This window comes from Haladaptatus sp. CMAA 1909, from assembly GCF_043952005.1.
Lineage (GTDB): Archaea > Halobacteriota > Halobacteria > Halobacteriales > Haladaptataceae > Haladaptatus.
Genome location: NZ_JBIOAV010000001.1, coordinates 1,308,368 through 1,361,620, shown reverse-complemented (window position 1 = coordinate 1,361,620; position 53,253 = coordinate 1,308,368). Strand labels below are relative to the sequence as shown.

The window sequence follows — 53,253 nt, the reverse complement described above, 5'->3', positions numbered from 1 at the left end:
GAAGCGAAAAGGGTACCGCTCGCGGAACTTCGAGAGGAAATTAATCGTTACTCGCGCGCCTCACGCATGCACGCATGCGGACTACTCTATAATTTTTCCGAGGTCGGATCGATGGAACCACCACGCACACGACCAGAGACAGACCGGCCCGAGCGGGACGACGTAACCGGTCCGATGAACGAACCGGAGCGAAAAACTCACGTGCGTGATTCCCGCTAACACGAGCAACCAACCGGTCACCCGCTTGTCTTCGAACCGTCCGGCGAACGAACTCAAGACGGCGAGGAGATACAGACACACGCTCAACGGCCACGCGAGGAGTTGCCGGGGGAGGCCGGACGTGAGGACGAACAGGTAGTCGGGAAGCGGCGTGACGTGGTAGGTCGTCGGATTCAACAGCCCCCACGGAAAGACGAGCGTCGTGCCGCCGGGCGCGACGAGAACCGTCCACGGAACGAAAAACAGCGCGAGAAGGACGAGTCGCCGACGCCGTTCCGGGGAGAGCGGTGCGTGCGGAACGGTGGGGCTCACTTTCGAAGGATGAGTCGGAGGACGTCTTCGTCCGCGAGTTCGTGTTCCACGCCGACCTGCTGTTCGTCGTGTTTCGCGCTCGGTCCGCTGACGCGGGCGAACCGGAACCGCTGTTGCATCTCGCCACCGAGGTAGTTACAGGCGTCCTCGATGGTGCTTCCCTTCGGAAGGACGAGCGGTTCCTCGTAATCGACGCCGCGTCCCGGCTTGTCCATGTATATCCGCATCAGGCCGAGTTCGTCCCAGATTTTCTCCCGCAGTACGTCGAGTCCTTTCTCCTTTTCCGCGCTGATGAACACGGCCTCGTCGGGGTCGATGTCGTGATCACGCAGTCGTTCGCGGACGGTTTCCGCGTAGTCGTGTTCGATGAGGTCGACCTTGTTCACCGTGACCATCGAGGGGATGTAGACGCGGTTGTCCATGATGCCGTCGATGAGGCGGTCGATGTCCACCTTCTCGCGGAGGGTAACGTTGGCGTTCACGTACCCGCGCTCGCGGAGGACTTCCTTGATGACGTTCTCGGAGATGTCCTGGTCAGCGCTAGACGTCACCCTGATTCCGCCCCGGCCTTTCTTCGCGATGGAGATGCTGGGCGGCGTGGAGTCGAGTCGAATCTTGTTCTCGTACAGTTCCTCTCGAAGCCGCTCGTACTGGTCGATTTCGAAGACCGAAAGCACGAACACCACGAGGTCCGCGGCCCGGACGACCGACAGGACTTCCTGTCCACCCCCGCGGCCGTGGGCCGCACCCTCGATGAGGCCGGGGACGTCGAGGAGTTGGATGTTCCCGCCGTTGTACTGTAACATCCCCGGGTTCACATTGAGCGTGGTGAAATCGTAGGAACCGACTTCGCTATCCGCGGCAGTGAGCGAGTTCAACAGCGTCGATTTGCCGACGCTCGGGAAGCCGACGAACGCGACAGTTGCGTCGCCCGTCTTCTCGACGGCGTAGCCCTCTCCACCACCGGCGGAGGACTGGTTCTGTAGCTTCTCCTTTTTCTCCGCGAGTTTCGCCTTCAGCCGACCGATGTGGCTCTCGGTGGACTTGTTGTACGGCGTGTCCGAGATTTCCTCGCGGAGTGCTTCGATTTCCTCCTCCAGTCCCATTAGCAACACGTCGGCCGTGACCGCCGAAAAACTTGTTCCTTCTGGTCAGTGAGATTCCGTCGCGTATTTCGACACGTTAATAGGTTGCGCCCTGCGAACCCACACATACGTAAATGCCGAATCCGGTTCATCTCCGCGATAGCACGCAGATCGTCCTCCACCGAAGCGCTCTTAGCGGGATTCGTAGCGAACTCGAATGCAAGTTCATGCTGACCATCGTCCAGATGGACGACGAATGGTTCCGGCTCATCGGGAGTCCGGTCGAGATAAAGAACGCGAGCCAGTTCTTGGGACGACACGGCGTGAGTCTGCCGTAGTCGAATCCGATTTTCCGCTCGATTTTTCCGCCGTTTTCGCGGAGACCGCCGAGTGAACGGTTGACACTCTCGGCGGCGAAATCCACCGTTCGGCGACGCGGCAAAAGAAAATCCTTAAAACTCCGGCGAGGTTTCGGTTACGTATGGTAGATACGATCGAAGTACTCGTCCCCGGCGGACAGGCCAATCCCGGCCCACCACTCGGCCCGGAACTCGGCCCGACCGCGGTCAACGTACAGGAAGTCGTCAACGAGATCAACGAGCAGACGGCGGCGTTCGACGGGACGGAAGTCCCCGTCACCGTCTTCGTCGAGGACGACGGCGGTTTCAGCCTCGAAATCGGTGTCCCGCCGACGGCGGCGCTCATCAAGGACGAGGCCGGATTCGAGACGGGCAGCGGCGAACCCCAGAAGGACTTCGTCGCCGACCTCTCCATCGACCAGGTGAAGAAAATCGCGGAGCAGAAGAAACCCGACCTCCTCGCCTACGACACGAAGAACGCGGCGAAGGAAGTCGTCGGGACGTGTGCCTCGCTCGGCGTCACCGTCGAAGGCGACGACGCACGTGAGTTCAAAGCCAAGGTAGACGGCGGCGAGTACGACGACGCTCTCTCCGCGTAACTCGGTTCTTCTTCCACTATACCAACAGCAGTATCGCCGAGTAGCCGCCGGCACCGGCGGCGAACGACCAGAAGCGACTCTGGCGTTCCTCCGGTAACTCCTCTTTGATGACGTTCAGAATCACGCCGCCAGCGAGGAACGCAAAGAGCGTGTTCACGACGGCTTCGTCGACATGCGTGGTGATGCCGATACCCCATCCGGCCACGACGGCGACGGCCAGCACCCAGCGTCCGATGCGGTCGTATATCTCCCGGTGATGCGCTCGGAAGCCGTAATCGTTGACGACGAAGTGCAATCCCATGGCGACGGCGTACAGCACCAACCCCGCGATACCCGGCTGTTCCCGATGGACGAGGAGATAGCCGATGAGCGCGTTGTACGCCGTGAACGCGCCGATGTGAATCCAGAAGACGGTCGTGTTCACCTCCGGACGGACGTCCGAATCGCGGCCCGATTCCTGTGCGAGGCGTTCCAATCCGTAGAACAGGGCGAACCCGGTGAGCGCGACGAGGAAGACGTGGCGTTCGAGGAATCCCGCGAAGAGGGGGACCGATTCGAGTATCGTCCCACCCCGAAGTTCGGGGAGGACGTGGACGAAGACGTAGGCCACCGACGCGCCGCCGGCGGCCGAGAGCCACATACTCCGCGGAATCACTCGAAACGCCCGGACTCGCCCTGCTCCCACGTGAACGAGCGCGAGCGCGACTGCCACGATGCCCGTGAACGGCGTCATCGTCGTCATCGTTCGTGCCTGCGATGCGACCCCAAACCGCAAACCAGTGACGGCTCTGCCGGCCGTTCGGGCCGAAATGGTTCGACGGGTTTAAGTTCCGCATCCGTTAAATTCGGGTGAGACAGGCATGGCCTGTTTCACTGACCCGTAGGAGCATTCCTGCGTACTACGGAGGTGAACGATGGCAAATAATGAGATAGAGCAAGCAGTCTCTCGCGCACTCGAGGACTCCCCCCAGCGGAATTTCCGCGAAACGGTGGACCTCGCAATCAACCTGCGCGACCTCGATTTAAACGATCCGTCGAATCGTGTAGACGAGAGTATCGTACTCCCGTCCGGAACCGGCCAAGACACCAAAATCGTCGTTTTCGCGGAGGGTGAAACCGCCCTTCGTGCCGAGGACGTCGCGGACGACGTTCTCTCGGGCGACGACTTGGAGGACCTTGGCGACGACGACGACGCGGCAAAAGACCTCGCGGGCGACACGGACTTCTTCATCGCCGAGGCGTCGATGATGCAAGACATCGGTCGCTACCTCGGTACCGTCCTCGGCCCGCGCGGTAAGATGCCGACGCCGTTGCAACCCGACGACGATGTCGTCGAAACCGTCAACCGGATGAAAAACACCGTCCAGCTTCGGAGCGGCGACCGACGAACGTTCCACACGCTCGTCGGCGCAGAGGACATGTCCGCGGAGGATATCTCCGAGAACATCGACGTTATCGTTCGACGTCTGCACTCCAACTTGGAGAAAGGACCGCTCAACGTGGATACTATCTACGTGAAAACGACGATGGGACCGTCGGTGGAGGTAGCCTAGAATGTCCGCAGAAGCCGAGCGCAAGACGGAAACGATTCCGGAGTGGAAGCGTGAGGAAGTCGATGAGCTGACGGACTTCGTCGAGAACTACAACAGTGTCGGCGTCGTCAACATCACCGGCATTCCGAGCCGACAGCTCCAGAACATGCGTCGCGGCCTTCACGGAAGCGCGGAACTCCGCGTCAGCCGTAACACGCTGGTGAGGCGCGCGCTCGATTCGGTCGGCGATGGCTTCGAGGACCTCGAAGAGTACGTTTCCGGCCAAATCGGCCTCATCGGCACGAACGACAACCCGTTCGGGCTGTACAAGGAACTGGAAGCCTCGAAGAGCCCGGCACCCATCTCGGCCGGCGAGACTTCCCCGAACGACATCCTCATCCCCGAGGGTGACACGGGTGTCGACCCCGGACCGTTCGTCGGCGAACTCCAACAGGCCGGCGCATCCGCACGGATCATGGACGGCTCCATCCACGTGACCGAGGACAGCCTCGTCGCGGAGGAAGGTGACGAGGTTTCGGAGGAACTCGCGAACGTTCTCTCCGAACTCGGCATGGAGCCGAAAGAGGTCGGTCTCGACCTGCGCGCCGTCTACTCCGACGGCGTCATGTTCGAGTCGGACGAACTCGCCATCGACGTGGACGAGTACCGCGCGGACATCGAGACGGCTGCGGCCTTTGCCCGCAACCTCTCCGTCAACGCGGAGTACCCGACCGAGCGGACCGCGCCGCTGCTCATCTCGAAGGCGACCAGCGAGGCCAAGAGCCTCGGTCTGCAGGCCGCCATCGAGAGCCCGGACGTCGTGCCGGACCTCGTGAGCAAGGCGGACGCGCAACTGCGCGCACTTGCCGCACAAATCGACGACGAGGACGCGCTGCCCGAGGAGCTTCGCGGTGTCGAAGCACCGGCGACTGGTGGCGCGGCCGAGGAAGAAGAAGAATCGACTGACGAAGAAGCAACTGAAGCCGAGCCTGAAGACGATGACGACGATGACGACGACGAAGACGCAGGAGCAGGCCTCGGCGCTATGTTCGGATAACTAACAATGGAATACGTTTACGCTGCACTCATCCTGAACGAATCGGGCGAAGAGATCAACGAAGAAAACCTCACGGACGTCCTCGACGCTGCCGGCGTCGATGTCGAAGAATCCCGCGTCAAGGCGCTCGTCGCCGCACTCGAAGACGTGGACATCGAGGAGGCCGTCGAACAGGCCGCCGCCGTCCCCGCCGGTGGAGCGTCCGCCGCTCCTGCCGGAGGCGACGACGAAGGCGCTGAAGAGGCCGAAGAAGAGGAAGCCGCAGAGGAAGAAGAAGAGGACGACGAGGACGAGGACGCCGGTGGCGAGGGCCTCGGCGAACTCTTCGGCTAAACACGGCACTCTCAACTCGGAATTTTCTTTCGCATACTTCCCGACCAGCGGCTGCCAACGTTTAAATACGAAACCGGGACCACTCCGTCCCGATGGAGGTGTTCGGAACGCGGTTGCTGTTGGACCCGGCGGCGACGGGGACGACGCTGGCGTTCGTCCTCGGTGGCGTCGGAATCGGGACGATAAGCGGGTTGACGCCGGGGGTTCACGTCAACAACCTCGCGCTGTTGCTGGCGTCCGTGGCGACGTCGATAACCGGCCCGCCGAAACTCGTCGGCGCGGCCATCATCGCCGCGGGCGTCGTCCACTCGTTTCTCGACGTGGTTCCGGCGCTCGCGCTCGGGGTTCCGGACCCCGTGATGGCGGCGAGCGCACTTCCCGGCCATCGGCTCGTCATCGAGGGACGGGGGCGCGAAGCGATTCGACTCTCAGCGTTAGGAAGCGGGCTCGCGGTCGCCATCGCGGTGCCGCTCGCGCTCCCCGTGACGACGGTCATGACGGGCGCGTATCCGCTGCTTCGGGACCATCTTCCGCTCCTCCTCCTCGGCACCGCGGGATTTCTGGTGCTTACGGAACCGACGACACGGGGGAAAGTCGGGGGCGTCGTGGCGTTTTCCGCGAGTGCAGTCCTCGGCATCCTCGCGCTGCCGCTGTCGCCGAGCGCACCGCTCGGCGTCGGAAGCGTCCTCACGCCGCTGTTCGCGGGGCTGTTCGGCGCACCCGTTCTCGTGGACGCGATGGGCGGAACCGGTGTCCCGGAACAGGAGGGGTCGACTCTCACGATGCCGCGAACCATGATACTAATCACCGCGCTCGCGGGTGCGTTCGCCGGAGCAATCGTCGGGTATCTCCCCGGTGTTTCGAGCGCGATTGCAGCGGTTCTCGCGCTCGCGCTCGTCCCGAACCGAACCGAAGCACGGGGCTTCATCGTCGCGAGCAGCGGTGTCAACACAGCCAACACGATTTTTGCGCTCTTCGCCCTCGTCTCGCTCGGCACCCCGCGGACCGGCGTGATGGTCGCGCTCCGGGAGACGAACGCGCCGCTCGACCTTCCGATGCTCCTCGTCAGCGCGGCCATCGCCGGAATCGTCGGATTCGTTCTCGTGCTTCTGCTCGGCGACACGTATCTCGAAACGGTGGGTCGAATGGATTACCGACGGCTTTCCGTGGGAGTCCTCTGTCTGCTGGTCGCGGCGTCGTTTCTGTTCGCGAACCTCCTCGGCGTCGGGTTGTTCGTTTGTAGCGCCGTTCTCGGGGTGCTCCCGCCGCGATTGGGCTGTCGGCGCGTACATTTGATGGGGGTGTTGATGGGACCGCTCGTGGTGGGGGCGTGACCACGAGACTTTTGCCGTTTCGTTATCAACCGAGCGGTATGATTCCCCTGTTCGGTCCCGTTCCGGGTGGCGCGGAACTGGTAGTCATCTTCATCACAGCGCTCATGCTGTTCGGCATACCGTTGACCATCTTCGGGGGCATGTTCCTGCTCTATCGTCGGATGAACGGGAGTACAGCCACGAAGGAGGATGTGGACGAACTCAAAAACGAGGTGGAGGAACTACGAACAGAACTGGAAGGGAGAGAGGGAACCGAACAGCAACGGGAGCGAGAGTAGGAAATCAGGGCCGAAGTTCATCGACGAGGCGGTCCTGAAGCCCTTCCCGAATCCGGTGGCTCGTTTCGGCGGTCGTTCGGACTTCGATGACTTGCGTCCCCGAACTGTCGAGGGAGTTCGAAAACGCATCCCGAAACGCCGAAAGCGTTTCCACGCGCTCGAAGTCCAAGCCATAGAGGTCCCCCGTCGCCTCGTAATCGAGGCCGTGCGGCGTTCTGAACTGCCCGGTGAACGGAGGGTCGAACGATTCGATGGGGAGCATGTGGAAGATGCCGCCGCCGTCGTTGTTGATTTCGACGATTGTCGCGTCCACGCTACAGCGGTCGAGCGCGAGCAAGCCGTTCATGTCGTGATAGTACGCGAGGTCCCCGGTGACGAGGACGAGGGGGTCGTCCGTCGCGCTCCCGGCACCCAACGACGAACTGATGATGCCGTCGATACCGCTCGCCCCGCGGTTGCCGAGCACCGTCACGTCGGCGGACCGGGGAGCGGCGAAGCGGTCCAAATCCCGGACCGGCATGCTGTTGGAGACGAACACGGTCGCCGGGTCCGGAAGCCTTCGTGCGACGACCGCGAGGAGGTTGCCCTCGAAGTGTTCCTCGGCGTCCGCGACCAGCGACCAGTGTTCGGACTCGGCGCGTTCGAACCGCGCCGCCCACGTTTCGTTTTCGGCCTTCTCGGACCCGATTTCGTCGGCGAGTCGCCGGGCCAACCGCGTCGGGTCGGCCACGAGAAGGTCCGTCGCGGTGAAACTCGCTTCGCGCCAACCGCCGGCCGAGTCAACGACGAACTGGCGGCTTTCGACGCGTTCGAGGTACTGACGCAGGGTTTTCGAGGTCGGCGACGCGCCGAATCGAATCACGACGTCGGGGTCGGGCCACTCCTCGGTGACGTCGGGAACGAGGTACGAGTCGTAGCCACCGACGATGGTTCGGTCGTGACCGAACCGATGGCCCGAAAGCGGGTCCGCGAGGACGGGAAATCCGGTCGCGTCGGCCAGCGCCGCCAACGCGGAACGTCCGGGCGTCGGCGCGTCGGCGGGACCGGCCACGAGCATTCCGCGTTCGGCGTCGGTCACGGCATCGACGACCCGTGAGAACGCGGTGGAGTCCAGTTCCGGGACGCCGTTCGAGACGGAGACGAACGGACCGTCGCGCCCCCGTGCCGCGAGCGGGTTCTCTGCCGCGAACGACTCGGGGACGTCGCCCTCGACTTCGACGGGTCCGAGCGGCTTTCGGAACGGAAAGTTCAGGTGAACCGGCCCCGGCGGGGTTCCCGTCGCCGACCCAAGCGCTCGGGCGGCGGTCGTCCGAAGATAGCGGAGTTTTCTCCCGGTCGCCTCCGGTTCGGCCACGTCGGCATACCAGCGAACCGCGCTTCCGTACAGTTTCTCCTGATCGACGGTCTGATTCGCGCCGCTGTCGCGGAGTTCCGGCGGTCGGTCGGCCGTGCAAACGAGCATCGGAACCCGTGCCCTGTCCGCCTCGATGACGGCGGGATGGAAGTTCGCAGCCGCCGTCCCGGAGGTGCAGACGAGGGGAGTGGGTTTTCCCGTTCGTTTCGCTCGGCCGAGCGCGAAGAAGGCCGCCGAGCGTTCGTCCAGATGGGAGAACACCTCGATATCGTCGTGCAGGGCGAACGCGACGGTTAGCGGCGTCGAGCGACTGCCGGGGGCGAGACAGACGGCGTCGACGCCCCCCGCGACCAACTCGTCTACGAACGTTTCGGCCCACTGCGTGTTTCGGTTGGGATACGTCATTCGAGTTCGTTCAGAATCGGCAGGAACTTTAACTGTACCTCGTCCCATTCCGCCACCGGGTCGCTGTCGGCGACGATGCCGTTCCCGGCGAAGAGGGTCACGCGGTCGTCGGACGCCACGCCCGATCGGATGCCGACCGCGAACTCCCCGTCGCCGTCGGCGTCGAACCATCCGACCGGCGAGGCGTACCAGCCGCGGTCGAACCGTTCCGTCTCTCGGATGGTTCGCATGGCGTCCTCCGGCGGAAGGCCGCCGACCGCGGGAGTCGGATGCAACGCTTCGACCACCGTGAGGACGTGTTCGGTTTCGTCGAGTTCGGCCGAAATCGGCGTCTGTAGGTGTTGAATGGTGGACAGTCGCTTGAGTCGCCGCTCGCCGACCGTGACCGAGGAGGCGAGCGGTTCGAGTCCGTCGCGAATCGTTTGGGCGACGAGTTCGTGTTCCTCCCGAACCTTCTCGCTGTCGGCGAGTTCCGCGGCGAGTTCGTCGTCCTCTTCGGGGGTTTCTCCCCGACCGACCGACCCGGCGAGCGCCTCCGTCTCGACCGTCTGGCCGCGGAGCGAGACGAGTCGTTCCGGGGGTGCACCGAAAAACCCGCCCGACGAGGTGGGTTGAACGAGAAAACGATAGCATTCGGGATAGGACGTCCGTAGGCGTTCGAGGATGTCGGGGACGACGACGGACTCGTCGAGTTCGACCTCCAACGCGGTTGCGATGACGACTTTCTTCAACTCACCGTCCCGAATCCGGTCGGTCACGTTGCGAATCTGTGAACACCACTCGTCCCGCACCGTGACGGGATGGGTCGATTCGATACCCGGCGAGTCGCTGCGGGGTCGCATCGTGGGCAGGGTTTCTATCTCCGTGCGCGTCTCGCCGAGGAAATCCTCGACGCTCTCCTCGGTCGTCTCACGGGCCGAGACGGAGAGCCACGTTCCGGTTTCCGTCCGCGTCAGTTGGACGCGTGGCAGAACGAACTCCGCTCCGGGAAACCCGTCCCACGGCGGCGTCGGTTCGTGTTCCGCATCGAACGAAAATCCCCCGAACAGACGGGGACGAGCCTGACGCGGTCCGTCGTCCCACGTCACGGACTCGAAGAGTTCCGCGGCGTCCTCCCGAATCTCGTCGAATCGCCGTCCGCCGCCCGCGGAAAGGTGTGCGGCCGCGCCGCTTGCGGCGATTTCGAGGCCATCGGGCGACGTCCAGTAGAGACGCGGTGCCGCCCGCTCGGCGAGAAACGAGCGAAACGAAACGTCGGGTACCCTGCACGTCCTCGTTACGAGCGGAGAACCCGCCGACAGTTGACCGTCACGATGCGGTGGCATTGGATGATAACTCGGGAACGCTGACCCTTCAGCCTAACTATATCGCTCCTCGTTCCACGGATTTGCGGTGTTGGAGTACCCGCGCTTTTCCCAGTATCCCCGTTCGGGCTCGGTGAGGAACTCGACACCGTTCACCCACTTCGATCCTTTATAAGCATACTTGTGGGGTGTGACGACGCGAAGCGGTCCGCCGTGTTCGCGGGGAAGCGAATCGCCGTCGTACTCCCGGACGAATAGCACGTCGTCGCGCATGCAGTCTTCGAGCGGGAGGTTCGTCGTGTAGCCGTCGAGCGCGGAGAACATCACGTGAACCACGTCGTCGCGCAGGCCCGCGCGCTCCGCGAGCGTCGGGAAGGTGACGCCCGTGAACTCGCAGTCGAACTTGCTCCACCCGGTGACGCAGTGGAAGTCCTGTTTCTGCGTCTCGCTCGGCAGGTCACGGAATGCCTCCCACGAGAAGGTCAGTTCGTTCTCGACCGCACCAGTGACCGAAAACTCCCACGATTCGGGGTCCCATTCGGGCGTACTCCCCTTCGAGAGGACGGGGAACTTGCTCGTCTCCCGTTGTCCGGGCGGGAGTCGCTCTCCGTCGAACTCGCGATGGATGTTCGTCCTGTCCATAACGCTCATACTCGAACGCAGGGAGGCCGGAAACGTAGATGTACCGAACGCGGTCAGCGCGGGGAAAGGTCGTGTTAGCGTCGGGGTAACGATCGTATCGACGTCTAACACGACCCTATCGTTGGGTACCTCCTGAATAACAAAGAACGGCGTGCCACAATCGACTGACGCATGTCCGAATCAGAGCAACAAACCAGCACCCGAGAGCGTCCGGCGATGGACGCAGCACAGGAGTCGACGACTGATATCGCGATACTCGCATCCGCGGCGTCGGTGCTCCTGTCGTGGCACCAGTTCTTCATCAGGGGGAACCGCGAGCGCGGCCTCTTCATCGGTCTGTGGCCGCCGACCATCCTCGCGTTCGCCAGCTATTTCAACCAGAAGAAGATGGAGCAGAGATTGGAGTCGATGAAGCCGAGCAGCATCATCAACTCGCTCGACCAGATGTTCGGCAACCGGTGAGCGGACGGATACGTCTTCATTTCTTCGGTTCCATAGCCGGTCACTATTCGCAGCTATCAAGATTTTATTGAGAATACGAGAACCAAAGCTCTCGGTTAAAAAACTTGAGTTCGCAATACCGGTAGCATCTCCCCGTCAGACTTAAGAACACCCCTCCCGAAGCCCACAACTGTTCCAATGCCAAAGGTAGAGATTACCGTCCCCGAGCACCTCGAAATGCAAATCGCCCAGATGGTTGACCAGGGAGAATTCGTCAACCGTGAGGAGGCCATCGAGGACTTGCTCGCAACTGGTCTCAAGGCATACAAGACCAGCGGACCGATGGACAACGATCGAGAACCGGGACTCGAAGACGAGGGGATGATGGGTCACGAAGACGAGTACGTCTTCTAACGACGCTCTCCCTAACGTGTGAATAGTTCTCAGAAACTCTTAAACCGACAAACTTCCAATGGCTGTGCATGCATAAGGACGAGCTTTTGGAGCTACACGAGCAGATGGTGACGATTATGGAATACTTCCGTGAACAGGACGGCGTCCCGACCGGCGCGTTCGACGCGTACGACCAGCTCGACGTCGACCCGTCCCACGTTCACAAGTCCAAGAGCGAACACAAACACGCCGTCTTCGTGCTCGGAAACTCGCTCGCCGACGTCATGAGCGAAGACGAGTTCAGCGAGGCCGGACGTATCGGAAAGCGAATGGAAGAACTCGCCGACGACGCCGAGCAGAAAATCTGATTTTTGAGCGACACTGTCGTCCGTTCGAAAGCTCGAACGGGCACGAAGCGCCTCCTGAAGAGCCGCTCGTGCAATCGTCGTCCCTCGAAAGCTCTCCCACGTACTTGATACGTGGACCCAGCTAACCCGAAAGTATTTGAGGAGGATTCCGTTTTGACGTAATATGGATGCGCGCATAGTCGAGCAGATAACCGAGTGGAGCTCCCGCCCCTTCTCCGGTGGGTTGGAGACGCTCCACGCGCTCGCCGACGAGGAGTTTTCCGGGGCGGTCAAAGCGGGTGGCGCGTGGCTGTTCATGTTGAACGGCCGCGTCATCGGCGTTTTCGACGGCTCCCTCGATACGTTCGAGGAGTCCGATGGGACGCAGTTCGAGGTCCCACACCCCTCGCTTCCGCTGTTGTTCAGCATGCAGGAACGAGGTGGGACGACCCAGGCGAAATATTACACGAACGACACGCCGCTGAAGGAGGCCAGCGAAACGCTCGCTTCGAACGGTTTCACGGGATACATTGAGCTCAGCGAGAACGTCCTCAGCGGCGATTACTATGTGGTCTACCACGGTGGGCGGTCGATGAGCACCGCCTACGTCGGGCAGAGCGAACAACTGATCTCCGGAGACGAGGCGTTTTCGCGTGCGAACGACGAGGTGGGTATCTACGAAGTCGTCGCGGCGGATGTGGACATCATCGACCTCCCGGAACCGGAAACGCAGGAGCCGGAACCGACCCCCGAACCGGCCGCACCCGAGTCGGATTCGATATCGGCAGCGGAAGCGTCCGATTCGGACGAGCAGGACCGGGATGAAGACCAATCGTCCACGCCGATCGCTCCATCGTCGGCCGAAACGGCGGCTGCGGGCCAGTCGGAGGCGGCGGACGCCCGGCAACCGACGTCAGCGCCGACAACGGAACCGACCCCCGAACGGCGAGCGGCCGAACGGAACGCGCAAGCATCGGAAGCCGCGACCCCGAGCGAGGGTGAGTCCAACGGTGACGACGGAACGGGAGCGTCGGACCCTCTTTCGGACGAACAGCAGTGGCGGGAAACCACGAGAATTCCGTCGCTCGACCCCGAAAATAGCAGTTCTGCGAAGTCGCGGGATGCGGGCGTCAAACAGCGACGAACGCAAGGACAGACGCCACAACGGCAGTCAGCGGGGCGACAGTCGACACAACAAGATACCCCCCGGCGCGGACAGTCGAACCGAGCGAAGGAGATAGAGGCCGAACTCACCGCACGAGCGGAGAAGATAGAGGCGCTTCAGTCGAAACTCACACAGACGGAGGCCGAGCGTGACGAACTGAAGGCGGAACGTGACCGGCTATCGGCGCGGGTCGAGGAGCTACAGGACGAACTCGAAACGGTTCGGGAGCGGAGTCCGGGCGTCTCCGCGAAGCGCCAACTGCCCGCCGAACAGGCGCTTACGCAGACGAACCTCTTCGTCCGCTACGGGTCGAAAGGGAAGGGAACGCTGGCCGACGCGACGGCGGGCGAAGCCAGCCGTGACACCGTCGAGTCGAACCTGCAACTCGAACACCACACGCAGTTCGACACGGCGGGTGTCGCGGTGGACGGTCGGGAGTTCGAGGCGTTCCTTCACGATTCGATGGAGTACAAGTTCGTCTCGTGGCTCGTCGTCGACCTCCTGTACGAAATTCTGGAGACGGGCCATCAACGCGGCTTGAAGGACCTGTTCGAAGCGATACAGCGAATCGACCGTGTCGAACTTCACGGGTCGCTGGTCACGGAAACCGAGGAGGACGGGACGACGGAACTACCGTTTGACGTCATCCTTCGGGACCGGATGGGCAACCCGCTCGTCGTGGCGAATATCAACGACTCGCGGGACCCCGCGACGGGGGAGATGATGGGGTCACTCGTGGACGCGGCGACGGCCGTGTCGAGCGCGAACGACGAACTCAGCGCGGCCTTTCAGGTCACGAAGAGCTTCTTCGAACCGGCCGCTCTGGAGACGACGGAGGACGCTACCAGCGGTGGACTGTTGACGCGAGAAAAAAGGGAGAGTTTCGTCAAGCTATCCCGCAAACGAGGATACCATCTGTGTCTGGTCGAATCACGCAACGGTGAATTCCACTTGACGGTCCCAGAACTCTAGTTTTCCGCTTCGGCTTTCTCGCCGATCTTCATCGTGTCGAGTTTGTTCGTGATCTCGGAGAGTTTCTCATCGAGTTCGGAAACGAACTCCTCGGTGCGGTCGGTCGTGATCGCACCCTGATTGGAGGGCGAGATGAGGTTTTCTTCTTCGAGTACTCGCAGGGAGTAGCGAACCTTGTGATGGGGGTACCCCGTCTCGTTCGACATCTTGACGATGCCGATAGGTTCGTTCTCAATGACCATTTTCAGGACCTGCAAGTGGCGTTCCAGCATATCGACTTCCTTCTCCAGTCGATCTATCATGGCATGTGTTAACTTGTCTTTGAACCTTTTAAAGGTTATTGTCCGCATCGCAAGCAGAAACGTAGAACGTAAGTTTCTATTGAGACGAGTTAACACTTCCGAATTGCGCCGCAGAATGTCGTCAAAATTGCTAGAATCCACCTCTCGACACCACCGAAATGCGCACGTTCGTGCATCATCTTGCTCTCAAGACCGTAATCTGTTTACGAGGTGCGCGAGAAACCACCTCCGGTATGACCATAACTATCGTCGGTTCGCAACTCGGCGACGAAGGCAAAGGACGCGTCGTAGACCTCTACGGCGAGTCCGCTGACGTTGTCGCTCGCTATCAGGGCGGCGACAACGCAGGCCACACCGTCGTCGAGGGTGGCAACGAATACAAGCTCTCTCTCGTTCCGAGCGGCGCCGTCCGCGGGAAGGTCGGCGTCCTCGGAAACGGCTGTGTCATCAATCCCGACACGCTGTTCGACGAGATAGACACGCTCCGAGAACGCGGACTCGACCCCGACGTTCGACTGGCACGCCGCGCGCACGTCATCCTCCCGTATCACCGCGTCCTCGACGGTATCGAGGAGGACGCGAAGAGCGACTCCGACCGCAAAGTGGGAACGACCGGACGGGGAATCGGTCCGACATACGAGGACAAAGCCGGTCGGCGCGGCATCCGCGTCGGCGACCTGCTCGACTCCGAACTCCTCCGCGAGAAGCTCGAATACGTCGTCCCGCAAAAGCGCGCGCTCGCCGAGAACGTCTTCGGCGTCTCCATGAGCGACACGATTGGAGGCTCGTCGGACGGCGTCGAAATCGGCGAGGCGTTCGATATCGATGCGCTCCACGAGCAGTACGAACGCTACGGCGAGCGCCTCAAGGAGGAGGACATGACCGTCGAATCCGGGGAGTTCCTCGCATCGCGCCTCGACGCCGGTGACGAAGTGATCTTCGAGGGGGCACAGGGAACCCTCATCGACATCGACCACGGGAACTATCCGTACGTCACCTCCTCGAACCCGACCGCGGGCGGTGCCGCCACCGGGACCGGTCTCAGCCCCGGCGTCGTCGGCGACGGCGACATAATCGGTATCGTGAAGGCGTACCTCACGCGGGTCGGCAGCGGTCCGCTCCCGACCGAACTCGGCGGCGTCGTCGGTGACACACCCGACTACGACGAGCAAGGAGCGGGCGAAAACGAGGACCTCGCCGGGTACATCCGCGAGGAAGGCGGCGAGTACGGAACCGTCACCGGTCGGCCGCGCCGAGTCGGATGGCTGGACATGCCGATGCTCCGCCACGCCGCCCGCACGAGCGGCTTCACCGGTCTCGCCGTCAATCACGTCGACGTGCTGGCGGGCCTCGATGAGGTGAAGGTGGGCTACAGCTACGACGTCGACGGCGAGGAGATATTCACGATACCCGCCACGACCGAACGCTGGGGTCGCTGTGAGCCGAACCTCCGCTCGTTCGACGGGTGGCCGGAAGTGGACTGGAGCGAGGTCGCTGACGAGGGCTACGAGGCGATTCCCGAGAACGCACGGACCTACCTCGAATACATCAGCGACGAACTCGACGCACCAATCTACGCCGTCGGTATCGGCCCGAGCAGGGAGGATACCGTCGTGATAGAACACCCGTTCGAATAACCGAAATCGAATATTTTCGGCTCTCCTCTCCCGATTTCCGTCTTCTCCCGACCGCTACTCGACCGCTACTCAACCGCTGTGAGATAGATCGCGACCAGTGCGAACCCGATTCCGGCGGCCTTTCGCGCCGTGAGCGGTTCGTCGAGGAACGCGATACCGAGAATCGAACTCGTGGCGATGAACAGGCCGAAAATCGGAACCACGACGCTGACCGGTCCGATCGCCAGTGCGCGATAGTAGGCGAGGATTCCGATAGCGAGGAACACACCCGCGAGGTACATGTACGGCGCTTTGTCGCTCGTGAGATAGGGGACGACTTGCTCTCCCTCGTACATGGTCACCGCGAGGGCCGCGACGACGAGCATGCCGTTAGCCACCAGTGCGGCGACGGTGTCCGGGATGTCCTGCGTTGCGATGCTGACGAGCGGCGGCAGTGCCGTATAACCGATGAGGGCGACGATGGCCCATCCGACGTAGTTCATGGGTATCCATATCACGCAGGGATGAGAGTCGTTTCGGAATCGGAAACCGCCGAACCGCCCAACCCGTCACGCTTTTGGCCCACCCCTTCGTGCACCCGACTATGAAGAAATCCCTGATGGACATCATCTGCTGTCCACTGGACAAACAGGAACTCGAACTCGACGTACGGCAGGAGGAAGCGGAGGAGGTCATCTTCGGGACGCTCACCTGCACCGAGTGCGGCGAGGAGTATCCCATCGAGGACGGCATCCCCAATCTTCTGCCCCCGGACATGCGAGAGGCCTGAATCTTTTAATAGCTGAGCAATTTACTCCAACTTAACAGGAAAGAGCACCGTGCCAGAATCGTTGTCAACACACATCAATCGTGGCGGTCTGCACGACATCGACGTAGCACCGTCGTTCGAAACGGACGATTCGTTCGTCGTCTCTCTCGTCAACCACGGTGCGCCGATTCACGTACACCTCAATCTGGACGACGACCTGTCGGATGCGGCATCGTTGTCCGCGACGAACCACTACATCGAAGCGGACTCCACGGAGGTAGTCCGCGTCCGGGTTCACGACGGTCCCGCGAGCGGAAAGTTGAAAGTCGTCACGGGCTATGGGGCCGAGTCGGCGTACGTCGACGTCGATATCGCGGAAAAGAATCCCGAACCGGACTCGATACCGATAGACGAGTCCCTCTCGAAGCCGAAGCGGCGGCCGACCAAAGGAACCGACGAGCCGTCGGAGTTTGCACGAAACCTTCCACTGTTCGTCCTCGGGGCGCTCGCCTTGGTCCTCGTCCTCGGCGTCGGGATTCTCGTCGATTGGGTCGTCGCGCTGTTCGGCGCGATTATGGTATTCGTCGGCCTCGGCGCGGCCGGATACTTCCTCACCAGCTAACCGCATTCCTTTTTCCCGCTCTGGTCGTGGTGGTCGGTAATGTCACTCGCAAAGGCCACCCGAGAGGCCGTTCGGCGACGGCCCTTCCTCGTCGCGGCGCTCCGTGCTGACGTGGTGAACTACACCGCCGCCGCGCGGTTTCTCGCCGACGAGATCACGGTCGGCGACGATACGGACGCGGTTTCGACCGCACTGTCTCGGTTCGCCGACGAACTGGGGAGCTACGGAACCGAGTCGCGGGACGCACGCGTCACCATGCAAAGCGGATTGGGTCGGACGGAGGAAACGGACGACGCCCTCCTCGTCGTCGGCGATTCCGGATTCGCCCCCGATTCCGGGTCACTGACCGCGGTCGTGGCCGCCGGAGACGTGGACGCCGTGGCGTTCTCCGCCGTCCTCTCCAGACTCGTTGCCGAAGACGTGGACCCCATCGCGGCCGCCGTAGCGGAGTCGCTGGTCGTCGTCGTCAAGCGCCGCGACGGAGCGAACGCGGTTCGGTTCGTCGAGGACGCGCTCGACGCCGTGCCGGAACGCGAAGATTGAGGCGGTTGGTGTCGGTTCCGACGATTTAAAACGGTTGGTGACACTACCGTGCCCTATGACACTCTTCGTAACCAACACGCTCACGGGTGAGCGGGAGCCGTTCGAACCCGGCGACCCGGATTCCGTCCTCCTCTACTACTGCGGGTTGACCGTCTCGGACTACGCGCACCTCGGCCACGCACGAGGGTGGGTTCACACCGACGTGATGCACCGCTGGCTGGAACACCTCGGCTACGACGTTCATCACGTCGAAAACTTCACCGACGTGAACGAGAAGATCGCCGCCCGCGTGGGCGAGGACGACCTGGGAGACAGCGAGGCCGACGTCGCCCGCACCTTCATCACGCAGGTCATCCGCGACATGCGCGACCTGAACCTGAAGCGCGCCGACGTGTACCCCCGCGTCAGCGAACACGTCCCCGACATCGTCGACCTCATCGAAACGCTGGTCGAGAAGGGGTACGCCTACGAGTCCAACGGCTCCGTCTACTTCGACGTGACGACCTTCGAGGACTACGGCAAGCTCTCGAACCAGAAGGTCGAGGAGATGGAAGCACAGGGAGAGAGCGACGAACGCGGAGAGAAGCGCCATCCCGGCGATTTCGCGCTGTGGAAGGCCGACGGCGTGAGCGAGCGTTCCATCGAAGAACACCGCGACTCCGAGACGGAGTACTCCGTGTCGCATCCGTCGGGCGAGACGTGGGAGTCACCGTGGGGCGAGGGACGCCCCGGATGGCACATCGAGTGCTCGGCGATGAGCATGAAACACCTCGGCGAAACCATCGACATCCACGTCGGCGGGCAGGACCTCGTGTTCCCGCACCACGAAAACGAGGTGGCACAGAGCGAGGCGGCGACCGGCCACCAGTTCGCCCGATACTGGCTTCACGTCCGCCTGCTCGAAACGGACGGCGAGAAGATGAGTTCGAGCCTCGGCAACTACTCGACCGTTCGCGGCGCGATTTCCGAAATCGGCGCGAACGCCGTGCGGATGTTCCTCCTCTCGACCTCCTACGCCAACCGACAGACGTTCAGCGACGAGACGGTGAGCGAGGCCGAAGAGCGCTGGGACCGGCTTTCGGACGGCTACGACCGGGCCGTCGATGCCCTCGACGGCCCCGACGCCCGGACCACGGTCGAAGACGACGAACTGCGCGGAGCGGTGGACGGGACACGCGAGGAGTTCACCGACGCGATGAACGACGACTTCAACACCCGTCGGGCGCTGGCCGCCCTCCTCGACCTCGTGACGGCGGTCAACCGCCACGCGGACGACCGCGAGGAGTACGACTACGACGGCCTCAAATCCGCCGTCGAGACCTTCGAGGAACTCGGCGGCGACGTGCTCGGATTCTCGCTCGGCGGGGAGACCGGCGGCGACGTGCGACTCGCGGAGGACCTCGTGGCGCTCGTCCTCGAACTTCGGGAGGGCGAGCGGGACGCCGGAAACTACGAACGCGCCGACGCGCTCCGCGACGACTTACAGGAACTCGGTGTGGACGTTCAGGATTCCGACTCCGGCCCTTCGTTCAAGCTCCCGTAGCCATCGGGTTTATAGCAGGTGCTTGAGTATCGGGGGTAGACATGAACCGGAAACTGATCGCAGGCGCATTTCTGACGACCCTCGTTCTCACGAGCGGTTGTCTCGGGTTCATTCTCGGCGACGCACTGGAGTTCAGCGCTTCGAAGGCGACGGTGAACGACAACGCACTGTCGGAGACCGGATATCAACAGTCGAAGGTCGAGTCCATCGAAGCTAACCGGACGTTCGAGGCGGGGGGACAGAGCCGTGAAGTGGAGGTGACGAACTGGGTCGCACAGTACGACAAGTCCATCGGCATCGACGGCGTCGGTGAAGGAACGGTTGCGAAGTTCGTCGTGGTGAGCAGTCCGGAGGTGGAGGTCGCGTCCAAATCGTTCAATCCGCTGGCGAAGTTCGACAACGCGGAGTTGGTCCGGAGGTTCGTCTCCGGGTACGGGAACGTGAACGACATCCGGGCGGTCGGGTCGCGGAACGTGACGATGTTGGGGACCGAGACGAAGGTCAGCGAGTTCACGGCGACGGCCCGTACTCACGGCGTGAATGTCGACGTGACGATACAGGCCACGAAAGTGAAACACGGGAGCGACTGGATAGTCGTGCTGGCCGTGTATCCGGACCGACTCGACCAGTCGGACGACGTGACTCGGCTGATGAAGGGTGTCCAGCATCAGGGCTGACCGGGCAACGTTTTTTCTACTCCCTGTCGGTACGAAGCGTATGAACCGAACCCTCGTTTCGGGACTCGGCCTCACCGTCCTCGGCGTGGTCGGCTACGTCATCGGCCTCTTCGCGCCGTATCCGGGGCGCGCGTTCTCGATTACGGGAATCATGGTCGGCATCACGCTCGCCGCCGTCGCCAACGCGGCCGAACCGGAGGAGGTACAGTGACCGTCAAATCGCTCCGATTTTCGGACGGCGAGGTCGAACGGGTCGACGACTTTCACGCCGCGCGTGCCGAACCCGGAACCGTCTGGGTGCGTGCGAGCGACGCGACGCCGCTCGAACTCGAACGCGTCGCCGAATCGTTCGACATCCACCACCTCTCCGTCGAGGACATCAGAAACGGAGTTCGCCCGAAGACGGAGGAGTTCACGGGCTACACGTTCGTCCTGCTGAAAACCGTGGAGCTCTCGCGGGGTGAAACCACCTTCGAGGAGGAAACCCGCGTGAAATCCGTCGGCATGTTCGTCGGCGAGGATTGGCTCGTCACCCTCTCGGAGCACGAAATCGACGCCGTTCAGCGTATCTGGGAGGCCGCACTCGCGGGGGACCGACGAATCATCGGACGCGGGCCGGACTTCACGGCGTACCGCGTCTGCGACGGCATCGTGGACGGCTACTTCGCCGTCCTCGACCAGATAGAGGACCAGATAGAGATCGTCGAGGAGGCCGTCATCAGCGACACGAGCATCGAAACGCTGGAGTCGATAAACGGCGTCCGGCGGGAGTTGCTCGCATTCAGAAAACTCGCGTGGCCGACCCGCGAGGCCGTGGGCTACCTCGCCCGAGGCGACCCCGAGGAGGTGCGCTCGGAAACGGAGAAGTACTTCCGCGACGTGTACGATCACCTCGTCCAACTGGTGGACTTGACCGAGACGTACCGCGAGTTGGCGGGCGGCGCGCGCGACATCTACCTCAACATGCTCTCGGTGTCGACCAACGAGGTGATGAAGAAGTTGACCGTCGTCGCCACCATCGTCCTGCCCCTGACGCTCATCGTGGGCGTCTACGGGATGAACTTCGGGGACGGCCCGTTGAACATGCCGGAACTCCACTGGGCGTACGGCTATCCGGCGGTGATGCTCGGCATGTTCTTCATGAGCGCGATTCTGGTCGTCTACTTCCGCGAAGCGGGGTGGTTGTAGACTGAAACATCGATACAGGATCGACGAACACAGCTATTACGAGTCGTTTCTCGTGAAGGCGCCCCCTCGAACGTCACCGGAGGGTTCGATAGTAAACCGAATTTGATACCGTTGTTCCGGGTCTCCCTTGCTATCGATAGCGACGATTCCGTAGTTGTTGAACCTCTTCGACATTCCCGTTGCGGCGAACGAATGTGCGCTTTCCTTCCAGTTGGGATTGATAGCCGCTTCGTCGCCGCTCTCCAACCGGAGCTGACCTTGATAGACATGTTCTCCTTCTCGAACGAGGGACACGTTGAACCGGGAACTGGAGTCGTTCTCGTTTTTCACGACGATACCGGTGACGGAGATATCACGAACGTCCTCCGACCGGTTTTTCGTTCGCATGAATTTCGACGAACAGCCAGCAGTGCTCACACCGGCGATTGCTGTGAGGAAGGCTCGACGACGCATGAATATTATCCGAATAGGTGTTGTAAAAGTTTTGTGCTGTGTCGGAGATAAAATCGGTGCCACAGAGTATTTCCACGGGATATCTCGTGACAGTCCTCCACTTTCACTGTCGTCGTCCTTCGCCTGACCCCTCTCGGATTAACGCCCGAAATCCGAGAGGTTGGCCTGCACGCCGGAGACCATCTCGGACTTCCGTCGGAGGGAGTTCATCGAGATCGGGAGTTGGGGAACGATTTCCCGGACCGCGGCGTGGAGCGATTCGGACTCGCCGAATCGGCCATCAAAAGCGTTTCTGACGCTTTCGCGCACCTGCCAAACGCCGACGGGTGCCCAGTAGTCGTCGCTGACCTCGCGGAGGACGAGGGCCTTGGCCTGTCGGCCGATGTCTTCGAGATGTTCGAGCACGCCGAGTCGGGAGGCGTAGTACGCTCCGGCGGTTTCATCGACGTAATTCGTTCTGCCTTCGAACCCCTCGTGGGCGCTTCCCATCCAGATGTCGCCGGTCGGCGAGGGGTTCCAGATGCTACCGGGCGCTTTCATCTCCACGAGTTCGAACTCCCACTGTCCCGGCGCGAGGATCACCCAGTACCGGTTGCCCATGTACTCGTTCACCCATACCTGCGTCTCGTCGATGCTCGGCGCGTTCCGGATGCGTCCGCGGAGGTACTGGCCGACGGTGTCGTCCACCGCCGTTATCGACCAGCGCGTCGGAACGAGCTTTCGGTTTTGCCCCCGTCCGAGCGCTCCCGCCGAGAGGATGGTGTTGATGTCGTACACGTCGAACCCCCGGCGGTAGAGGTAGTTCATCGCGCCTTGGGCCTGCCAGTCGTCGTCTTCGAGCGTCTTCTTCACGGCGCGCGGGACGTGCGGGTTTTCAGTCAGATCCGCCGAGGACGCGCGGGCCGTCGGGCCGGTGGGCGTGGCGATGTCGTCCACGTTCACGTCCAAATCGAGTTTCTCGGTCAGGCCGATTTCCACGTCCACCGGCCGGTCGGCGATGGCGATTTCGCGCTGAACCCCCACAAAACCGTCCCACACGTCGTCCACGTTCACCTTCGCGGAGCGGTTCGAGTTCAGCAGGCCGGTTCGGTACTGGAGGACGTTGTCGATGTCGAGGCCGCGTTGGTACCAGTCGCCGCTCGTGGCGAACTCGGAGGCGTTCTCCTCGGCGCCAACCGGCGAGAGGATGCCCGTCGAGACGTTCGGGTAGGACGACCGACCGACGAACACCGATGGCGACGTACTGCCGAACAGCGAGTCACCCTGTGCCACCTCGGAAAACCGCTCCTGGAAATCGTCCACGTAGTCCAGAATCTCGTAGGACTTCTCCTCGGCGAGACGGCGGCGGCGCTCCTCCTCGTCCGGGCGCAAGTCGTCGATGTACTCGTCCAACCGCATTCACGAATCGTAGGTGTGCGAGGTGCTTCAACGTTCGGCAATCGGGTGGAAATCGCCACGGGATGCGGGCTGGCGGTCGCTCGAAAGGGACGAAAACAGAAGGAAACGCGGTTAGCTGTGGATACCCATCGCTTCGATCTGTTCCTGATAGCGGTTTCGGATGGTGACTTCCGTCACCTGTGCCACGTCGGCGACTTCGCGCTGTGTCTTCTTCTCGTTGCAGAGAAGCGACGCGGCGTAAATCGCGGCGGCGGCGTAGCCGGTGGGGGATTTCCCCGACAGCAATCCCTTTTCGGCGGTGGTTTCGATGATGTTGTTCGCTTTCGACTGCACCTCTTCGCTGAGTTCGAGTTCGGAACAGAACCGCGGAACGTACTTCTTCGGGTCGACCGGTTTCATCTCCAGACCGAGTTCTTGGGAGATGTACCGATACGTCCGGCCGATCTCCTTTCGTTCGACCCGGGAAACCTCGGAAATCTCTTCCAGACTTCGCGGAATCCCCTCCTTTCGACAGGCGGCGTACAGCGCGCTCGTTGCGACGCCCTCGATGGAGCGGCCCCGGATGAGGTCCTCCTTGAGCGCCCGTCGATAGATGACCGATGCGACTTCGCGTACCGACCGTGGAACGCCGAGCGCCGACGCCATGCGGTCGATTTCGGACAGGGCGAACTGGAGGTTCCGCTCGCCCGCGTCCTTCGTTCGGATGCGTTCCTGCCACTTTCGCAGGCGGTGCATCTGACTTCGTTTCTTGGAAGAAATGGACCGACCGTAGGCGTCTTTGTCCTTCCAGTCGATAGTGGTCGTCAACCCCTTATCGTGCATCGTCTGCGTCGTCGGCGCTCCCACGCGCGACTTCTGCTGTCGTTCCTGATGGTTAAAAGCACGCCACTCCGGACCGGGGTCTATTCGCTCCTCCTCGACGACCAACCCACAGTCGTCACAGACCAGTTCGGCCCGGTCGGTACTCTTGACCAACGTTTCGGACCCGCATTCAGGACAAGCACGCTCTCCCTCTCGTTCGTTCGCCGTTTGCTCCCCTTCGAGTTGGCGCTCCCGCTGACGAGTGGACCGTGTCATCGCACTTTTATAGTAGTAACTCCCAAACATTTAAACCCTTGGGCAAAACCTATATGTATCTGACACCCTGTCACACACCACCTCGGTAGACCGGAATCTGTTTACTCGCAGGAGCACGACTGTGGGCAATGCCAGTCATCGAGTGTGACGTGGACGAGGCACGCCGGACGCTCGCCGACGCCGGAATCATCGTCTCGGACGGCAAGTCCGAGTACGAGAAGTGGCGGGTTCGACACGGCGATGCCGTCGCCATCGCATACGACGACAAACTCGTGATTCAAGGGGCGAACCCGCAGGACATCGAGGCGATATTGCGCGACGCAGGGGGGCACGCTTATCTCTACTTCGACGGTGCCAGTCGCGGAAATCCCGGTCCGGCGGCAACCGGGTGGACCATCGTCACCAGCGACGGAATCGCGGCGGAGGGCGGAACGAAAATCGGCCGGGCGACGAACAACCAAGCCGAGTACGAGGCGCTCATCGAGGCACTCGAAACCGCGAGCGACTACGGGTTCGACTCCGTGGACGTGAAGGGTGACTCCCAGCTCATCGTCAAGCAGGTGACGGGGGCGTGGAAGACGAACAATCCCGAACTCCGCGAGCGGCGGGTCCGTGCGCGGGAACTGTTGGACCGGTTCGACAAGTGGTCCCTGAAACACGTACCGCGGGAGGTAAACGAGCGCGCCGACAAGTTGGCAAACGAGGCGTTAGACGATGGCTGAACTGCCGGACGACACCATTTCGGAGGCGGAACGACTGACTCACCTCGCCCGTGACCGGGAGGATGGGGGAGAGAAAGCGGAAGCGGAGGCGTACCGAAAGGAACGGGAACGACTCCTCGACGAACACGGCTTCGTGGCGCGAATCCGCGAGGAGGACACGCGAACCGTGCTGGTCCTTCATCCCGACGAGTGGGTCGAAGACGGGACCATCCGCGTCGAACGAATCGAGGATACGGATCGAGCGGTCGAAATCCCGCTCACCGGCGCGGGCGACCCCGACGATTGGGACGAAATCGACGAACACAACCGCGCCGTCGCGGCGCGCGTCCGTGACGAACACGGCGATATCCACGGCGCGAACGCGGAGGCCTTCGCGGACTTCATGGGAAACCACTACGCTCGGCCGGTCGAGTCGGCGACGGACGTCGAGGTGGACGAGTTCCTGACGGAGTATTTCCCGCGGAACGCGTGGCCGAATGAGGAGCAGAAAAAATCGGTACGGGAGTCGATCGAACTCGTGTTCGACTGCGTTAGTCGTACTTCTCGATGAGCGCACGGACCTTCTCCGCGCGCGCGTCATCCGTGATGAACTTCGAGAGCGACCACGCGAACGCATCCTCGACCGCTTCGAGTCCGCTTTGGGTCAGACCGTACTGGTTGGTCCGCTTGTCGAGTTCGCTCTTTTCGACCAGTCCGCGCTCGACCAGCGTGTCGAGGTTGGGGTACAGGCGGCCGTGGTTCACTTCCTCGTCGTAGTAATTCTCCAGTTCTCGCTTGATAGCGAGTCCGTACATCGGTTCCTCGGTGAGGACGATGAGGATGTTGCGCTGGAACGCAGTGAGGTCGCGGGCGGTACTGCTTTCGGTGAGTGTTTGTGCCTCTGACATTGGCTTTGACACGACGGAATATGTAACCGAGATATTTAACCCTTCTCAAGTTTCTTGGTGTTTCTCCGTTCTTTCAGTCGATTTTAATGCTCTGCACCCACCCATCGACTGCGGAAGGGTGTCACAGTTATGAGTGGTTTCACGAGCACAAATCGCTGTTTACGCCCATCCCGAAAGGACTTTTTGGTCTTCCCGTCGAGTCCAAAGCGACCCATGACGAACCTCTGGGAAGACCTCGAGACGGGGCCGAACGCTCCCGAAGAGATCTACGCAGTTGTTGAGTGTCTCAAAGGCGACCGCAACAAGTACGAATACGACAAGGACATCCCCGGTGTCATGCTCGACCGAGTCCTCCACAGCAACGTCCACTATCCCGGCGACTACGGGTTCATTCCGCGGTCGTACTACGACGACGAGGACCCGTTCGACGTCCTCGTCCTCGTCGAGGACTCGACGTTCCCCGGCTGCGTCATCGAAGCCCGCCCCGTCGGCATGATGAAGATGGACGACGACGGCGAGCAGGACGACAAAGTCATCGCCGTCCCCATCGAGGACCCGCGTTTCGACCACATCGAGGACGTGGACGATATCACGCAGCAGACGAAGGACGAGATAGACGAGTTCTTCTCCACCTACAAGAACCTCGAAGCCGGTAAGGAAGTCGAGACGCTGGGCTGGGAGGACAAACAGGCCGCGTACGACGCCATCGAACACTCACAGGAGCTGTACGACGAGAAATTCGACTGAATATCAACTACGTTTCATATTTCGTTCGGTTTTCCGGATATTATTCGATTTTTTGAAGTCGGGCTATTCCGGCAAATCGTGCACTCTTCGTGGGGTATCCAATTCTGGACCGTCGAAAATCACATAAAGGTGCCATCCAATACACCCGAAATTTTATACGATTGGAGGGGGCTATGCGTTAGCAATGCTCGCCGGACTCGTCGCAGATAACGTACCCGTCGTCGTCACGGCGCTCTTCCTGCTCGTCTCCGGTGGCGGCGTCCTGTACGCGACCCAGTTTCGGTCGTTGGGTCGCTCTCGGACCCCGGAGTCGGCCGAAGCGCTCCGCGACGTCGTCGCCGGACAGAACCGCGTCGCGCTCGTCGTCCCGGAAAGCCCGAGTATCGACTCGTTGGCGGCGGCGGTCGGCATCCAATCCCTCTGCAAGGACTGGGGTGTCGCGGCGCGGCTCGCCGCGGAAGGCGAGATAACCGGCGAGGACAGCAAGGCGTTTTGCAACATCTTCGACATCGACGTGACCGTCCTCGATGAACACGGAGAGGGACTGCCGAACTGCGACGGTGGAATCGCTATCGGCGGCGGCGGTGCAGTTCCTCGCCTGTCGAACAACCCGCCGGTGGTCGCCGTCGTTCGTCACCGACCGGCCGCCGAGGAGAACATTCTCACGATCACACGCACCGACGATGGCGCGACGTCGACCGTCGTGACCGAACTCGTCCGCGAAATCGACTTCGTTCCCGACCAGCGCGTGGCGACCGCACTCCTCTACGGGATTCGTGCCGGAACTCGCGAGTTCCGCCGGGCGAACGGGTTGAACGACTACGATGCCGCCGGGTTTCTCCACACCTACGCCGACCTCGGACGAATCGAGGAGTTGCGTTCGCCGGGCGTCAGCAGCGACACGTTCGACGTCCTCGGGGAGGCCATCGCGAGTCGGGAACGCCGGGCGAGCTTCGCCGTGGCGAACGTCGGCCTCGTTCCGTCGGTGAGCGCACTGGAGGAGGCCGCGGACTCCCTTCTCAGGCTCGAAGGCGTCTCGACGGCCGCGGTGTTCGGACTCCACGAGGAGACCATCGTCATCTCCTGTCGGGCGGAAGACGTTCGGACCAACGCGGCGGACATACTGACGGGTGCCTTCGACCCGAGCGAGACGACGGGCGGGAACGCGGATGCCGCGACGGCGCGGGTTTCGCTCGGCATCTTCGCGCGGGTCGATTCGGAGCATGCGAACACGTTGGACTCGCTCATCGACACGAGTACGCGGAAGGCGTTGTTCACCGCGTTCGAGAGTTCGTAGACGAAAACTTGAGAGGTTGTAGCATGGAAACGAAGGTTCTTGTAGCCGCCTGTGGTAGAGCGGCGTATGGGTCTATTCGATAGGCTTCGTGGAGACGACGCTCCGCGGGTAGCCTTCTTCGGCATCGACGGCGTGCCGTACAGTTTCCTGAAGGAAAACGCCTCGGAGTTCCCCAACATCGCATCCCTCGCGAGCGAGGGGAGCGCCGGTGCGATCAACAGCATCGTTCCGCCGGAGTCCTCCGCCTGCTGGCCGACGCTCACGACCGGGACCAACCCCGGCCAAACGGGTGTGTACGGTTTCCAAGACCGTGAAGTCGGCTCGTACGACACGTACGTTCCGATGGGTCGTGACGTGCAATCGACGCGCATCTGGGATCGTGTGACCGATGCGGGTCGGGACGCCACGGTGATGAACGTCCCCGTCACGTTCCCGCCACAGCGCAACGTCCAGCGGATGGTTTCGGGATTCCTCTCGCCCGGCGTGGACAAGGGTGCCTACCCCGACGAGATGCGGGATTACCTGAACTCCATCGACTACCCCATCGACGCGAACGCGAAGTTGGGACACAAGGAGGACAAATCCGAGTTCATCCAGAACGCACACGACACGCTCGAAGCCCGCTACCAGTCCTTCCAGCACTATATCGACGAGGACGACTGGGACCTCTTCTTCGGCGTCTTCATGACGACCGACCGCGTGAACCACTTCCTGTTCAAACACTACGAGGAGGACGGCGAGTACAAAGAGGAGTTCATCGAGTTCTACAAAAAACTCGACGAGTACCTCGGAAAGCTTCGTGACTCGCTCCCGGACGACGTGACGATGGTCGTCGCCAGCGATCACGGCTTTACCAGCCTCAATCACGAGGTTCACTTCAACTCGTGGCTCGAACAGGAGGGTTGGCTCTCCTACGAGGACGACGACCACGAGGAACTGGGCGACATCAGCGACGACACCGAAGCCTACTCGCTCATTCCCGGCCGATTTTACATCAACCTCGAAGGCCGCGAACCGCGCGGCAGCGTCCCGCAGGACGAGTACGAGGAGAAGCGCGCCGAACTCAAGGAGGAACTCGAAAACCTCGAAGGACCGGACGGCGAGAAGGTCTGCTGGCGCGTCGTGGAGAAAGAGGAGGCGTTCGACGGCGATCACGAGGACATCGCCCCCGACCTCGTCGCCGTTCCGAACCACGGTTTCGATTTGAAGGCCGGATTCAAGGGTCACGACGACGTGTTCGGCGTCGGCCCGCGAAACGGCATGCACAGCTTCGACAACGCGACGCTGTTCGTGGACGACCCGAACGCGAACGTCCCGGAGGACACCGACCTCCTCGACATCGCCCCGACCATCCTCGACCTGATGGAAGTCGACTACCCGTCGAGCGAACTCGAAGGCCGCAGTCTGGTCTGAGACTGGTCGGCCGTCTTCGTTATCGGTTATACAACGTCCTTTTTCAGTAAACCACTAACCTCGCTCGAACCAGCGGCGGCCTCGGAACCGCTCGTGACCGTCACCCTCGCCGAACAGGGTCGAATCGGTGTGCGAACGACGCTCCACCGGGTATTTCGTTCGGTGAGTCAACAGCTAATACCCCAAAGGACGAATTCCCGCGAAATGAACCGTGGTGCGATGTTCCTCGGCCTCGTTCTCGTGATGATAGGTAGCTTCTTCGTCTATCGACCGATGTCGCTTCGCAGCCTCGTTTCGACCCGCGAATGGAGCGCGGACCCGGACGCCGCGGAGCGAAAACACAGAACGCGTGCGGACTATTTCGGAAAATCCATCGTCGTCATCGGTGCCGCGATCATCGTGTACGGGTCGTTCTAAGTCGCATCGAACGAAGAACGAAACTCAGACCGAGTTCGGTTTGCTGTGGATTTCGAGGTTCACGTCCCGTGGTTGCCCTTCCAGATCCGCGACGATGCGTTCGACGACCTTCTCGGCTTCCGTGAGCACGAGCGGTTTCACCTTGTTCACGACCCATCCGAGCGAGACGAACGCCGGAAGGTTGAGCATTCCCGAACTCGCCGAGTCGGCGTCGAAGTGGATGGAGAGCCAGACCCGCGAGGCGGTTTCCTCGCCGTCGGGTGCCTCCTCGGGGACTTCCTCCACCTGCCAACTGCCGTGAGCGTTGATGTCCTTGATTATCTTCCAGTCGATGCGGTTCGGGCGGTCCAGTTCCGTCACCTCGGAGCGGACGGTGTACTGGATTTTCCACCACTTGAGATGAATGTCGTACTCGGTTCCCGGCCCGCCGTCACCCTCGTGCGTGACCCGCGTGAGATGTTCCGAGTAGTTGGCGTACCCCGGAAAGTCGAGCAGGAACTCGTAGGCCTCCTCCGGCGGCACGTAGACGACGGTACTGAGTTCGAGGTGGTCCACGCGTTTCGATTTCGTTCGACTGAAAGTAAACATTCCGGCGAGGGACCTGCACGGACTACCAATCCAGTCGTTTATACCACCCCGCCGACAACCACCGACCATGACGGACTACGACGTGCTCATCATCGGCGGTGGCGTCGCGGGACTCTCCGCGACCACGTTCACCGCGCGCGCCGATCTCGACACGCTGGTCGTGAACGACGGCGTTTCCATCCTGTACCGCAACGCGATCCTGGAGAACTTCCCCGGATTCCCCGCGGGAATCGACTCGCGGTTGTTCTCCCTGATGCTCCAAGAACAGGCCGAGCGCGCCGGAGGCGAGCGTCTCGATGCGAAAGTCACGGGCGTGGACCACGCGGACGGCGGCGGGTTCACCGCCGAAACGAACGGTGGCGAGGACGACGGCGAAACGATTTCCGCGGAACGGGTCGTCATCACCTCGTGGTCGGACGCCTCGTACCTCGACGGGTTGGACCTCGACCTCGAAGACTCGGGAAGCAAGCGGTACGTCCCGGTGGATGACGACGGTCGAACCGACATCGACGGCCTCTACGCCGCCGGTCGAATCGCGAAGCAGTACCACCAAGCCATCGTCTCGGCGGGCCACGGGTCGCAGGTCGGTATCACGGTGGTACACGACGCCGACCCCGACTTCTACCACGACTGGGTCGTTCCGGAGGGCTATTTCACCAACCGCGACCGCGACGTTCCGGAGGGCTGTGAGGAGATTTCGGAGGACGAACGCCAGCGCCGCGCGCGGAAGGCCCACGACCGCCTGCGAGACTATCTGGAGGAGTGGGAGGACGAGCGCCCGGTTCCCCATCCCAGTTTCGTCGAAAACATGAACTAACAGGACGATAAACGGGGATTTTGGCGGAAATTCGACCGTGAATACGTCTCCGAGGACTGCCACCCCCACGAGACGAATTCGATTTTGAGAACACTACAGAGAGGTGATTCCGTCTTCGAAAGCCCCCCTCCGCTCGCTACGACCTATTGTATTTGAACGAACCGAAGTTACAGCGAAACGGTTTTCGAAAGCCCCCGCCACGCTCGCGGTCGCTGTGCGAGATATCCGCGCTCTCCGCACCAGTCGCACGGATAATAGCCCGCACAGCAGACCACGCAAGCGCGAGCGGACGGCCCCTTTCAGTCCTCCCTGCGACCGCACCTCGCTCACGGCGTTGCCGTTCGCATTCGAGGTTTCTACGAAACCTCGCAAGCCACACCCTCCCCAACCGACTCCCTCCCCCGCTTCGCTCCTCCGGTCGTCCCTCGCACGACTTCAGCGAGGCGACTCGGACGAACAGTCCTCGTTGCCTCGCTAGCGCGCGCCACTGTGGTTCGGTTCCTCTCGATAAACTCCTCTCAGTGCCCGCCGGAGGAGAGGTGCAGGCCGACGATGCCGACGACGATGACGCCGATGAAGGCGACCCGGAGGAGGTCAGCGGGTTCGTCGAAGAGGACGATGCCGAGCGTCGCGGTTCCCACCGCGCCGATGCCGGTCCAGACGGCGTAGGCGGTGCCGACGGGGAGCGTCTGGAGGGATTTCGCCAACAGCACCATGCTGACCGCGAGCGCGACGACGGTGGCGACGGAGGGCCAGAACTTCGAGAAGCCGTCCGAGTACTCCAACCCGATGGCCCACGCGACTTCGAACACCCCGGCGACGATCAGCACCTTCCACGACATACCGAATTCTCGGGACGGACGACGGCTATGTCTTGCGTTCCCAGCCTGCCGAAACCCGTGGCTCTTTATGAATCCCTTTTGAAGCGTTTAGGGAATGAGTGCCGACGAGGTCGACCCGGAGGAGTTGGGAGAGTCAGTGGAGCGGCCGATGTTGCGGCTGTTTACGGAGTACGGCGGCGACCACCTCCATTGGTTCGTCATCGGATTGGTGACGAGCATGGGTACCCGATTCCTCTCGCTCGTGCCGCCCCTCGTCCTCGGCGTCGCGCTGGACGCGGTGTTCTACAGCACACGGCCCTACGAACTGCCGCTCCTGCCGGACGCGTGGATTCCGACGACGCAGATGGGACAGTTCTGGTTCTCGGCCGAAATCATGGGAGTCGCGATGGTTCTCGCGGCGGTCTGCAACTTCGCCCGGGCGTCCAGCCTGAACCTGTTCTCCCACCGCGTGAAACACGAGGTTCGGACGTCGACGTATCAGTGGATGCAACGCCTCGATATGCGGTTCTTCGACGACCACAAGACCGGGGAACTCATGAGCATCCTGAACAACGACGCCAACCGCCTCGAACTGTTCCTCGACAACATGATGGGGAGCGCCATCCAACTCCTCGTCCTCATCATCGGCATCGGGTGGTTGCTGTTCGATATCAACGCGCAGTTGGCCCTCGTCACGCTCTCCATCATCCCCGTCGCCGCCCTGTTCACGTGGTGGTTCATGAAGCGCATCGAGGCGTTTTACGCGGACGTTCGGTCGTCCGTCGGGGATTTGAACACGCGATTGGAGAACAACCTCGCGGGAATCGAGGTCATCAAAACTGCCGGAACCGAGTCGTTCGAGGACGAACGCGTCCGGAAGTCCTCCTACGAGTATTTCAAACGGGACTGGCAGGCGCTTCGGATGAACTTCGTCTATCGCCCCGGCATGCAGTTGCTCACGTCCGTCGCCTTCGCCGCCACGTTCGTCGTGGGCGGGTTGTGGTTCCTCGCCGACCCGCCGCTCGGCATTTCGGGTTCGGCACCCACCGTCGGGGATCTCGTCACGTTCCTCATCCTCACCCAGCGCATGGTCGAACCGCTCACCCAGATGAGCGAGGTGGTGGATCGATACGAGGACGCGAAGGCGTCGACCAAGCGTATCTTCGGACTGCTGTCGATTCCTCCGGCCATCACGAGCAGGCCGGACGCCGTCGAACTGGATTCGATTCGGGGCCGCGTCGAGTACGATCATGTGGACTTCGCCTACGAGGACGGCGAAGAGGTCCTCTCCGACGTGACGTTCACGGCAGAACCCGGAGAGACGGTCGGACTCGTCGGTCCGACGGGGGCCGGGAAGTCCACCATCTGCAAACTCCTCCCGCGCCTCTACGACGTGACGGGCGGCGAGATTCGCGTGGACGACTACGACGTACGCGACATCACGGTCGAGTGCCTTCGGGAACACATCGGCTACGTCGGACAGGACACCTTCCTGTTCGACGGCACCGTCGAGGAGAACATCGCGTACGGCGCGTTCGACGCGACGCGGGACGAGATCGAGGAGGCCGCGAAGGTCGCCGAGGCACACGAGTTCGTCAGCAACCTTCCGGACGGCTACGACACGCGGGTCGGCGAGCGCGGCGTCAAACTCTCGGGCGGCCAACGCCAGCGGGTTTCCATCGCGCGGACGATTCTCGCGGATCCCAAACTCCTCGTGCTGGACGAAGCGACGAGCGCGGTGGACACGGAGACGGAGATGCTCATCCAGCGCAGTCTCGATAGGCTCACCGAGGACCGAACGACCTTCATCATCGCCCACCGACTCTCGACGGTGAAAGGCGCGGACAGCATCCTCTCGGTCGAAGACGGCGAAATCGTGGAGCGCGGAACTCACGAGCAACTCCTCGACGGAGACGGCCTTTACGCGGACCTCTGGCGCGTGCAGGCCGGGGAAATCGACGCGCTCTCCGAGGAGTTCGTGATGGAGGCATCCCGGCGTGCCAGTGCGAGTCAGCTGCGCCACGAGTCGAACCAGTGACTTTTTTCGGGGTACACCACCCAGTACCGGGTAATGTTGACCGGAGTGAACGTGGCGTTGGGGGTGACGGGAAGTATCGCGGCGGTGAAAGTGGTCGAACTGGCACACGAACTGCGCAGACGGGGCGCGAACGTCCGTGCGGTGGTGTCGCCGAGCGCGACGGGTATCATCAACCCGTGGGCCGTCGAGTTCGCCACGGACAATCCGGTCGTCAACGAAATCACCGGACGGGTCGAACACGTCGAACTCTGCGGCCGCGAGGGCTGGGCCGACGTGTTCCTCGTCGCACCCGCCACGGCGAACACGGTCGGGAAGATCGCCGCCGCGGTGGACGACACGCCGGTGACGACGTGCGCGACGACGGCGCTCGGAGCGGACGTTCCGGTCGTCATCGCGCCCGCCATGCACGAACCGATGTACGACCATCCGGGCGTCCTCGACGCCATCGAACGCGTCGAATCGTGGGGCGTCGAGTTCGTCTCCCCGAGAATCGAGGAGGGAAAGGCGAAAATCGCCACCGAGGACGCCATCGCGCTCGACGTCGCCCGCGCCACGACGCCCGACCTCCTCGACGGAAAGCACGTCGTCGTCACCAGCGGCGCGACGAGCGAGGCCATCGACCCGGTTCGGATTTTGACGAGTCGTTCCTCCGGGAAGATGGGACGGGCGGTCGCCCGCGCTTGCTACGTCTACGGGGCGAACGTCACCTTGGTTCACGACGGCCCCGGCGTTCCCTACGCGACGGTGGAGGAAGTCGAAACGAGCGCCGAGATGCTCGACGCCGTGGAAGGCCACGTTGCGGGACTTCCCGCGGACGCCCTCGTCTCCGTCGCCGCCGTCAGCGACTACACGGTCGACGATGCCGACGAAAAGATTCGCTCCGGACGGGAACTCTCCCTCGACTTGCATCCGACGCCGAAGCTCATCGACACGGTTCGTGACGACCACCCCGATCTCCCCATCGTCGGGTTCAAGGCCGAGACGAGCGGGGACGACGACGCGATGGTCGCCGCCGCACGCGAGACGCTCGAACGGGCGAACCTCTCGTTCGTCGTCGCGAACGACGCCAGCGTGATGGGCGACGACGAGACGAGAACGCTGTTCGTCCGCGAGAACAGCGTCCGCGAACACGGCGGAAGCAAAGCCGAACTCGGATTCCACGTCGTGGAGGAACTCGCCCGAGAGGTTACGGGCGACGCGTAGCAACCGCGGAACGGTTCCGCTCGTGAAATCCATCGACTGCTTTGGTCGGAAGAACCATGAGAACCCCGTTCATGGAGGAGAACGTCTTCCAATGTCACGGCTCTCGACACCGCTCACCGATGCGCTCGGAACCGACGTTCCAATCGTGCAAGCCCCCATCGGGAGCGCGACGTGCCCACCTCTCGCCGCCAGCGTCGCCGACGCTGGTGCACTTGGGATGGTGGCGGTGACGTGGTGTGACGAATCGACCACCCGAAGGCTCCTCTCCGAACTCGAAGACCGAACCGACGGTCGGTTCGGAGTCAATATCGTGATGGACGAATCGGCCACGGCGTTTTCCGCGGCGACGCACGTCGATGTCTGCCTCGATGCTGGCGTGGACGTGTTCTCCTTCTCGTTCGGCGAGGCCGCCCCGTTCGTGGACCGAGTTCACGCCGAGGGCGGGACGGTTCTTCAGTCGGTTGGCAGCGCCGAAGAGGCGCGGGAAGCCGTCGAATCGGGCGTCGATATCGTCGTTGCACAGGGCTGGGAAGCGGGTGGACACGTACAGAGCGACGTCGCGACGATGCCGTTGGTACCCCGTGTCGCGGACGCGGTTTCCGACACTCCGATAGTCGCCGCCGGTGGTATCGCGGATGGACGGGGCATCGCGGCCACCCTCTCGCTCGGTGCGGACGGTGCGTGGCTCGGAACGCGGTTTCTCGCTACCGAGGAGGCACACGTCCACAGACTATATCGACGGCGAGTCCTCGAAGCGAGCGAGACGGAAACCGTTCGCTCGACCCTATTCGACGATGGCTGGCCGAACGTCCCGCATCGAGTCATCGAAAATTCGACCGTCGATGAGTGGGCGTCCGCGGGAGCACCCGAGCACGACCGACCGGGGGACGGAGATGTCGTCGCAAAAACACGGGACGGTGAACCCATCCGGCGATACGAGGACTCGCTTGCGGTCCCCGGAATGGAGGGTGACGTGGAAGCATTACCGCTTTATGCGGGTCAGAGCGTCGGATTGACCGAATCCGCTCTCTCCGCGGGGGAACTGGTATCGGTGTTGATCGACGAGACGATGGACGCCCTCGAACGGGCAAGTGACTACCGAACGGCGGACGAGCGAAAAGAACAGGACAGCGGGTGAAAGACCGCTAGTCGTCGCCGGGCCAGTCGGCGTCGCCGAAAAACTCGATGCCCATCTTCTGGGCCGAGCGCGAAATCATGTGGGCACCGGTCGGCGCGGTGAGGAACAGAAACACGATACCCACCAGCGAGGTGAGTCCCGCACCCTCCGGGCCGAAGTAGACCAAACCGGCGAGGAAGAGCGAGGCCGTGCCGAGCGTCGTCGCCTTGCTGGTCGCGTGCATTCTGTTGTACACGTCGGGAAGCCTGAGGAGGCCGACGGTGCCGACCACGAGGAAGAAACTCCCGACGGCGATGAGCAACGTGATGACGATCTGTTGAACGATGTTCATTCGATGATGTCCCCTTCGATGACGTACTGCGAGACCGCGATAGTGCTGATGAACCCGATGATGGCGAGAACGAGGCTCACCGTGACGAACAACCCTTCGCCCGTTTGGAGCGCGTACAGGACCGCGATGGCGACCACGTTCGTCCCGATGGTGTCGAGCGCGACCACCCGATCGGGAACCGTCGGTCCCTTGATGACGCGGTAGCCGGCGAGCAGGGTCAACCCGCTCGCGATGACCAGTCCGACCTGCACCGCGAGGGAGAACATCGCGGCGTCAGTTGCCACGCTTGACACCTCCCTCGGCCGGTTCGCCGCTCGCGTGGGCCATCGGAAGCTCCGGCACCGGGTCGCCGGGTTTGCCCTCCTCGTCGAAGATGACGAGGGCGTAATCCTCCCACGTCCGAATCGGGTCGACGATGTCGTCGACGTCCGTGGCGTCGATGCTGTGTACGTAGAGCGCGTTCGTCTCCTCGTCGTAATCCATGGTTATCGTCCCCGGCGTGAGGGTGATGCTGTTCGCAATGGTTGTTATCGCCCCGTCCGTCCGCACTCGAAGCGGGACGACGACGACGCCCGGTTCGATGGGCATGCTCGGCAGGAGGACGCGGTAGGCGACGTCGAGGTTCGCCATGATGAGGTCCTTGATGAACACGACGAGGTACAATCCGGCGTATGGGAGCGCCTGCACGCTCCGCGTGACGTTCGTTTCCGGCGTGTAGAATCGCCGGAGCATGAACGCGATGAGCATACCGAAGGCGAGCCCGATGAGGAACTCGCCGAGTATCCTGTTCGGGTCGAGCGTGACACCCCTGACGAACAGCCAGAGGATGGCGAGAACGAACCCGATGACGGGCCACTTCTTCATGCCGCCCCACCTCCGAGGACCGCTTGGACGTACTCCTGTCTGTGAAGCGCGGCCCCGGCCGCGGCCTCCGCCGCTCGATACACCGGATCGAATCCGATACCGACGAGGAGGACGAGGGCGGCGAGTCCGACGAGGACGAGAACGCCGGTCGGTGCGCTGCCGTTCTCGACCATCGGATTCACCTCGCCCCAGAAACCGCGGTTCCACGCCCGCGAGAAGTACGCGATGGTGAGAATCGCGCCGAACAGCGCGATTCCGAGCGCGACGTACGCGCCCGGTTCACCCGCGGCACCCGCGTCGCCCGCGGTGCGGAAGACGAGGAACTTCCCGAAGAAGCCCGAGAGTGGCGGAATCCCGATGAGCGAGAGCGCCCCGACGAAGAACACGGCCGACAGGACCGGTTCCTTGCGGGTCAGGCCGCCGAGGTCGGCAAAGCGCGTCGAACCGACCGAGGAGAACACCGACCCCGAGGCGAGAAAGAGGAGTCCCTTCGCCAGCGCGTGGTTCAGCGCGTAGATGAGCGCCGCCGTGACCGCGAGGATTCGTATCCCCTCGCTTCCCGCAGTCGCGCCGACGGCGAGCGGCAGGACGATGAACCCGACCTGTCCGATGCTGGAGTAGGACAGCAGGCCGTCGATGTCGTCGCGCCCGACCGCGCCGAGGCCCCCGAGCAGGATGCTCGCGCTCGCCATGAGGAACATGACCGGACCGAAGAAGTCGAGTAATGAGGTGCCGGACAGGCCGGGGAGACTCAATCCGGCCGGAATCGACATCGCCGAGAAGACGGTGAAGTACAGCCTGATGATGGCGTAAATTCCGACCTTCTTCACGACGCCCGCGAGCATCGCGGAAACGGGAGCGGGTGCGGCGCTGTACGCCGGTGGCACCCAGAACTGGAACGGTGCCAGCCCGGATTTCAGCGCGAACACCGTGAACAGGAGCGCCGACAGACCCAACACGGGAAGCGGGGTGATGCTGTTCGCCGCCGGGTTGGCGAGTCGTTGTGCCAAATCGGCCATGTTGAGCGTCCCAGTCGTCGAGTAGATGCCGCCGATGGCGAGGAGCATGACCGCGCTCCCGATGAGGTTGAGGACGACGTACTGGAGCGCCGCCCGGGTGTGCTGTGGCCCGCTGTAGAACACCACGAGGATGTAACTCGACATGAGCATCACCTCGAACCAGACGAAGAGGTTGAAGATGTCGCCCGTGAGGAACGCGCCGCTCACCCCGACCAGCATGAAGTGATACAGCGGGTGGTAGGACAGTCGTTGGCCGAACTCGTCCACGTACTGCACCGAGAAGACCATCGCGGCGAACGAGACGACGGCGGCGAGTCCGAGCATGAACACCGACAGCGGGTCGGCGACGAGCGTGATGCCGAACGGTGCGGGCCAGTTGCCGAGCTGATACGGGATGGTTCTCGCCGCGCCCAACGGGTCCACGTCAGTCCAGAGCAAGGCGACGACGACGACGTACCCCGCGCTGCCGATGAGGCTGATGCCGCGTTGGACGGCCGAATACCGCCGGAAGACGAGCGTCAGAATCGCCGTCACGAGCGGAACGAGGAGCGGTTCGATGACGAGTTGATTCATGTGGAGTCACCCAATTCGTTGAGATCGATGGTGCCGTGTTCTTGGTAGACGCGATACGTCAGGACGAGCGAAAACGCCGTCGTCCCGAACCCGATGACGATGGCGGTCAGGACGAGCGCCTGCACGACCGGGTCGGTGATGTGGCCGCCGCCGTGACTCCCGTGGCCGAAGATGGGGACGCTTCCGCCGAGTTTGCCCATCGTGACGAGATAGACGTTCGCGGCCTGGCTGATGATGGTGACGCCCCAGATGACGCGAATCACGTCCCGCCGGAGGACGAGGAACGTCCCGAGGGTGAACAACACCCCGAGGACTATCGCGAGTACCAACTGGGGGTTCGCCGCTTCGCTCATTCGGAACCCACCACCGAGAGTATCGTCAGGAGCGCGCCAACGACGACGAAGTAGACCCCCGTGTCGAAGGCGAGCGCGCTCGCCACCTCGAAGTCGGTGTAAATCGGGAAGTGGAACACCTCGTACGTTTGGTTCATGAAGGCGTCACCGAATCCCATCGCCACCAAACCGCTTCCGGCGGCGAGGGCCAGTCCGAACGCGAACATGGTCCGATAGTTCTCCACGATGCCGTGTTGGAGGTGTTCGACCGGTCCACGAACCATCCGGTGGAAAATCTCCTCTTCGAGGAAGTCCAAGCCGTAGATGATGTAGATGAGGGCAAACGCCGTCGTCGTCAGGACCCCCGCGATGAACCCGCCGCCGGGGTGGTTGTGTCCCTGCAGCATCAACGCGACCGCTGTGAGGAAGATGAGCGGGACAACGGTGCGTGTGACCGTTCGTGTGATTATGGTCGTCATTGGGTTTCACCTCGTTCCCGCATGGCGATCAGCGTCAACACCGAGAGGGCGGCCATCGCGACGACTGAGATCTCGCCCATGGTATCGAAGCCACGGAAGTCCACGAGGATGACGTTGACGATGTTGTGGCCGCCCGCCTCCTTCACCGTGAAGTCGTATTCGAGGAACTTCGAGGCGATGGAGTTCGGGTTCGCCACCGTCGTCACCAGAACCGTGACGAACACGGTTGCGCCGACGGCGACGGAAAGAACGCCGTCGCGGATGGCGCGACTGCGCTTTATCTCGCCGTAGAACGTCGGTAGACGGTCCAAGACGAGGAGGAAGATGACGAGCGAGAGCGTCTCGACGACGAGTTGGGTGAGCGCGAGGTCCGGCGCGTCGGCCAGAATGTAGAATATCGCCACCATGAATCCGAGGATCGAGAGCGTCAGCACGCCCGAGACGTGTGACGGTGCGATGCTGACCGCGAACGCGCCGACCACGGCGACGCCGAGGACGAGCGCGAGGGAGGGCGTCATCCCCGGCGCGAGACCCAGACTGGGAAGCGCGACGCCCGCCGCCGCGTATCCGCCGAGGGCGAGGAGCGTCACCGCCGTCAGCGACCACGTCGCGTAGGTTCGGAGGAGGCCGGTCTGAATGTGCGGAATCGCCCCGACGCTCGCGTCGTTCAGGCCGTACACCGCGTTGTCGTACCACCAGTTCGCGCGAAGCGGGTTGACCGTGAGCAGGCGGTTGATGCCTTGGTGTAAGTCGTCGTAGTACTGATAGGCGACCAACCCGACGCCGATGGTTATCGCGCTCATGGTCGCGGCGGGCGTGAGCGACTTCGGAAGGTGGTAGCTGAAGTGAATCGCTTCGGCGGCCTCGGCGGTTACCGCGGGCGGAAGGGTGCTTTCGACCACGCTTCCCACGAAGCCGTTGAGCGCCGACGGTGCGACGCCGAACGTGTCCGTCACGCCGCCGAGTCCGATGAGCGCCGCGATAGTTCCGAGAATCGCCGGCGGAACCAACATGGTCAGCGGCGGGCGATGAACGTGACCCAATCCCTTCGGCTTCTCGCCGAAGAAGAGCATCAGGAAGCGTATCGAGTAGAGGAACGTGAAGATGCTCCCGAAGACGGCGACGACGGGAAACAGCCACGCGAGTCCGCCGTGGATCTCGGCCGCGTGGTAGGCCGACTCGAAGAGGAACTCCTTCGAGTAGAAGCCGTTGAACGGCGGCACGCCGGCCATCCCGAGCGCCGCGACGACGGTGATGGCCGCCGTGATGGGCAAATCGCGCCACAGTCCGCCGAGATGCTTTATCTTCCGCGTTCCCGCCTCGTGAGCGATGATTCCGGCGACGAGGAACAGCGCGGCCTTGAACATCGCGTGATTCAGGATGTGGAACGCACCCGTCTTGGCACCGTACTCGGAGGCGAATCCGAACCCGGCGACGATGAGTCCGAGGTGGCTCGCCGTCGAGTAGGCCAGCAGTTCCTTGATGTCCGTCGCCGCGACGGCGAGGATGGCCGTAATCGTCATCGTCGCCAAGCCGAGCACCGCGAACAGCAACATCCAGTCGGGGATGGCGTGTACCCCCTCAGGGAGGAACAGCGGCCGGAACCGCCCGATGAGATAGACGCCCGCTTTGACCATCGTCGCGGAGTGAAGAAACGCGGAAACCGGCGTCGGCGCTTCCATCGCGTTCGGCAACCAGATGTGAAGCGGGACCTGTGCCGACTTCGCCGCCGCACCGACGGCGATGAGCGCGAGCGCGGGAACGAACAGGCCCGCCGCGTGGAGTTGCTCGTTCGTCATCGCCGCGTTTTCGGGAGAGAGGATTCCGCCCGGCCCGAACATCGCGAACGTCCCCGCGACGTGGTTGATGAGGAGGAACCCGATGAGCATGAACAGCCCGCCGGACACCGTGATGAGCATGGACTTCCGGGCGGCGTACTGCGACGACCGCCGGTCCGTGTAGTGGCCGATGAGGATGAACGACGAGAGGCTCGTCAGTTCCCAGAAGACGAACAGCGAGATGAGGTCCGCCGAGAACGCCACGCCCAGCATCGACCCCATGAAGGCCAACAGCGCGGTGTAGTACTTCGCCTTGCCCGGTTCGCCGTGCATGTATCCACCGGAGTAGGTGAGGATGAGTACGCCGACCCCGCTGGCGAGGAAGCCGATGAGCAAGGAGAGTCCGTCCACGTAAAACTGGAGCGAAACCCCGAGCGAGGGAATCCACTGGTAGGAAACCGAGTAGGGAGCCGTGCCGAGTTGGCTTGCGACCATCCCGAAACACGCGAGCGCGACCGCCGCCGCGTAGTAGGCGGTCCGCTCGCGGAGGACGCGGTAGACGAGTGGGGTCACCACCGCCGCCGCGAAGGGAAGCATCACCAGCGCAAGCACAACTACGGCTGTCGGGTTCGATGGTGATTGCACACACGAGAATGGCGATGGACGTACCTTAACAGTTCTCAAAACTGTGTGCTATTTGTGGCTGATTTCGAATCAAACTGTCAGATTTAACCGAGATTACGAACCGTTCGGCGGATAATCTACCTTTTATGACGTCAATCGGTACGTTCTGCAGGTGAAATGCCAACGTTGCACCAGATATACGTCGGTAATGAGCAGTTGGCTTCGGGAGTCTCTCTTCAGTCATACATTTAATTTCAATAAACATATCATCTACTTTTGAGTAATCATATACAGCCATATCTTTATTAGGCATTAGTGGTAAGTCGTCTTATAACGCGCATACCATCCGGAAACAGCAAATATGGATCAGGTTCGAAGATATCCTGTTTCGAGTATTTGGGATCAACTGTCGGAACGCTTACCGACAACGGAGCGTTCGGATGGTGCGACCGCGCGTCGAAGGAGAAAACAAAACATGACACTCAGAGAAAAAGTAGCCTCGAAGTTATCCGAAACGCGAGCAGTGAGTCCCGTCATCGGCGTGATTCTGATGGTTGCCATCACGGTCATTCTGGCGGCCGTCATCGGAACGTTCGTGATGGGATTGGGGAATAGTGTGGGCAAGAACGCGCAAGCAGGTATCTCGTTTACGCAGAACAATAGTACAGGAGTCAACGTTCAACTCACTTCTCTTGGAAACGTAGACAATGCTACCAACATATACACTCGAAGTTGTGTCACTGGGCAAGTTTCGTTCAAAAGCGATGGAGACACAATTAAGCTTAATTGCGACGGTGTAGACCAAGTCACAATTATTGCAAATATGAGTGGAAAAGAAAACGTCGTTGCAACGCATCAGATTAACTAAATCTACAGCTCAATTTAATCATTTGGACCTTATCGCGTGTTGAATAACTGAATGACAACATAAAATTATCCTTCTCAAAGAATATACTCCCACTCTTCCACACGAAAGGATGGAAACAAATCGAACCCTGCTGGGTTAGGGTAGGGGTGTTGGCAATCGATTTGTCGCGGGTCTCTCCCACCCGCGTTTCTTTGTAGGCGAAGGAGCGTAAAAGTCGTGAGCCTTACCCGCGGCGAAAGTGAACGGAGCGATGGAAACCCGTTCACCCCGAAACGGTGTTCGATCGTCGATACCGGCGGGAACCGACGCGAGCGAACTCGCCGGTAGTCACGGACGGACACGGTACCGCACCGACGAACGCGATACCGGCATCTTTTACTGATGGACTGAATACCCCCAGCATGGACCAGTTGAAGGAGTCGCTCTTGGACGCCCCGATCATCGAGAAAGAAGGCTATCACTACTTCGTACATCCCATCAGCGACGGGATTCCGATGCTCGAACCGACGCTCCTGCGCGAAATCGTCATCAAGATCATCCGCAAGACGGATTTGGAGAACGTCGACAAAATCGTCACCCCCGCCGCGATGGGGATTCACCTCTCCACCGCCGTGTCGCTGATGACCGACATTCCGCTGGTGGTTATCCGCAAGCGTCAGTACGGACTCGACGGCGAAGTCTCGCTGTCCCAGCAGACGGGCTATTCGGAGAACGAGATGTTCATCAACAACGTGGACGAGGGCGACCGCGTGCTGCTCTTGGACGACGTGTTGAGCACGGGCGGGACGATGAAGGCCGTCACGCAGGCGCTCGAATACATCGGCGCGGACGTGGTGGACGTGTGTGCCGTCATCAAGAAGGTGGGCGCGAACGAGTTGGACGACACCGACTATCGGGTGAAGACGCTCATCAACGTGGACGTACAGGACGGAGAGGTCGTCATCATCGACGAACACGGCGACGGGTGAGATGTTCTCCCGCCAGTTCCTGTCGATGGCCTCGACGACCACGCTCGTAATCGGAGCGCTCCTCGTCGGTGACGCCATCCACGGGTCGGTGGTGGTGGGCACTTACGGAGTGACGTCACCCGCGTTCGTCCTCCGGTTACTGCCCGGTCTCGCGTTCATCTGGATCGGATACACCCTGCGGGAACACCACGAGATGTTCCTCGAGTCGTACTTCGCGGGACGGGAAGCGGCGGCGAGGCCCGACGATTCGGGCGAGGAGTTCGACCAGCGGATGTCCCCGCTGTCGGACGAGAGCATGGAGAACCTCGAATCTCGCGAACGAAAACGGGATAAAAGCGAGTGAACTCGTTGCAGAACGTTTATGCTTGTGCCCCATTAGCACAAAGCATGGCGTTGAAGACTAGCGTCCCGAAATCGCTTCGCGGTCCGATCGGGCTGCTATCGATAATCGTTGCCCTGCTTGGAGCGGCTATCGGCTACATTTTCCTCCTGTTCGGGCTGTCGCTGTACTTTAAGCTGATTCCGCAGATGAACGATACGATGACCCACGGCGAATCGCTCGTCGTAATCGTGACCGGCATCGCCGTCATCGCGGTCGGCTACGGCGGCTGGAAGGGATTCCACTACTTCGCGTACTGACGTATGGATGTTCGAAATCACCCTGACGCCCCCGATTTCGAGGAACTCCAAGACGTTCTCGTCGAACCCGTCCGGCGGGAGGAAATCGAGGAGCGAAGGACCGAAGGCGACGTACTCGTCGAGGACAACGTTCGGGAACGGGAGGACTTGAACGTCGTCGCCTACCTCGGCAGCGACCCTACCGCGGCCGAAACCGACAACATCGGCGTTCCGCTGTACCGTCTCATCCAGTTGTTCGGAACCCCACAGCTACCCGAACTACAGGCCGGAGAGGACATCAGCGGCCGGGAAGATGCTACGTTCAAATATCTCTTTCGGGTGACGCATAAGGGGTCTCCCGATGAACTGCCAACGAAGTGGCTCATGACGATTCACGATTCACACGTCAGGTTCGCTGCCAGCGTCGCCGAATGGCGCGACGAGGAGTCGGCGTTTATCGCCGACTCGAAACTCGCGCTGACGACCTATACGCTCGCACTCCAACTCGTCCTCGAACCGGTCGAGTGCGTTTACGAGGGGTTGCGCTTCTAACAACACCATGGACGACCTCGGAAACCGGTTATTCTACTGGGTGAGCGACGAGGCTAATTTCTCGTTGCTGTTGTTCCTCGTCGTCGCGCTCCTCGGGGGGGCGAGTCTCGTCCTGTTCGTGGTTTCGAGCCAGCGGTCGGCGACTCGGTTGGAGTTCGTCCTCCTCGTCTCGGCGATGGTCGTCATGTTCTACATGACGCTTCGCAACAGCACGTTCTAACGCGTGAGGACGTGCATGATGGCGAAGACGAGCGTAATCGAAGCGACGAGCAGCCCCGCAAACACCGGAACGATGGCGCTGTAGGAATAGAACCCGTACCAATATCCACCGTAGGTCAGCACGATGAGTGCTGGCACCGAGAGGACAAAAAACAGCGACGAGAGATAACTAGCCAGCGTCGGGTCATCGCCGTGCTTTGCGAAGGTTCCGCGCTCACGAACCGACCGCTCCCGGGTTGGTACGTCTTTCGACACGAACGAGGGTACCGATGGGCGAACCAAAACCCTCCCGGTTTTAGCCCGACACGTATGCGCTCACTAGCAGTGTGGAGAGATACGCGCCGAGATACACCGCCCCGTGGACGATGATGGCGGCGACGATGGCCGTTCCGGTCAGTTTCGGAATCAGGATGTCACGGGCACCGGACGTGTACGGGAGAATCCAGAGCGGTGCGACCCACGCCAGAACCAAGGCAACACAGCCGACGAAGAACCCGACGAGTCCGACGCGGATGCTCTCGTGCAAATCGTACGCCACGAGATGGGCAAACACGCCCGCGAGAGCGAGCGGGACGAGTACGTACGTCGGATCTATCGAAACCACCATCAGCTCCGACAGGTTGTACGTAAACGCCGCCATTCCGCCGATGAGGCCGACCACCGCTCCTTTTACGATGAGCGCAAACCGTCGGCGATGGACGCTTTCCTGACGGTGATCAGTCGACCACCCTGTTTCCACCTCGGAGTTCGTGTTCCCGTTCGTCTTCGTTCCCGTCATCAGTTTGACCCTCCCGCATGTAGGGGAACGTGTATGCCTTCCCGTCCGATTCTACCGCGCAGACTCCCCGAGAACGACGCGGACCCCGAGCGTACCGCACGTTTCGTCCGGGAAACCCGGTCAGGGTTGAGGTCGATTCCGACCCGTAACGTCACCGTCTCCCTCGCGGGAATCGTCGTCTCGCCGAACGGCGTCGTCGTCCCGTCCGATAACTGCGTTTCGCCATCGTACACGTGTATCAACCCGCTGTAGAACACGATATCTCGTCCCGTCGGATTACGAATGGAAAGCGTCGTCGTGAGATACTCACCGCCGTCGGTCACGGCCGAATTCGAAGTCGTCACGTCGACTGAACCGACATTCATCATCGCAACGTGTCCCTGCATGGTCGGAACGAACAACCACGCGGTGACGAGCGCCGTAACGACGATTGCGGCGACGAGGAGCGGCCGTTCTGGACGGAGGACGGAGCGAACGGTCGAACCTGGCATTCAATGACATTGTCTATGCGTGTCATTACCGTAAGAGTTTCCTTTTTCACAAAAAAGAGCGGCGAGCCGATCGTGGTGCTCAGTCCGAAGCGTCCGGCGCAATCGTTTCCCTGTTCGCGGCGGACGAACCGTAGAGGTGACACGCCGTTACTTGGTCGCCGGACTGACGGAGTTCCGGGGACTGGCGCTCACAGATCGAGTTGAACATTCGGTCGAGTTGTTCCATCGCGTCCTCCTCGTTTCCTTCCAAGAGGTCACGCGTGGCCGACCGAAGGGCGTTTTCGGCCTGTCTCGGCAGATCGAGCGAATCGACGTCGACCGTTCCCCTTCCGTCGCCGGCGATTTGGTGTTCATCGGGTAGCTCCAGCGAGAGACCCGTTTCGAGAACGGCATCGACCGCCCTCCGCTGCTCTGCGTACTCCTCTGCGATCTCTTCCACTGGAATGTCGTCGGTCTGAACGCGCCGTTTGAAATTGCATCCTCGGCGGAACGAGTCCTGACTCCCGCTCCAATCCTCCGGAGGAATTATTTTGGCACATCGGGGGTGGAACCGGCACCCGGACGGTGGGTTTCTCGGGTTCGGCACTTCGCCGGTCACGTTCGCTCGTCGGCGTTGTGCGCCGGGTTCGATTTCCGGTACTGCGTCGAACAGCGCTTCCGTGTAGGGATGTTTCGGGTTATTGACCACGTCATCCGTCGGCCCTTGCTCGACGATGCTCCCGAGATACATGATGGCGGTACTGTCGCACATGTAGCGAATCAGCGAGAGGTCGTGGCTGATGAACACGTAGGTCAACCCGTACTCGTCCTGTAACTCCTTCATCAGGTTCAACACGCCCGCACGAATCGACACGTCGAGCATCGACACGGGTTCGTCGCAGACGATGAAGTCGGGGTTGACGACCAGCGCACGCGCGATGGCGACGCGTTGGCGCTCGCCACCGGATAGTTCCTTCGGGAACTCGTTCAGGTAGGCCTCCGCAGGGGCGAGCCCGACGTCGTTCAACACCTGAACGACCCGTTCACGACGGTCTTGGTAGCCGTCCCCGATGTCGTTTATTTTGAGTGGTTCGACGACCGACTGGAACACCGTCATTCGAGGGTTCAGACTCTCGAACGGGTCCTGAAAGATCATTTGGACCCGCTCGCGGAACTCCTGTTGGTCCTCGCGCAGCAGCTCGGACATGTCCCGTCCGTCGAACATGATTCTCCCCTCCGTCGGTTCGTACAGCTTGACCAGCAACTTTCCGAGCGTGGTCTTCCCACAGCCCGATTCGCCGGCGATACCCATGATGTCGCCCCGATTGATGGTCAAATCGACGTTCTGGACGGCCCGGACTGGCTGTGCCTCCCGACCGAGTAGTTGGTCGATGGCGCTCTGCGACAGGTCGAACAACTTCGAGACGTTCTGTATCTCTACTAGTGAGTCTGCGTTGTTTGTTGCCATTTTTCCTCCTTACGCGCCTCGGTGCGCATCGTTTCGAGTTCGTTGACGCGATAACACGCCGACCGGTGGACGTGCGGTGAACTCGCCTCGGTTCGTTTTCCCGTTTCCGCCTGCTCCGTGTCGTACATCGGTGGATGTACCGAATGACATTCGTCCACGACGAACGGACACCGAGGAGCGAAGCGGCATCCGTCGCTGGGGTCGAGTAACGTTGGCGGCGACCCGGGTATCGAGATGAGGTTTTGATCCACCTCCTCGACCGTCGGGAACGAGTTCTTCAAACCGAGCGTGTACGGGTTCGCGGAATCGACGAGAACGTCCTGCATCGGACCGCTCTCCATCATTTTTCCACCGTACATGACCGCGAGTTGGTCACATATCTCGGCCATGACGCTGATGTCGTGACTGACGACGAGAATAGCGATGTTGAACTCCTCTTGGAGTTCTTCTAACTCCTCCAGGATGCGGTCCTGGATGATGACGTCCAGTGCCGTCGTCGGTTCGTCCGCGATGAGCATGTCCGGGTTACACGCCATCGCCATCGCGATGACTGCACGCTGTTTCATCCCGCCGCTGTACTGGTGAGCGTAGTCGTCGGCGCGGTCGGGATCGATACCGACCCGTTCGATGAGGTCGCGCGCACGGTCGTGAGCCTTCTCCGGCGGCGTGTCCGGTTCGTGGCGCAAGATGGCCTCAACGATTTGGTCGCCGACCTTGTACACCGGGTTGAGCGCGTTCATCGCACTCTGCGGAATCAGTGCGATGTTTCGCCATCGTATGTCCCGAATCTGTTGGTTGTCCAACTGTGCGAGGTCCGTCATCCCGTCCGCTCGAACCGGATATCGGTCGTCGTCGATTATCTCGCGACGTGCGTTCCCGCGTTCGTCTTCCCACTCGGGAAGGGTTCCGTCGAACCAAATCTCGCCGCTTTCGACGTACCCGTTCGAGTCGAGTAAGTGAATGAGCGACTTCGCCAGCGTGGTCTTCCCACAGCCCGATTCACCGACGAGACCGTACGTCTCGCCGTGTTCGACGTTGAAACTGACGCCATCGACGGCGTGAACTTGCTTGTCCCCGGCGTCGTAACGAACACTGAGATCGTTTACTTCTAGTAGTGACATGGTTTACTCCTGTGGGTTTGCGAGGTCCTCAACCGAGAAGCCGATGAAGTAGAACGCCGCCGCGATGGACGTGATCGCCAGTCCCGGCGGGATGAGCCACCACGGTGCTTCGAAGACGTAGTTCTCGGATTTGATGTTCTGAATCATGATTCCCCACGAGTTGTTCGTGAAGTCGCCCAGACCGAGGTACGCGAGCGCTGCCTGTGCGAGTATCGCGCCCGCCGCGTCCTGAGCGAGAAACACGAACGCGAGCGGAATGACGTTCGGCAGGATGTGTCGGAACACGATTCGGGTGTCGCTCGCACCCGCGACCCGTGCCGACTCGACGTACGCCCGTTCCTTGAGCGACAACGTCTCCCCCCGGATGAGGATACAGTTGTTGAGCCACGACGTGATCGCGATACCGAGGATGATGTTCGTCTGGCTGACACCGCGGATCGAGACGAGAACGATGAGGAACGGCAGGAACGGCATTCCGTACATAACGTCCACGATTCGTTGAATGGTCTCGTCGATCCACGTGTTTCCGTAGAATCCACTTATGAGGCCGAGCGGAACGCCGACGAGACTGGAGAGGATTCCGGCCGCAAACCCAATGTAGAGTGCGTCTTTTGCAGCGTACACCAGGAGGGTGAAAATCCCTTGCCCCGCCCTGTTCGTGCCGAATGGGATGAAGGCTGGGTCACCGAACGCGGGTGGATGTGGCAACTGTTTGGTCTGCTGAAGTGACATTCGGGCGTACGGGTCGTTACCAACGAAGAGACGCCACGCGGGGTTGTGCGGCGCGAATACCGACGGAAACAGCGCCCAGAGGACGTAGATGACGAGGATGAGGAGTCCGATGACACCCATCTTGTGGTGTGTGTACCGGCTCCATCCCCGTTTGAAGCGTTCGATTCGTGGCTCCCATCGTTCCTTGAGCGTGTTCGTCGTGGATGTGTTTTCGGATTGTGTTGACATTAGTTACTCACCCCCAAACTTGATCCGCGGGTCGAGGAAGGTGTACGCGACGTCCGTGAGTAGCCGCATCGTGATTATCATGACGGCGAGCAGGAAGAACGCCGCTTGCGTGATGGGATAGTCACGGCCGAAGACCGCACCGATCATTAACTGACCGATACCGGGCCAACTGAACACCTGTTCGATGATGACACTCCCGTCCACGAGGAACGCGAGGCCGACGATTGCCTGCGTCGCGACCGGAATCAGCGCGTTCCGGGCCGCGTGTTTCATCATCACGGTCCGTTCGCTGAGACCCTTCGCCCGCGCGAGGAAGACGTAATCCTCCCCGGTGACGTTGTTCATCGACGGTCGCATGACGAGCATCGACCCGACCCACCCCACGAACGCGATGCTGAACAGCGGAAGTGCGATGTGATGTAAGATGCTGCCCATCGCCACTAGTGGTGTCCAATCTTGCACCCCGAACTGGTCGACCATGTACGCGCTCTTCAACCAACTCAGCTTGTAGTCGAACAGCCAGATGAAGAGCCACGCGATCCAGAACGCGGGCATGGAGTACATCGTGAGCCCCGACGTGTAGATGAACTTGTCCTTGTTCGTCCCTCGCCACCAGCCCAGATACATGCCGACGAGCGGGCCGACCGTGTACGCGATGACGAACCCGGCACCGAACAGGATGATCGTTCGCGGGAACCGTCGAATCATGATGTCCCAGACGGGGACCTGCTTGGTCGGCGACCGACCGAAGTTACCGGTCTGATAGTTTATCATGTAGTCCACGTACTGACGCCACAGCGGTTCGTTGAGCCCCCACTGCTCCTGAAGACGTGCGATCTGTGCCGGCTTCATTTCCGGCGTTATCATACTCGAAATGAACGTTCCGGGCATGCTCCGAATGAGCACGAACAGAATCGTCATTATGACCAGTAACGTCAGATAGGAGACTACCAGCCGTTTCGCGATATATCTGGTACTAATCCTTGTCATTTTCTGTTGTCCGTTGATTGTGGTATCCTGATTACCATATCATCTTACTCTTGCGTAACTATGCCATTCATGGCATACATTCATTATCAATGTGGTGATTCTCGTGTCGGTTGGGTATTAAATTCAACCACCGGTCTACTATCCCATAGCGCGAAAAAACCACCCCTCGACGGTCGAAGACGTGGTTACTTCTTCAGGTTCTCTTTGAGGAAGATACTGCTGTACTCCGTGTCCCAGTTCGCGTACCCGGGGTCGACGATGTTCTCGACGAACCCGTCGAACTTCGCCGAGTTGACCGGCCAGCGGTATTTCGCGTAATCACGGAGCATGTACGGCATGTCGAGATAGATTCGCTCCATCGCCTTTGCGTACTTCTTGGAGCGCTTCTCGGGGTCGGTCTCCTTGTACGCTGCAGAGAGCAGTTTGTCTGCACTGCCACCCGAGATACCGTATCCCGTGGAGTTGTACGCGAATTTTTCCGTATCTTCGCCGGCGTTCTCGGAGTGGAAGAACGAGTAAAGCGACGTTCCGTACGGACTGGTTCCGCCCCAACCCATCGGGTAGACGTCGAACTCTTCGGTTTCGTACACCTTTCCGGACATGGTGTTGAACGCGACGGGTTCTGTTTTGACCGGGATGCCGACCTGCTGCATGTTCTTTTTCCACTGTTCGATGGCTTTCGCCTCCTGTGGCTGTTCGCTCGGCGGGTCGATGAAGAGGTTGATGGCGTCGCCGTCCATCATCTCCGGGATGGTCTTCCCATCCACTCGGATCTCCTTATCGACATCGACCTTCGCGTTCTTGAGGTTGTCAGATTTGACCGAACCGAACGTGTACTCGTACTTCGCTTTCGATTGGCTGGACTTGGCACCGGAGAACGTACCGGGGAAGTCCTTCCCGACGTAGGTCCCTTTCGAACCGTCGATGACGGTTCCGTCCTTCAGGAATTTGCGAATCTCTTCGACTTTGGGTTGCTTACTTCCCTTCTTTCCGCGGAAGTCGAACGCGTTCGTTCGCGGGTCCGTCAGCAGGTCGCCGCCGTAGATGGTCTCCGGTCGAACGCCTTTGTAACCCGGGGACTGGGCGTAGTCGCCCTTGATGACGTAGTTCCCTTTGAGCGTCTTCACCCAGAACACGTCGTCGTACAGGAACGACATCGCCTGTCGGAGCGCCACGTCGTCGAGCGGGGCGCGGCGACAGTTGAACCCGTAGTAGGAAAAGCCGCTGTCGTAACCCTTCACGAGACCCTTGTCGTCCGACTTCTTGACCTTCGAGATCTTCGAGGTTTCGAGGCTTCCGTAGTGGGTGTCGACCTTGCCGTTCAGGAACGCCTGCGTGAGTGGCGACGTTCCGCCGTACACCTTGAAGTTCACGCCGTCGAGGAACGGACCGCCGTGGATGAGCGAGTCGTGTTCTTTCTTCCAGTCGAGTTTGTTGAGCGCGTAGGTGTTCTCGATGTAATCGCGGCGGAACTTGATCTGCATCGAGGTGTCCGGATTCCACTGAACGAGTTTCCCCGGTCCGGTTCCGACCGGACCCTCCTCGTTCTCCTTCGTCGGGTCGTAGTTCTTGTAATCGACGCCTTCCCACTTGTGTTTGGGAATCAGCGGCGGCGCACCGAGAATGTCGGCATCCCACGTGCCGACCTGTCGGGACAGTTTGACGTGGAAGTCCCAGTCGTTTTTGGCCTCCTCGATCATCTCGTAATCGTTCCAGATCGAGAACTGCCCCGGTTCGTTGTCGAGTTGGAACTGGTAGGAGTACAGGATGTCTTCCGTCTTGAACTTCTCTCCGTCGTTCCATTCGAGACCGTCTTTGCGCGCGTTGAAGTAGA

General features: G+C 61.3%; 65 protein-coding genes (1 of these 65 running past the window's edge). 36 read left to right on the top strand and 29 right to left on the bottom strand.

The features are described 5' to 3' along the window. Window positions 1-81 precede the first annotated feature (81 nt). The gene (locus ACGYLY_RS07620; protein WP_395282248.1) at window positions 82-531 is read right to left on the bottom strand and encodes a TIGR04206 family protein; all 450 of its coding nucleotides are present in this window, start codon (window positions 529-531) and stop codon (window positions 82-84) included. Further along, entirely contained in the window at window positions 528-1,637 is a 1,110-nt protein-coding gene (locus ACGYLY_RS07615) for an OBG GTPase family GTP-binding protein (protein WP_395282249.1), read from the bottom strand. Before ACGYLY_RS07615 ends, ACGYLY_RS07620 begins: the two co-directional genes overlap by 4 nt. 113 nt (window positions 1,638-1,750) lie before the next feature. Between ACGYLY_RS07615 and ACGYLY_RS07610 the strand changes: the two genes are divergently transcribed. Both ACGYLY_RS07610 and ACGYLY_RS07605 read left to right on the top strand, forming a co-directional pair. Continuing rightward, a complete protein-coding gene (locus tag ACGYLY_RS07610) occupies window positions 1,751-1,954 on the top strand; it encodes a hypothetical protein (RefSeq protein WP_395282250.1) in 204 nt (67 codons plus the stop codon). A 143-nt stretch (window positions 1,955-2,097) separates the two neighbouring features. Further along, window positions 2,098-2,574, top strand: a complete 477-nt coding sequence (locus ACGYLY_RS07605) for a 50S ribosomal protein L11 (RefSeq protein ID WP_395282251.1) — start codon at window positions 2,098-2,100, stop codon at window positions 2,572-2,574. A 16-nt stretch (window positions 2,575-2,590) separates the two neighbouring features. Here the strand turns inward: ACGYLY_RS07605 and ACGYLY_RS07600 are convergent, their stop codons facing one another. Further along, window positions 2,591-3,316 (bottom strand): hypothetical protein, encoded by a 726-nt coding sequence (locus ACGYLY_RS07600; RefSeq protein ID WP_395284140.1) that lies wholly within the window; start codon window positions 3,314-3,316, stop codon window positions 2,591-2,593. Between the two features lie 172 nt (window positions 3,317-3,488). Between ACGYLY_RS07600 and ACGYLY_RS07595 the strand changes: the two genes are divergently transcribed. The 5 genes from ACGYLY_RS07595 (at window position 3,489) to ACGYLY_RS07575 (ending at window position 7,108) form a co-directional block, all read left to right on the top strand. Beyond that, the gene (locus ACGYLY_RS07595; RefSeq protein ID WP_395282252.1) at window positions 3,489-4,127 is read left to right on the top strand and encodes a 50S ribosomal protein L1; all 639 of its coding nucleotides are present in this window, start codon (window positions 3,489-3,491) and stop codon (window positions 4,125-4,127) included. A gap of 1 nt (window position 4,128) precedes the next feature. Then, entirely contained in the window at window positions 4,129-5,163 is a 1,035-nt protein-coding gene (locus tag ACGYLY_RS07590; protein WP_395282253.1) for a 50S ribosomal protein L10, read from the top strand. Window positions 5,164-5,169: 6 nt separating this feature from the next. Next, window positions 5,170-5,496, top strand: coding sequence for a 50S ribosomal protein P1 (rpl12p, locus tag ACGYLY_RS07585; RefSeq protein ID WP_395282254.1), 327 nt, complete (start codon window positions 5,170-5,172; stop codon window positions 5,494-5,496). A gap of 92 nt (window positions 5,497-5,588) precedes the next feature. Beyond that, window positions 5,589-6,830, top strand: coding sequence for a tripartite tricarboxylate transporter permease (locus ACGYLY_RS07580; RefSeq protein WP_395282255.1), 1,242 nt, complete (start codon window positions 5,589-5,591; stop codon window positions 6,828-6,830). Between the two features lie 38 nt (window positions 6,831-6,868). Beyond that, complete coding sequence (locus ACGYLY_RS07575; RefSeq protein WP_231183796.1) at window positions 6,869-7,108, top strand: hypothetical protein; 240 nt, start codon at window positions 6,869-6,871, stop codon at window positions 7,106-7,108. Window positions 7,109-7,112: 4 nt separating this feature from the next. Here ACGYLY_RS07575 and menD read toward each other — a convergent pair whose 3' ends face one another. Genes menD through ACGYLY_RS07560 form a run of 3 tightly spaced genes read right to left on the bottom strand, consistent with a single transcriptional unit; the run spans window position 7,113 to window position 10,822 of the window. Next, on the bottom strand, window positions 7,113-8,867 hold the full coding sequence (gene menD, locus ACGYLY_RS07570) for a 2-succinyl-5-enolpyruvyl-6-hydroxy-3-cyclohexene-1-carboxylic-acid synthase (protein WP_395282256.1): 1,755 nt from the start codon (window positions 8,865-8,867) through the stop codon (window positions 7,113-7,115). Then, window positions 8,864-10,192 carry an isochorismate synthase MenF gene (locus ACGYLY_RS07565; protein ID WP_395282257.1) on the bottom strand — a complete coding sequence of 443 codons (1,329 nt, stop codon included), beginning with the start codon at window positions 10,190-10,192 and terminating at the stop codon, window positions 8,864-8,866. The genes menD and ACGYLY_RS07565 overlap by 4 nt, the downstream gene beginning before the upstream one ends. 33 nt (window positions 10,193-10,225) lie before the next feature. Beyond that, entirely contained in the window at window positions 10,226-10,822 is a 597-nt protein-coding gene (locus ACGYLY_RS07560; protein WP_395282258.1) for a sulfite oxidase-like oxidoreductase, read from the bottom strand. A 162-nt stretch (window positions 10,823-10,984) separates the two neighbouring features. Here ACGYLY_RS07560 and ACGYLY_RS07555 point away from each other — a divergent pair, with 162 nt between their 5' ends. The 4 genes from ACGYLY_RS07555 (at window position 10,985) to ACGYLY_RS07540 (ending at window position 14,131) form a co-directional block, all read left to right on the top strand. After that, entirely contained in the window at window positions 10,985-11,275 is a 291-nt protein-coding gene (locus ACGYLY_RS07555; protein ID WP_395282259.1) for a hypothetical protein, read from the top strand. Between the two features lie 177 nt (window positions 11,276-11,452). Continuing rightward, entirely contained in the window at window positions 11,453-11,668 is a 216-nt protein-coding gene (locus ACGYLY_RS07550; protein ID WP_231183791.1) for a ribbon-helix-helix domain-containing protein, read from the top strand. Window positions 11,669-11,736: 68 nt separating this feature from the next. Next, the gene (locus ACGYLY_RS07545; RefSeq protein ID WP_231183790.1) at window positions 11,737-12,015 is read left to right on the top strand and encodes a UPF0058 family protein; all 279 of its coding nucleotides are present in this window, start codon (window positions 11,737-11,739) and stop codon (window positions 12,013-12,015) included. Window positions 12,016-12,178: 163 nt separating this feature from the next. Continuing rightward, entirely contained in the window at window positions 12,179-14,131 is a 1,953-nt protein-coding gene (locus ACGYLY_RS07540) for a hypothetical protein (protein ID WP_395282260.1), read from the top strand. Here the strand turns inward: ACGYLY_RS07540 and ACGYLY_RS07535 are convergent. Beyond that, window positions 14,128-14,433: a hypothetical protein gene (locus ACGYLY_RS07535; protein ID WP_231183788.1), complete on the bottom strand. Its 306-nt coding sequence runs from the start codon at window positions 14,431-14,433 to the stop codon at window positions 14,128-14,130. The genes ACGYLY_RS07540 and ACGYLY_RS07535 overlap by 4 nt on opposite strands. A 233-nt stretch (window positions 14,434-14,666) precedes the next feature. Between ACGYLY_RS07535 and ACGYLY_RS07530 the strand changes: the two genes are divergently transcribed. Beyond that, window positions 14,667-16,070 (top strand): adenylosuccinate synthase, encoded by a 1,404-nt coding sequence (locus tag ACGYLY_RS07530; RefSeq protein ID WP_395282261.1) that lies wholly within the window; start codon window positions 14,667-14,669, stop codon window positions 16,068-16,070. A 65-nt stretch (window positions 16,071-16,135) separates the two neighbouring features. On the opposite strand, the gene ACGYLY_RS07525 is transcribed toward ACGYLY_RS07530, so the two are convergent. Then, the gene (locus ACGYLY_RS07525) at window positions 16,136-16,552 is read right to left on the bottom strand and encodes an EamA family transporter (RefSeq protein ID WP_395282262.1); all 417 of its coding nucleotides are present in this window, start codon (window positions 16,550-16,552) and stop codon (window positions 16,136-16,138) included. 101 nt (window positions 16,553-16,653) lie between these two features. Here ACGYLY_RS07525 and ACGYLY_RS07520 point away from each other — a divergent pair, with 101 nt between their 5' ends. The 7 genes from ACGYLY_RS07520 to corA are packed head-to-tail and all read left to right on the top strand — an operon-like array spanning window position 16,654 to window position 21,391. Beyond that, entirely contained in the window at window positions 16,654-16,839 is a 186-nt protein-coding gene (locus ACGYLY_RS07520; RefSeq protein WP_231183785.1) for a methytransferase partner Trm112, read from the top strand. Window positions 16,840-16,888: 49 nt separating this feature from the next. Then, window positions 16,889-17,440 carry a hypothetical protein gene (locus ACGYLY_RS07515; protein ID WP_395282263.1) on the top strand — a complete coding sequence of 184 codons (552 nt, stop codon included), beginning with the start codon at window positions 16,889-16,891 and terminating at the stop codon, window positions 17,438-17,440. A gap of 39 nt (window positions 17,441-17,479) precedes the next feature. Beyond that, window positions 17,480-17,983 (top strand): hypothetical protein, encoded by a 504-nt coding sequence (locus tag ACGYLY_RS07510; protein WP_395282264.1) that lies wholly within the window; start codon window positions 17,480-17,482, stop codon window positions 17,981-17,983. 55 nt (window positions 17,984-18,038) lie between these two features. After that, window positions 18,039-19,526 (top strand): cysteine--tRNA ligase, encoded by a 1,488-nt coding sequence (gene cysS, locus ACGYLY_RS07505; protein WP_395282265.1) that lies wholly within the window; start codon window positions 18,039-18,041, stop codon window positions 19,524-19,526. Window positions 19,527-19,567: 41 nt separating this feature from the next. Then, complete coding sequence (locus ACGYLY_RS07500) at window positions 19,568-20,203, top strand: DUF6517 family protein (RefSeq protein WP_395282266.1); 636 nt, start codon at window positions 19,568-19,570, stop codon at window positions 20,201-20,203. A gap of 40 nt (window positions 20,204-20,243) precedes the next feature. Continuing rightward, window positions 20,244-20,414, top strand: a complete 171-nt coding sequence (locus tag ACGYLY_RS07495) for a hypothetical protein (RefSeq protein WP_395282267.1) — start codon at window positions 20,244-20,246, stop codon at window positions 20,412-20,414. Next, window positions 20,411-21,391 (top strand): magnesium/cobalt transporter CorA, encoded by a 981-nt coding sequence (corA, locus tag ACGYLY_RS07490; RefSeq protein ID WP_395282268.1) that lies wholly within the window; start codon window positions 20,411-20,413, stop codon window positions 21,389-21,391. The genes ACGYLY_RS07495 and corA overlap by 4 nt, the downstream gene beginning before the upstream one ends. 36 nt (window positions 21,392-21,427) lie before the next feature. On the opposite strand, the gene ACGYLY_RS07485 is transcribed toward corA, so the two are convergent. The 3 genes from ACGYLY_RS07485 to ACGYLY_RS07475 all read right to left on the bottom strand — a co-directional run bounded on the left by ACGYLY_RS07485 (window position 21,428) and on the right by ACGYLY_RS07475 (window position 24,319). Continuing rightward, a complete protein-coding gene (locus ACGYLY_RS07485) occupies window positions 21,428-21,844 on the bottom strand; it encodes a hypothetical protein (protein ID WP_395282269.1) in 417 nt (138 codons plus the stop codon). Between the two features lie 138 nt (window positions 21,845-21,982). Further along, window positions 21,983-23,242, bottom strand: coding sequence for a DNA repair protein NreA (nreA, locus tag ACGYLY_RS07480; RefSeq protein ID WP_395282270.1), 1,260 nt, complete (start codon window positions 23,240-23,242; stop codon window positions 21,983-21,985). 111 nt (window positions 23,243-23,353) lie between these two features. Continuing rightward, window positions 23,354-24,319, bottom strand: coding sequence for a transcription initiation factor IIB family protein (locus ACGYLY_RS07475; protein ID WP_231183776.1), 966 nt, complete (start codon window positions 24,317-24,319; stop codon window positions 23,354-23,356). A gap of 128 nt (window positions 24,320-24,447) precedes the next feature. Here ACGYLY_RS07475 and rnhA point away from each other — a divergent pair, with 128 nt between their 5' ends. Both rnhA and ACGYLY_RS07465 read left to right on the top strand, forming a co-directional pair. Continuing rightward, complete coding sequence (gene rnhA, locus ACGYLY_RS07470; RefSeq protein ID WP_395282271.1) at window positions 24,448-25,041, top strand: ribonuclease HI; 594 nt, start codon at window positions 24,448-24,450, stop codon at window positions 25,039-25,041. Continuing rightward, window positions 25,034-25,591 carry a rnhA operon protein gene (locus ACGYLY_RS07465; protein WP_395282272.1) on the top strand — a complete coding sequence of 186 codons (558 nt, stop codon included), beginning with the start codon at window positions 25,034-25,036 and terminating at the stop codon, window positions 25,589-25,591. The genes rnhA and ACGYLY_RS07465 overlap by 8 nt, the downstream gene beginning before the upstream one ends. Here ACGYLY_RS07465 and ACGYLY_RS07460 read toward each other — a convergent pair. Then, window positions 25,572-25,928 (bottom strand): PadR family transcriptional regulator, encoded by a 357-nt coding sequence (locus ACGYLY_RS07460; protein WP_395282273.1) that lies wholly within the window; start codon window positions 25,926-25,928, stop codon window positions 25,572-25,574. The two genes, ACGYLY_RS07465 and ACGYLY_RS07460, sit on opposite strands and share 20 nt — an antisense overlap. Before the next feature lie 213 nt (window positions 25,929-26,141). Between ACGYLY_RS07460 and ACGYLY_RS07455 the strand changes: the two genes are divergently transcribed. From ACGYLY_RS07455 to ACGYLY_RS07440, 4 genes are all read left to right on the top strand, one after another. Next, the gene (locus ACGYLY_RS07455) at window positions 26,142-26,675 is read left to right on the top strand and encodes an inorganic diphosphatase (protein ID WP_395282274.1); all 534 of its coding nucleotides are present in this window, start codon (window positions 26,142-26,144) and stop codon (window positions 26,673-26,675) included. Between the two features lie 184 nt (window positions 26,676-26,859). Then, on the top strand, window positions 26,860-27,972 hold the full coding sequence (locus ACGYLY_RS07450) for a bifunctional oligoribonuclease/PAP phosphatase NrnA (protein ID WP_395282275.1): 1,113 nt from the start codon (window positions 26,860-26,862) through the stop codon (window positions 27,970-27,972). Window positions 27,973-28,038: 66 nt separating this feature from the next. Further along, on the top strand, window positions 28,039-29,385 hold the full coding sequence (locus ACGYLY_RS07445) for an alkaline phosphatase family protein (protein WP_395282276.1): 1,347 nt from the start codon (window positions 28,039-28,041) through the stop codon (window positions 29,383-29,385). Window positions 29,386-29,589: 204 nt separating this feature from the next. After that, entirely contained in the window at window positions 29,590-29,802 is a 213-nt protein-coding gene (locus ACGYLY_RS07440) for a hypothetical protein (protein WP_395282277.1), read from the top strand. A gap of 24 nt (window positions 29,803-29,826) precedes the next feature. On the opposite strand, the gene ACGYLY_RS07435 is transcribed toward ACGYLY_RS07440, so the two are convergent. After that, window positions 29,827-30,357, bottom strand: coding sequence for a type II toxin-antitoxin system RatA family toxin (locus ACGYLY_RS07435; RefSeq protein WP_395282278.1), 531 nt, complete (start codon window positions 30,355-30,357; stop codon window positions 29,827-29,829). A gap of 100 nt (window positions 30,358-30,457) precedes the next feature. Here ACGYLY_RS07435 and ACGYLY_RS07430 point away from each other — a divergent pair, with 100 nt between their 5' ends. Then, complete coding sequence (locus ACGYLY_RS07430; RefSeq protein ID WP_395282279.1) at window positions 30,458-31,207, top strand: FAD-dependent oxidoreductase; 750 nt, start codon at window positions 30,458-30,460, stop codon at window positions 31,205-31,207. Between the two features lie 518 nt (window positions 31,208-31,725). On the opposite strand, the gene sugE is transcribed toward ACGYLY_RS07430, so the two are convergent. Continuing rightward, complete coding sequence (gene sugE, locus ACGYLY_RS07425) at window positions 31,726-32,049, bottom strand: quaternary ammonium compound efflux SMR transporter SugE (RefSeq protein WP_231183761.1); 324 nt, start codon at window positions 32,047-32,049, stop codon at window positions 31,726-31,728. A 94-nt stretch (window positions 32,050-32,143) separates the two neighbouring features. Between sugE and ACGYLY_RS07420 the strand changes: the two genes are divergently transcribed. The 3 genes from ACGYLY_RS07420 to ACGYLY_RS07410 all read left to right on the top strand — a co-directional run bounded on the left by ACGYLY_RS07420 (window position 32,144) and on the right by ACGYLY_RS07410 (window position 36,407). Further along, window positions 32,144-34,066 carry an ABC transporter ATP-binding protein gene (locus ACGYLY_RS07420; RefSeq protein ID WP_395282280.1) on the top strand — a complete coding sequence of 641 codons (1,923 nt, stop codon included), beginning with the start codon at window positions 32,144-32,146 and terminating at the stop codon, window positions 34,064-34,066. Between the two features lie 33 nt (window positions 34,067-34,099). Continuing rightward, window positions 34,100-35,269 carry a bifunctional phosphopantothenoylcysteine decarboxylase/phosphopantothenate--cysteine ligase CoaBC gene (gene coaBC, locus ACGYLY_RS07415; RefSeq protein ID WP_395282281.1) on the top strand — a complete coding sequence of 390 codons (1,170 nt, stop codon included), beginning with the start codon at window positions 34,100-34,102 and terminating at the stop codon, window positions 35,267-35,269. Window positions 35,270-35,360: 91 nt separating this feature from the next. After that, a complete protein-coding gene (locus ACGYLY_RS07410; RefSeq protein WP_395282282.1) occupies window positions 35,361-36,407 on the top strand; it encodes an NAD(P)H-dependent flavin oxidoreductase in 1,047 nt (348 codons plus the stop codon). Between the two features lie 7 nt (window positions 36,408-36,414). On the opposite strand, the gene mnhG is transcribed toward ACGYLY_RS07410, so the two are convergent. From mnhG to mbhE, 7 genes are read right to left on the bottom strand one after another with little or no spacing between them, the layout of a single operon-like run. After that, window positions 36,415-36,738 (bottom strand): monovalent cation/H(+) antiporter subunit G, encoded by a 324-nt coding sequence (gene mnhG, locus ACGYLY_RS07405; protein WP_395282283.1) that lies wholly within the window; start codon window positions 36,736-36,738, stop codon window positions 36,415-36,417. Then, complete coding sequence (locus ACGYLY_RS07400; protein ID WP_231185040.1) at window positions 36,735-37,004, bottom strand: monovalent cation/H+ antiporter complex subunit F; 270 nt, start codon at window positions 37,002-37,004, stop codon at window positions 36,735-36,737. The genes mnhG and ACGYLY_RS07400 overlap by 4 nt, the downstream gene beginning before the upstream one ends. A gap of 7 nt (window positions 37,005-37,011) precedes the next feature. Next, complete coding sequence (locus tag ACGYLY_RS07395; RefSeq protein ID WP_395282284.1) at window positions 37,012-37,602, bottom strand: Na+/H+ antiporter subunit E; 591 nt, start codon at window positions 37,600-37,602, stop codon at window positions 37,012-37,014. Continuing rightward, the gene (locus ACGYLY_RS07390; RefSeq protein WP_395282285.1) at window positions 37,599-39,194 is read right to left on the bottom strand and encodes a complex I subunit 5 family protein; all 1,596 of its coding nucleotides are present in this window, start codon (window positions 39,192-39,194) and stop codon (window positions 37,599-37,601) included. The genes ACGYLY_RS07395 and ACGYLY_RS07390 overlap by 4 nt, the downstream gene beginning before the upstream one ends. Continuing rightward, entirely contained in the window at window positions 39,191-39,547 is a 357-nt protein-coding gene (locus ACGYLY_RS07385; RefSeq protein ID WP_395282286.1) for a sodium:proton antiporter, read from the bottom strand. The genes ACGYLY_RS07390 and ACGYLY_RS07385 overlap by 4 nt, the downstream gene beginning before the upstream one ends. Then, window positions 39,544-40,005, bottom strand: coding sequence for an MnhB domain-containing protein (locus ACGYLY_RS07380; protein WP_231183753.1), 462 nt, complete (start codon window positions 40,003-40,005; stop codon window positions 39,544-39,546). Before ACGYLY_RS07380 ends, ACGYLY_RS07385 begins: the two co-directional genes overlap by 4 nt. Then, window positions 40,002-42,380, bottom strand: coding sequence for a hydrogen gas-evolving membrane-bound hydrogenase subunit E (mbhE, locus tag ACGYLY_RS07375; protein WP_395284141.1), 2,379 nt, complete (start codon window positions 42,378-42,380; stop codon window positions 40,002-40,004). Before mbhE ends, ACGYLY_RS07380 begins: the two co-directional genes overlap by 4 nt. Before the next feature lie 502 nt (window positions 42,381-42,882). Between mbhE and ACGYLY_RS07370 the strand changes: the two genes are divergently transcribed. From ACGYLY_RS07370 to ACGYLY_RS07340, 7 genes are all read left to right on the top strand, one after another. After that, on the top strand, window positions 42,883-43,275 hold the full coding sequence (locus ACGYLY_RS07370; protein ID WP_395282287.1) for a type IV pilin: 393 nt from the start codon (window positions 42,883-42,885) through the stop codon (window positions 43,273-43,275). Window positions 43,276-43,525: 250 nt separating this feature from the next. Continuing rightward, window positions 43,526-43,657 carry a hypothetical protein gene (locus ACGYLY_RS07365; protein WP_395282288.1) on the top strand — a complete coding sequence of 44 codons (132 nt, stop codon included), beginning with the start codon at window positions 43,526-43,528 and terminating at the stop codon, window positions 43,655-43,657. A 19-nt stretch (window positions 43,658-43,676) separates the two neighbouring features. Next, complete coding sequence (gene hpt / locus ACGYLY_RS07360; protein WP_231183750.1) at window positions 43,677-44,243, top strand: hypoxanthine/guanine phosphoribosyltransferase; 567 nt, start codon at window positions 43,677-43,679, stop codon at window positions 44,241-44,243. A gap of 1 nt (window position 44,244) precedes the next feature. Further along, window positions 44,245-44,586, top strand: a complete 342-nt coding sequence (locus ACGYLY_RS07355; protein WP_395282289.1) for a hypothetical protein — start codon at window positions 44,245-44,247, stop codon at window positions 44,584-44,586. Between the two features lie 44 nt (window positions 44,587-44,630). Next, window positions 44,631-44,882 carry a hypothetical protein gene (locus ACGYLY_RS07350; RefSeq protein ID WP_231183747.1) on the top strand — a complete coding sequence of 84 codons (252 nt, stop codon included), beginning with the start codon at window positions 44,631-44,633 and terminating at the stop codon, window positions 44,880-44,882. Window positions 44,883-44,885: 3 nt separating this feature from the next. Continuing rightward, window positions 44,886-45,413, top strand: coding sequence for a hypothetical protein (locus ACGYLY_RS07345; RefSeq protein WP_395282290.1), 528 nt, complete (start codon window positions 44,886-44,888; stop codon window positions 45,411-45,413). A 7-nt stretch (window positions 45,414-45,420) separates the two neighbouring features. Further along, window positions 45,421-45,633, top strand: a complete 213-nt coding sequence (locus ACGYLY_RS07340) for a hypothetical protein (protein ID WP_231183743.1) — start codon at window positions 45,421-45,423, stop codon at window positions 45,631-45,633. On the opposite strand, the gene ACGYLY_RS07335 is transcribed toward ACGYLY_RS07340, so the two are convergent. The 8 genes from ACGYLY_RS07335 to ACGYLY_RS07300 form a co-directional block, all read right to left on the bottom strand. Next, complete coding sequence (locus tag ACGYLY_RS07335; RefSeq protein WP_231183742.1) at window positions 45,630-45,887, bottom strand: hypothetical protein; 258 nt, start codon at window positions 45,885-45,887, stop codon at window positions 45,630-45,632. The genes ACGYLY_RS07340 and ACGYLY_RS07335 overlap by 4 nt on opposite strands. 40 nt (window positions 45,888-45,927) lie before the next feature. Then, window positions 45,928-46,410 (bottom strand): hypothetical protein, encoded by a 483-nt coding sequence (locus ACGYLY_RS07330; protein ID WP_395282291.1) that lies wholly within the window; start codon window positions 46,408-46,410, stop codon window positions 45,928-45,930. Further along, on the bottom strand, window positions 46,410-46,901 hold the full coding sequence (locus tag ACGYLY_RS07325) for a hypothetical protein (protein ID WP_395282292.1): 492 nt from the start codon (window positions 46,899-46,901) through the stop codon (window positions 46,410-46,412). The genes ACGYLY_RS07330 and ACGYLY_RS07325 overlap by 1 nt, the downstream gene beginning before the upstream one ends. Before the next feature lie 79 nt (window positions 46,902-46,980). After that, window positions 46,981-48,348, bottom strand: coding sequence for an ABC transporter ATP-binding protein (locus tag ACGYLY_RS07320; protein WP_395282293.1), 1,368 nt, complete (start codon window positions 48,346-48,348; stop codon window positions 46,981-46,983). Continuing rightward, window positions 48,321-49,469, bottom strand: a complete 1,149-nt coding sequence (locus tag ACGYLY_RS07315; protein ID WP_395282294.1) for an ABC transporter ATP-binding protein — start codon at window positions 49,467-49,469, stop codon at window positions 48,321-48,323. The genes ACGYLY_RS07320 and ACGYLY_RS07315 overlap by 28 nt, the downstream gene beginning before the upstream one ends. Before the next feature lie 3 nt (window positions 49,470-49,472). Further along, a complete protein-coding gene (locus tag ACGYLY_RS07310; protein ID WP_395282295.1) occupies window positions 49,473-50,429 on the bottom strand; it encodes an ABC transporter permease in 957 nt (318 codons plus the stop codon). A gap of 3 nt (window positions 50,430-50,432) precedes the next feature. After that, the gene (locus tag ACGYLY_RS07305) at window positions 50,433-51,419 is read right to left on the bottom strand and encodes an ABC transporter permease (RefSeq protein ID WP_395282296.1); all 987 of its coding nucleotides are present in this window, start codon (window positions 51,417-51,419) and stop codon (window positions 50,433-50,435) included. Between the two features lie 185 nt (window positions 51,420-51,604). Beyond that, window positions 51,605-53,253: the 3' portion of an ABC transporter substrate-binding protein gene (locus tag ACGYLY_RS07300; RefSeq protein ID WP_395282297.1), read on the bottom strand. 412 nt of this gene lie beyond the right edge of the window; the window shows 1,649 of its 2,061 coding nt (coding positions 413-2,061); its start codon lies beyond the right edge, outside the window; the stop codon is at window positions 51,605-51,607.

Excerpts from the sequence above, each read along its gene's own strand:
- ACGYLY_RS07615 (WP_395282249.1), bottom strand. The coding sequence starts at position 1,637 with ATGGGACTGGAGGAGGAAATCGAAGCACTCCGCGAGGAAATCTCGGAC.
- ACGYLY_RS07610 (WP_395282250.1), top strand. The coding sequence starts at position 1,751 with ATGCCGAATCCGGTTCATCTCCGCGATAGCACGCAGATCGTCCTCCAC.
- ACGYLY_RS07605 (WP_395282251.1), top strand. The coding sequence starts at position 2,098 with ATGGTAGATACGATCGAAGTACTCGTCCCCGGCGGACAGGCCAATCCC.
- ACGYLY_RS07600 (WP_395284140.1), bottom strand. The coding sequence starts at position 3,316 with ATGACGACGATGACGCCGTTCACGGGCATCGTGGCAGTCGCGCTCGCG.
- ACGYLY_RS07595 (WP_395282252.1), top strand. The coding sequence starts at position 3,489 with ATGGCAAATAATGAGATAGAGCAAGCAGTCTCTCGCGCACTCGAGGAC.
- ACGYLY_RS07590 (WP_395282253.1), top strand. The coding sequence starts at position 4,129 with ATGTCCGCAGAAGCCGAGCGCAAGACGGAAACGATTCCGGAGTGGAAG.
- rpl12p (WP_395282254.1), top strand. The coding sequence starts at position 5,170 with ATGGAATACGTTTACGCTGCACTCATCCTGAACGAATCGGGCGAAGAG.
- ACGYLY_RS07580 (WP_395282255.1), top strand. The coding sequence starts at position 5,589 with ATGGAGGTGTTCGGAACGCGGTTGCTGTTGGACCCGGCGGCGACGGGG.
- ACGYLY_RS07575 (WP_231183796.1), top strand. The coding sequence starts at position 6,869 with ATGATTCCCCTGTTCGGTCCCGTTCCGGGTGGCGCGGAACTGGTAGTC.
- menD (WP_395282256.1), bottom strand. The coding sequence starts at position 8,867 with ATGACGTATCCCAACCGAAACACGCAGTGGGCCGAAACGTTCGTAGAC.
- ACGYLY_RS07565 (WP_395282257.1), bottom strand. The coding sequence starts at position 10,192 with ATGCCACCGCATCGTGACGGTCAACTGTCGGCGGGTTCTCCGCTCGTA.
- ACGYLY_RS07560 (WP_395282258.1), bottom strand. The coding sequence starts at position 10,822 with ATGAGCGTTATGGACAGGACGAACATCCATCGCGAGTTCGACGGAGAG.
- ACGYLY_RS07555 (WP_395282259.1), top strand. The coding sequence starts at position 10,985 with ATGTCCGAATCAGAGCAACAAACCAGCACCCGAGAGCGTCCGGCGATG.
- ACGYLY_RS07550 (WP_231183791.1), top strand. The coding sequence starts at position 11,453 with ATGCCAAAGGTAGAGATTACCGTCCCCGAGCACCTCGAAATGCAAATC.
- ACGYLY_RS07545 (WP_231183790.1), top strand. The coding sequence starts at position 11,737 with ATGCATAAGGACGAGCTTTTGGAGCTACACGAGCAGATGGTGACGATT.
- ACGYLY_RS07540 (WP_395282260.1), top strand. The coding sequence starts at position 12,179 with ATGGATGCGCGCATAGTCGAGCAGATAACCGAGTGGAGCTCCCGCCCC.
- ACGYLY_RS07535 (WP_231183788.1), bottom strand. The coding sequence starts at position 14,433 with ATGATAGATCGACTGGAGAAGGAAGTCGATATGCTGGAACGCCACTTG.
- ACGYLY_RS07530 (WP_395282261.1), top strand. The coding sequence starts at position 14,667 with ATGACCATAACTATCGTCGGTTCGCAACTCGGCGACGAAGGCAAAGGA.
- ACGYLY_RS07525 (WP_395282262.1), bottom strand. The coding sequence starts at position 16,552 with ATGAACTACGTCGGATGGGCCATCGTCGCCCTCATCGGTTATACGGCA.
- ACGYLY_RS07520 (WP_231183785.1), top strand. The coding sequence starts at position 16,654 with ATGAAGAAATCCCTGATGGACATCATCTGCTGTCCACTGGACAAACAG.
- ACGYLY_RS07510 (WP_395282264.1), top strand. The coding sequence starts at position 17,480 with ATGTCACTCGCAAAGGCCACCCGAGAGGCCGTTCGGCGACGGCCCTTC.
- cysS (WP_395282265.1), top strand. The coding sequence starts at position 18,039 with ATGACACTCTTCGTAACCAACACGCTCACGGGTGAGCGGGAGCCGTTC.
- ACGYLY_RS07500 (WP_395282266.1), top strand. The coding sequence starts at position 19,568 with ATGAACCGGAAACTGATCGCAGGCGCATTTCTGACGACCCTCGTTCTC.
- ACGYLY_RS07495 (WP_395282267.1), top strand. The coding sequence starts at position 20,244 with ATGAACCGAACCCTCGTTTCGGGACTCGGCCTCACCGTCCTCGGCGTG.
- ACGYLY_RS07485 (WP_395282269.1), bottom strand. The coding sequence starts at position 21,844 with ATGCGTCGTCGAGCCTTCCTCACAGCAATCGCCGGTGTGAGCACTGCT.
- nreA (WP_395282270.1), bottom strand. The coding sequence starts at position 23,242 with ATGCGGTTGGACGAGTACATCGACGACTTGCGCCCGGACGAGGAGGAG.
- ACGYLY_RS07475 (WP_231183776.1), bottom strand. The coding sequence starts at position 24,319 with ATGACACGGTCCACTCGTCAGCGGGAGCGCCAACTCGAAGGGGAGCAA.
- rnhA (WP_395282271.1), top strand. The coding sequence starts at position 24,448 with ATGCCAGTCATCGAGTGTGACGTGGACGAGGCACGCCGGACGCTCGCC.
- ACGYLY_RS07465 (WP_395282272.1), top strand. The coding sequence starts at position 25,034 with ATGGCTGAACTGCCGGACGACACCATTTCGGAGGCGGAACGACTGACT.
- ACGYLY_RS07460 (WP_395282273.1), bottom strand. The coding sequence starts at position 25,928 with ATGTCAGAGGCACAAACACTCACCGAAAGCAGTACCGCCCGCGACCTC.
- ACGYLY_RS07455 (WP_395282274.1), top strand. The coding sequence starts at position 26,142 with ATGACGAACCTCTGGGAAGACCTCGAGACGGGGCCGAACGCTCCCGAA.
- ACGYLY_RS07450 (WP_395282275.1), top strand. The coding sequence starts at position 26,860 with ATGCTCGCCGGACTCGTCGCAGATAACGTACCCGTCGTCGTCACGGCG.
- ACGYLY_RS07445 (WP_395282276.1), top strand. The coding sequence starts at position 28,039 with ATGGGTCTATTCGATAGGCTTCGTGGAGACGACGCTCCGCGGGTAGCC.
- ACGYLY_RS07440 (WP_395282277.1), top strand. The coding sequence starts at position 29,590 with ATGAACCGTGGTGCGATGTTCCTCGGCCTCGTTCTCGTGATGATAGGT.
- ACGYLY_RS07430 (WP_395282279.1), top strand. The coding sequence starts at position 30,458 with ATGACGGACTACGACGTGCTCATCATCGGCGGTGGCGTCGCGGGACTC.
- sugE (WP_231183761.1), bottom strand. The coding sequence starts at position 32,049 with ATGTCGTGGAAGGTGCTGATCGTCGCCGGGGTGTTCGAAGTCGCGTGG.
- ACGYLY_RS07420 (WP_395282280.1), top strand. The coding sequence starts at position 32,144 with ATGAGTGCCGACGAGGTCGACCCGGAGGAGTTGGGAGAGTCAGTGGAG.
- coaBC (WP_395282281.1), top strand. The coding sequence starts at position 34,100 with ATGTTGACCGGAGTGAACGTGGCGTTGGGGGTGACGGGAAGTATCGCG.
- ACGYLY_RS07410 (WP_395282282.1), top strand. The coding sequence starts at position 35,361 with ATGTCACGGCTCTCGACACCGCTCACCGATGCGCTCGGAACCGACGTT.
- mnhG (WP_395282283.1), bottom strand. The coding sequence starts at position 36,738 with ATGAACATCGTTCAACAGATCGTCATCACGTTGCTCATCGCCGTCGGG.
- ACGYLY_RS07400 (WP_231185040.1), bottom strand. The coding sequence starts at position 37,004 with ATGTTCTCCCTCGCGGTGCAGGTCGGACTGGTCATCGCGAGCGGGTTG.
- ACGYLY_RS07395 (WP_395282284.1), bottom strand. The coding sequence starts at position 37,602 with ATGAAGAAGTGGCCCGTCATCGGGTTCGTTCTCGCCATCCTCTGGCTG.
- ACGYLY_RS07390 (WP_395282285.1), bottom strand. The coding sequence starts at position 39,194 with ATGAATCAACTCGTCATCGAACCGCTCCTCGTTCCGCTCGTGACGGCG.
- ACGYLY_RS07385 (WP_395282286.1), bottom strand. The coding sequence starts at position 39,547 with ATGAGCGAAGCGGCGAACCCCCAGTTGGTACTCGCGATAGTCCTCGGG.
- ACGYLY_RS07380 (WP_231183753.1), bottom strand. The coding sequence starts at position 40,005 with ATGACGACCATAATCACACGAACGGTCACACGCACCGTTGTCCCGCTC.
- mbhE (WP_395284141.1), bottom strand. The coding sequence starts at position 42,380 with ATGCTTCCCTTCGCGGCGGCGGTGGTGACCCCACTCGTCTACCGCGTC.
- ACGYLY_RS07370 (WP_395282287.1), top strand. The coding sequence starts at position 42,883 with ATGACACTCAGAGAAAAAGTAGCCTCGAAGTTATCCGAAACGCGAGCA.
- ACGYLY_RS07365 (WP_395282288.1), top strand. The coding sequence starts at position 43,526 with ATGGAAACCCGTTCACCCCGAAACGGTGTTCGATCGTCGATACCGGCG.
- hpt (WP_231183750.1), top strand. The coding sequence starts at position 43,677 with ATGGACCAGTTGAAGGAGTCGCTCTTGGACGCCCCGATCATCGAGAAA.
- ACGYLY_RS07355 (WP_395282289.1), top strand. The coding sequence starts at position 44,245 with ATGTTCTCCCGCCAGTTCCTGTCGATGGCCTCGACGACCACGCTCGTA.
- ACGYLY_RS07350 (WP_231183747.1), top strand. The coding sequence starts at position 44,631 with ATGGCGTTGAAGACTAGCGTCCCGAAATCGCTTCGCGGTCCGATCGGG.
- ACGYLY_RS07345 (WP_395282290.1), top strand. The coding sequence starts at position 44,886 with ATGGATGTTCGAAATCACCCTGACGCCCCCGATTTCGAGGAACTCCAA.
- ACGYLY_RS07340 (WP_231183743.1), top strand. The coding sequence starts at position 45,421 with ATGGACGACCTCGGAAACCGGTTATTCTACTGGGTGAGCGACGAGGCT.
- ACGYLY_RS07330 (WP_395282291.1), bottom strand. The coding sequence starts at position 46,410 with ATGACGGGAACGAAGACGAACGGGAACACGAACTCCGAGGTGGAAACA.
- ACGYLY_RS07325 (WP_395282292.1), bottom strand. The coding sequence starts at position 46,901 with ATGCCAGGTTCGACCGTTCGCTCCGTCCTCCGTCCAGAACGGCCGCTC.
- ACGYLY_RS07320 (WP_395282293.1), bottom strand. The coding sequence starts at position 48,348 with ATGGCAACAAACAACGCAGACTCACTAGTAGAGATACAGAACGTCTCG.
- ACGYLY_RS07315 (WP_395282294.1), bottom strand. The coding sequence starts at position 49,469 with ATGTCACTACTAGAAGTAAACGATCTCAGTGTTCGTTACGACGCCGGG.
- ACGYLY_RS07310 (WP_395282295.1), bottom strand. The coding sequence starts at position 50,429 with ATGTCAACACAATCCGAAAACACATCCACGACGAACACGCTCAAGGAA.
- ACGYLY_RS07305 (WP_395282296.1), bottom strand. The coding sequence starts at position 51,419 with ATGACAAGGATTAGTACCAGATATATCGCGAAACGGCTGGTAGTCTCC.